Annotated in this window: 51 protein-coding genes and 1 pseudogene (2 of these 52 only partly in view); 25 read left to right on the forward strand and 27 right to left on the reverse strand. The window is 67.7% G+C overall.

Features of this window, described 5'->3' with window-relative positions:
- From O5M90_RS01335 to O5M90_RS01345, 3 genes are all read left to right on the forward strand, one after another.
- On the forward strand, positions 1-1053 hold the 3' portion of the coding sequence (locus O5M90_RS01335) for a JmjC domain-containing protein (protein ID WP_269841716.1). Its footprint begins 63 nt before the window's first position; only the last 1053 of its 1116 coding nucleotides appear in the window; the start codon falls outside the window, past its left edge; its stop codon occupies positions 1051-1053.
- A gap of 12 nt (positions 1054-1065) precedes the next feature.
- The gene (locus O5M90_RS01340; RefSeq protein WP_269841715.1) at positions 1066-1563 is read left to right on the forward strand and encodes a hypothetical protein; all 498 of its coding nucleotides are present in this window, start codon (positions 1066-1068) and stop codon (positions 1561-1563) included.
- A gap of 162 nt (positions 1564-1725) precedes the next feature.
- Complete coding sequence (locus O5M90_RS01345) at positions 1726-1953, forward strand: hypothetical protein (RefSeq protein ID WP_137940747.1); 228 nt, start codon at positions 1726-1728, stop codon at positions 1951-1953.
- A gap of 76 nt (positions 1954-2029) precedes the next feature.
- Here the strand turns inward: O5M90_RS01345 and O5M90_RS01350 are convergent, their stop codons facing one another.
- From O5M90_RS01350 to O5M90_RS01380, 7 genes are all read right to left on the reverse strand, one after another.
- On the reverse strand, positions 2030-2809 hold the full coding sequence (locus O5M90_RS01350) for an MBL fold metallo-hydrolase (RefSeq protein ID WP_269841714.1): 780 nt from the start codon (positions 2807-2809) through the stop codon (positions 2030-2032).
- Between the two features lie 99 nt (positions 2810-2908).
- On the reverse strand, positions 2909-4102 hold the full coding sequence (bamC, locus tag O5M90_RS01355) for an outer membrane protein assembly factor BamC (RefSeq protein ID WP_269841713.1): 1194 nt from the start codon (positions 4100-4102) through the stop codon (positions 2909-2911).
- Positions 4103-4155: 53 nt separating this feature from the next.
- Entirely contained in the window at positions 4156-5037 is an 882-nt protein-coding gene (gene dapA, locus O5M90_RS01360) for a 4-hydroxy-tetrahydrodipicolinate synthase (RefSeq protein WP_137940745.1), read from the reverse strand.
- Positions 5038-5087: 50 nt separating this feature from the next.
- A complete protein-coding gene (locus O5M90_RS01365) occupies positions 5088-5630 on the reverse strand; it encodes a class I SAM-dependent methyltransferase (RefSeq protein WP_269841712.1) in 543 nt (180 codons plus the stop codon).
- On the reverse strand, positions 5627-6433 hold the full coding sequence (locus tag O5M90_RS01370) for an SDR family oxidoreductase (protein WP_269841711.1): 807 nt from the start codon (positions 6431-6433) through the stop codon (positions 5627-5629). The genes O5M90_RS01365 and O5M90_RS01370 overlap by 4 nt, the downstream gene beginning before the upstream one ends.
- Before the next feature lie 61 nt (positions 6434-6494).
- Entirely contained in the window at positions 6495-6617 is a 123-nt protein-coding gene (locus O5M90_RS01375; protein ID WP_262968207.1) for a hypothetical protein, read from the reverse strand.
- Positions 6618-6619: 2 nt separating this feature from the next.
- The gene (locus O5M90_RS01380) at positions 6620-7843 is read right to left on the reverse strand and encodes an MFS transporter (RefSeq protein WP_269841710.1); all 1224 of its coding nucleotides are present in this window, start codon (positions 7841-7843) and stop codon (positions 6620-6622) included.
- 60 nt (positions 7844-7903) lie between these two features.
- Here O5M90_RS01380 and O5M90_RS01385 point away from each other — a divergent pair, with 60 nt between their 5' ends.
- The 6 genes and pseudogenes from O5M90_RS01385 to O5M90_RS01410 form a co-directional block, all read left to right on the forward strand.
- Entirely contained in the window at positions 7904-9904 is a 2001-nt protein-coding gene (locus tag O5M90_RS01385) for a DNA topoisomerase IV subunit B (protein WP_137940742.1), read from the forward strand.
- Entirely contained in the window at positions 9901-10938 is a 1038-nt protein-coding gene (locus O5M90_RS01390; RefSeq protein ID WP_269841709.1) for a histone deacetylase family protein, read from the forward strand. The genes O5M90_RS01385 and O5M90_RS01390 overlap by 4 nt, the downstream gene beginning before the upstream one ends.
- Entirely contained in the window at positions 10935-11465 is a 531-nt protein-coding gene (locus tag O5M90_RS01395; protein WP_269841708.1) for a GNAT family N-acetyltransferase, read from the forward strand. The genes O5M90_RS01390 and O5M90_RS01395 overlap by 4 nt, the downstream gene beginning before the upstream one ends.
- On the forward strand, positions 11462-12109 hold the full coding sequence (locus tag O5M90_RS01400) for a lytic transglycosylase domain-containing protein (protein ID WP_269841707.1): 648 nt from the start codon (positions 11462-11464) through the stop codon (positions 12107-12109). Before O5M90_RS01395 ends, O5M90_RS01400 begins: the two co-directional genes overlap by 4 nt.
- The gene (gene parC, locus O5M90_RS01405) at positions 12106-14433 is read left to right on the forward strand and encodes a DNA topoisomerase IV subunit A (RefSeq protein WP_269841706.1); all 2328 of its coding nucleotides are present in this window, start codon (positions 12106-12108) and stop codon (positions 14431-14433) included. The genes O5M90_RS01400 and parC overlap by 4 nt, the downstream gene beginning before the upstream one ends.
- 250 nt (positions 14434-14683) lie before the next feature.
- Positions 14684-15148 (forward strand): annotated as a pseudogene (locus tag O5M90_RS01410) (FxDxF family PEP-CTERM protein); the annotation flags it as partial.
- Positions 15149-15214: 66 nt separating this feature from the next.
- On the opposite strand, the gene O5M90_RS01415 reads toward O5M90_RS01410, so the two are convergent.
- On the reverse strand, positions 15215-16252 hold the full coding sequence (locus O5M90_RS01415; RefSeq protein WP_262968200.1) for a quinone-dependent dihydroorotate dehydrogenase: 1038 nt from the start codon (positions 16250-16252) through the stop codon (positions 15215-15217).
- A 53-nt stretch (positions 16253-16305) separates the two neighbouring features.
- Between O5M90_RS01415 and O5M90_RS01420 the strand changes: the two genes are divergently transcribed.
- The 4 genes from O5M90_RS01420 to rpiA all read left to right on the forward strand — a co-directional run bounded on the left by O5M90_RS01420 (position 16306) and on the right by rpiA (position 20192).
- Positions 16306-17427, forward strand: a complete 1122-nt coding sequence (locus tag O5M90_RS01420) for a 3-deoxy-7-phosphoheptulonate synthase (protein WP_137940736.1) — start codon at positions 16306-16308, stop codon at positions 17425-17427.
- Positions 17428-17562: 135 nt separating this feature from the next.
- Positions 17563-17988: a DUF2141 domain-containing protein gene (locus O5M90_RS01425; protein ID WP_269841705.1), complete on the forward strand. Its 426-nt coding sequence runs from the start codon at positions 17563-17565 to the stop codon at positions 17986-17988.
- Between the two features lie 15 nt (positions 17989-18003).
- Positions 18004-19491: a carotenoid oxygenase family protein gene (locus tag O5M90_RS01430; protein ID WP_269841704.1), complete on the forward strand. Its 1488-nt coding sequence runs from the start codon at positions 18004-18006 to the stop codon at positions 19489-19491.
- Positions 19492-19526: 35 nt separating this feature from the next.
- Complete coding sequence (rpiA, locus tag O5M90_RS01435; protein WP_262968197.1) at positions 19527-20192, forward strand: ribose-5-phosphate isomerase RpiA; 666 nt, start codon at positions 19527-19529, stop codon at positions 20190-20192.
- Here the strand turns inward: rpiA and O5M90_RS01440 are convergent.
- The 3 genes from O5M90_RS01440 to O5M90_RS01450 form a co-directional block, all read right to left on the reverse strand.
- The gene (locus O5M90_RS01440) at positions 20182-21732 is read right to left on the reverse strand and encodes a methyl-accepting chemotaxis protein (protein ID WP_272646761.1); all 1551 of its coding nucleotides are present in this window, start codon (positions 21730-21732) and stop codon (positions 20182-20184) included. The genes rpiA and O5M90_RS01440 overlap by 11 nt on opposite strands.
- A gap of 106 nt (positions 21733-21838) precedes the next feature.
- Complete coding sequence (gene mnmC / locus O5M90_RS01445) at positions 21839-23743, reverse strand: FAD-dependent 5-carboxymethylaminomethyl-2-thiouridine(34) oxidoreductase MnmC (RefSeq protein WP_269841703.1); 1905 nt, start codon at positions 23741-23743, stop codon at positions 21839-21841.
- A gap of 31 nt (positions 23744-23774) precedes the next feature.
- The gene (locus O5M90_RS01450; RefSeq protein ID WP_269841702.1) at positions 23775-25136 is read right to left on the reverse strand and encodes an MBL fold metallo-hydrolase RNA specificity domain-containing protein; all 1362 of its coding nucleotides are present in this window, start codon (positions 25134-25136) and stop codon (positions 23775-23777) included.
- A gap of 183 nt (positions 25137-25319) precedes the next feature.
- Here O5M90_RS01450 and O5M90_RS01455 point away from each other — a divergent pair, with 183 nt between their 5' ends.
- Positions 25320-26720, forward strand: coding sequence for an IS1182 family transposase (locus tag O5M90_RS01455; protein ID WP_262968893.1), 1401 nt, complete (start codon positions 25320-25322; stop codon positions 26718-26720).
- 201 nt (positions 26721-26921) lie between these two features.
- Here the strand turns inward: O5M90_RS01455 and O5M90_RS01460 are convergent, their stop codons facing one another.
- Positions 26922-28466 (reverse strand): DEAD/DEAH box helicase, encoded by a 1545-nt coding sequence (locus tag O5M90_RS01460; protein ID WP_269841701.1) that lies wholly within the window; start codon positions 28464-28466, stop codon positions 26922-26924.
- Positions 28467-28774: 308 nt separating this feature from the next.
- Here O5M90_RS01460 and ettA point away from each other — a divergent pair, with 308 nt between their 5' ends.
- The 4 genes from ettA to O5M90_RS01480 all read left to right on the forward strand — a co-directional run bounded on the left by ettA (position 28775) and on the right by O5M90_RS01480 (position 33242).
- Positions 28775-30439: an energy-dependent translational throttle protein EttA gene (gene ettA / locus O5M90_RS01465; RefSeq protein ID WP_137940728.1), complete on the forward strand. Its 1665-nt coding sequence runs from the start codon at positions 28775-28777 to the stop codon at positions 30437-30439.
- A 121-nt stretch (positions 30440-30560) separates the two neighbouring features.
- Positions 30561-31052: a Spy/CpxP family protein refolding chaperone gene (locus tag O5M90_RS01470; protein ID WP_269841700.1), complete on the forward strand. Its 492-nt coding sequence runs from the start codon at positions 30561-30563 to the stop codon at positions 31050-31052.
- Positions 31053-31151: 99 nt separating this feature from the next.
- A complete protein-coding gene (locus tag O5M90_RS01475; protein ID WP_137940726.1) occupies positions 31152-31859 on the forward strand; it encodes a response regulator in 708 nt (235 codons plus the stop codon).
- Positions 31860-31871: 12 nt separating this feature from the next.
- Positions 31872-33242: a sensor histidine kinase gene (locus O5M90_RS01480; RefSeq protein ID WP_137940725.1), complete on the forward strand. Its 1371-nt coding sequence runs from the start codon at positions 31872-31874 to the stop codon at positions 33240-33242.
- On the opposite strand, the gene O5M90_RS01485 is transcribed toward O5M90_RS01480, so the two are convergent.
- From O5M90_RS01485 to O5M90_RS01520, 8 genes are all read right to left on the reverse strand, one after another.
- Entirely contained in the window at positions 33239-34666 is a 1428-nt protein-coding gene (locus O5M90_RS01485; RefSeq protein WP_269841699.1) for a dihydrolipoyl dehydrogenase, read from the reverse strand. The genes O5M90_RS01480 and O5M90_RS01485 overlap by 4 nt on opposite strands.
- A 55-nt stretch (positions 34667-34721) precedes the next feature.
- Entirely contained in the window at positions 34722-35459 is a 738-nt protein-coding gene (gene soxA / locus O5M90_RS01490; protein ID WP_269841698.1) for a sulfur oxidation c-type cytochrome SoxA, read from the reverse strand.
- Positions 35456-35776: a thiosulfate oxidation carrier complex protein SoxZ gene (gene soxZ, locus O5M90_RS01495; protein WP_269841697.1), complete on the reverse strand. Its 321-nt coding sequence runs from the start codon at positions 35774-35776 to the stop codon at positions 35456-35458. The genes soxA and soxZ overlap by 4 nt, the downstream gene beginning before the upstream one ends.
- 6 nt (positions 35777-35782) lie before the next feature.
- Positions 35783-36214 (reverse strand): SoxY-related AACIE arm protein, encoded by a 432-nt coding sequence (locus tag O5M90_RS01500; protein ID WP_269841696.1) that lies wholly within the window; start codon positions 36212-36214, stop codon positions 35783-35785.
- Between the two features lie 3 nt (positions 36215-36217).
- On the reverse strand, positions 36218-36613 hold the full coding sequence (gene soxX, locus O5M90_RS01505) for a sulfur oxidation c-type cytochrome SoxX (RefSeq protein WP_269841695.1): 396 nt from the start codon (positions 36611-36613) through the stop codon (positions 36218-36220).
- A 5-nt stretch (positions 36614-36618) separates the two neighbouring features.
- On the reverse strand, positions 36619-38790 hold the full coding sequence (locus tag O5M90_RS01510) for a xanthine dehydrogenase family protein molybdopterin-binding subunit (RefSeq protein ID WP_269841694.1): 2172 nt from the start codon (positions 38788-38790) through the stop codon (positions 36619-36621).
- Positions 38787-39284: a (2Fe-2S)-binding protein gene (locus O5M90_RS01515; RefSeq protein WP_262968183.1), complete on the reverse strand. Its 498-nt coding sequence runs from the start codon at positions 39282-39284 to the stop codon at positions 38787-38789. The genes O5M90_RS01510 and O5M90_RS01515 overlap by 4 nt, the downstream gene beginning before the upstream one ends.
- A gap of 70 nt (positions 39285-39354) precedes the next feature.
- Positions 39355-40047, reverse strand: a complete 693-nt coding sequence (locus O5M90_RS01520; protein WP_269841693.1) for a glutathione binding-like protein — start codon at positions 40045-40047, stop codon at positions 39355-39357.
- Positions 40048-40149: 102 nt separating this feature from the next.
- Here O5M90_RS01520 and O5M90_RS01525 point away from each other — a divergent pair, with 102 nt between their 5' ends.
- Positions 40150-40833, forward strand: coding sequence for a hypothetical protein (locus O5M90_RS01525; RefSeq protein WP_269841692.1), 684 nt, complete (start codon positions 40150-40152; stop codon positions 40831-40833).
- Positions 40834-40836: 3 nt separating this feature from the next.
- Here O5M90_RS01525 and O5M90_RS01530 read toward each other — a convergent pair whose 3' ends face one another.
- On the reverse strand, positions 40837-41916 hold the full coding sequence (locus O5M90_RS01530) for a phosphotransferase (RefSeq protein ID WP_269841691.1): 1080 nt from the start codon (positions 41914-41916) through the stop codon (positions 40837-40839).
- Positions 41917-41965: 49 nt separating this feature from the next.
- Positions 41966-42670, reverse strand: a complete 705-nt coding sequence (locus O5M90_RS01535; RefSeq protein ID WP_137940715.1) for a Crp/Fnr family transcriptional regulator — start codon at positions 42668-42670, stop codon at positions 41966-41968.
- Between the two features lie 244 nt (positions 42671-42914).
- Between O5M90_RS01535 and O5M90_RS01540 the strand changes: the two genes are divergently transcribed.
- Complete coding sequence (locus O5M90_RS01540) at positions 42915-44732, forward strand: type IV pilus assembly protein FimV (protein WP_440401783.1); 1818 nt, start codon at positions 42915-42917, stop codon at positions 44730-44732.
- A 13-nt stretch (positions 44733-44745) separates the two neighbouring features.
- On the opposite strand, the gene O5M90_RS01545 is transcribed toward O5M90_RS01540, so the two are convergent.
- The 5 genes from O5M90_RS01545 to lptF are packed head-to-tail and all read right to left on the reverse strand — an operon-like array spanning position 44746 to position 49466.
- Entirely contained in the window at positions 44746-45888 is a 1143-nt protein-coding gene (locus tag O5M90_RS01545; protein WP_269841689.1) for a pyridoxal phosphate-dependent aminotransferase, read from the reverse strand.
- A 19-nt stretch (positions 45889-45907) separates the two neighbouring features.
- Positions 45908-46852, reverse strand: a complete 945-nt coding sequence (locus O5M90_RS01550) for a CysB family HTH-type transcriptional regulator (RefSeq protein WP_269841688.1) — start codon at positions 46850-46852, stop codon at positions 45908-45910.
- Positions 46849-47226 carry a sirohydrochlorin chelatase gene (locus O5M90_RS01555; protein ID WP_269841687.1) on the reverse strand — a complete coding sequence of 126 codons (378 nt, stop codon included), beginning with the start codon at positions 47224-47226 and terminating at the stop codon, positions 46849-46851. Before O5M90_RS01555 ends, O5M90_RS01550 begins: the two co-directional genes overlap by 4 nt.
- 12 nt (positions 47227-47238) lie before the next feature.
- Positions 47239-48348: an LPS export ABC transporter permease LptG gene (gene lptG / locus O5M90_RS01560; protein WP_269841686.1), complete on the reverse strand. Its 1110-nt coding sequence runs from the start codon at positions 48346-48348 to the stop codon at positions 47239-47241.
- A complete protein-coding gene (gene lptF / locus O5M90_RS01565; RefSeq protein ID WP_269841685.1) occupies positions 48345-49466 on the reverse strand; it encodes an LPS export ABC transporter permease LptF in 1122 nt (373 codons plus the stop codon). Before lptF ends, lptG begins: the two co-directional genes overlap by 4 nt.
- Positions 49467-49494: 28 nt before the next feature.
- Between lptF and O5M90_RS01570 the strand changes: the two genes are divergently transcribed.
- From O5M90_RS01570 to O5M90_RS01590, 5 genes are all read left to right on the forward strand, one after another.
- The gene (locus O5M90_RS01570) at positions 49495-50955 is read left to right on the forward strand and encodes a leucyl aminopeptidase (protein ID WP_269841684.1); all 1461 of its coding nucleotides are present in this window, start codon (positions 49495-49497) and stop codon (positions 50953-50955) included.
- 25 nt (positions 50956-50980) lie between these two features.
- The gene (locus tag O5M90_RS01575) at positions 50981-51409 is read left to right on the forward strand and encodes a DNA polymerase III subunit chi (protein ID WP_269841683.1); all 429 of its coding nucleotides are present in this window, start codon (positions 50981-50983) and stop codon (positions 51407-51409) included.
- Entirely contained in the window at positions 51406-51807 is a 402-nt protein-coding gene (locus O5M90_RS01580) for a hypothetical protein (protein WP_440401784.1), read from the forward strand. The genes O5M90_RS01575 and O5M90_RS01580 overlap by 4 nt, the downstream gene beginning before the upstream one ends.
- Positions 51808-51996: 189 nt before the next feature.
- Positions 51997-53139: a branched-chain amino acid ABC transporter substrate-binding protein gene (locus O5M90_RS01585; protein ID WP_137940706.1), complete on the forward strand. Its 1143-nt coding sequence runs from the start codon at positions 51997-51999 to the stop codon at positions 53137-53139.
- Positions 53140-53703: 564 nt separating this feature from the next.
- Positions 53704-55083 carry the 5' portion of a TIGR03013 family XrtA/PEP-CTERM system glycosyltransferase gene (locus O5M90_RS01590; protein WP_332909516.1) on the forward strand. It continues 9 nt past the right edge of the window, so only the first 1380 of its 1389 coding nucleotides appear in the window; it begins with the start codon at positions 53704-53706; the stop codon falls past the right edge of the window.

Here is a 55083-nt window from a genome sequence, read left to right on the forward strand (position 1 = left end):
CACTGGCAGAAGAAGCCCTTGCTGGTGCGCCAGGCCCTGCCGGGCATCACGCCGCCGGCTACGCGCGCCGAGTTGGCCCGGCTGGCTGCCAGCGAGGATGTCGAATCCCGCCTGGTGACGGCTTTCGATGGCCAATGGAGCCTGCGCCAGGGCCCTTGCCCGAAGCTGCCACCCTTCAGCAAGCCGCACTGGACCTTGCTGGTGCAGGGGCTGGATCTGCATCTGCAGACCGCGCATGACTTGCTGGCGCGCTTTCGCTTCATCCCCGAGGCGCGGCTCGATGATCTGATGATCTCCTACGCCAGCGATGGCGGCGGCGTCGGCCCGCATTTCGATTCCTACGATGTGTTTTTGATCCAGGTCCAGGGCAAGCGCCGCTGGCGCATCGGCCGCCAGCCGGACGCGCAGCTGCGCGACGATGTGCCGCTGAAGATCATCGCCAACTTCCAGCCCGAACAGGAGTTCCTGCTGGAGCCGGGCGACATGCTCTACCTGCCGCCGGGCTGGGCCCATGACGGCGTGGCCGAGGGCGAGTGCATGACCTGCTCGGTGGGCTTTCGCACGCCCTGGCGCGCCGAGCTGGCGCGCGAGCTGCTGCCGCGCCTGATGGATGATGAGACCCGGCCGCAGGCCAACCGCATGTATGCCGACCCCAAGCAGCCGGCCACCGCCGAGCCGGGCCGTGTGCCCGAGGCCTTGCTGGCCTTTGCCCGCGATGCCGCCGAGCGCGCGCTGCGCGAGCCGCTGGCGCTGGAGCGGGCGCTGGGCGAGGCGCTCAGCGAGCCCAAGCCCAAGGTCTGGTTCGAGCCCGGCGCGGTCCTGCCCGATGGCGCGGCTGCGCGGCTGGATCGGCGCAGCCGCATGTTGTACGACCATGCCCATGTCTTCATCAATGGCGAGTCCTACCGGGCCGGTGGCCGCGACGCCAAGCTGATGCAGCGCCTGGCCGATCTGCGCCGGCTCTCCGGTGCCGAGGTTGCCAAGCTCAGCGAGGGCGCGCGCGAGCTGCTGGATCAGTGGGCCGAGGACGGCTGGGTGCAACAGGATTTGTAAGAGGAGCGGGGCATGGCAGTGAGCTTGACCGAGGGCATCATCAACGGTCGCCAGGATTTTGTGCAGGCCTTGCGCGAGGGCCTGCAGTACGCAGCGGAGCAGGGCGGGCGCGAGCTGCTCTGGCTCGACGCCGATTTCGCGGCCTGGCCGCTGTCGGATCCGGCGATGCTGGAGGCCTTGAAGCAATGGGCCCTGCCACATCGGCGGCTGCGGATCGCGGCGGCCCAGTACGACGCGGTGCAGCGCCTGCACCCACGTTTTGTCCAATGGCGGCGGACCTGGGACCATGTGGTGCAGGCGGTGCAATACCAGGCCGAGGATGTCGGCGTTGGCCGGCCGGTGGGGTTGCTGATGGCGCCGGGGCTGTTCAGCCTGCGCCTGCTGGATGCTCAGCAATGGCGGGCCGCGCTATCGGTGCGAACTGCGGATGATGTGGCGTGCAGGGAATGGTTTGATGCGGTTTGGCAACGTTCGACCGAATCCTTTTCGGCAAGTACCCTGGGCCTGTAAGGAGTTTCCCCAAGTGACGCTACAATGCTGGGCTAGGCGAGGGAAGCGTTCGAGGTTTCCACGTCTTGTTCTACTGAGGCACGCTGTCGGGTGGTAGTGCGGCGCTGCTTCAAGAAATACCGGTAATTGTTTCTTCGTCTAATTGATTCTTTGAGGACACGTATGAAAAAGTCGATCCTGTTGGCCTCCCTGCTGGCTGCTGTTGCTCTCTCCGCTTGTGGCAAGAAGGAAGAGGCTCCTGTCGCCGCTGAGCCGGCTTCGGCTGCTGCTCCGGCTCCCGTCGCTGATGCGGCCAGCGCTGCTGTCGACGCTGCTTCGGCTGTCGCCGGCGCCGCTGCTGACGCTGCCTCGGCTGTCGCCGACGCTGCCGCTTCGGCTGCCAGCAAGTAATCGGTTTTCCGGTCACTGAAAGCCGCCCGGCGCAAGCCGGGCGGCTTTTCTTTTGGGTTCGCCGTTCTAATCCGTCTCAGTTCAAATCCAGCCAATCCATACCCAGGGTCTGGCTGGCCACCGGAATATCTGCCGGTGCCACGCCCAGTATCTCGGCCAGAGCCGCCGCCGCCAGCGCCGGCGAGTTATTGCGCTCGCTCAGATGCGCCGCCACCACATGCCGCAGCCCCTGATGCAGGCACTCGTTCAGCAGCGCGGCGGCTGACGCATTCGAGAGATGGCCGTGGCTGCCCAGGATGCGGCGCTTCAGGCTTGCCGGATAGCTGCTGGCCCGCAGCAAGGCCTCGTCGTGATTGCATTCGAGCAGCAGGGCGTTGCAGTGCTGCAGATGCTGCACCACCGAGGGCGTCAGCGAGCCGATATCGGTGATCACGCCCAGGCGTCGGTGGCCGTCGCTGGCGCTCAGCTGCAGCGGCTCGTTGGCATCATGCGGCACCGCGAAGGGTCGCAGCTCGATGTCGCCGATCGTCAGCCGTTCGCCGTCCTGGGTCAGGTGCAGCAGCGCCGGGTCGAAGTCCGGGCTGCCGATCGCGCGCCAGGTGCCGCGGCTGGTGAAGATCGGCAGCTGGTACTGGCGGGCCAGGCTCAGCGCGCAGCCGGCATGGTCGCCATGTTCATGGGTGATGAAGATCGCGCTGAGCTGCTCGGGAGCGCTGCCGGCGCGCGCCAGGCGACGGCCAAGCTCGCGCAGGCTGAAGCCGCAGTCGATCAGCACGGTGGTGCTGGTGATGCCCTGGCTGGCTTCGATCAGGGTGGCGTTGCCGGCGCTGCCGCTGCCCAGGCTGCAAAAACGCATCGAAAAGCCCGCTGTGTGATGGAGGTTGAACCGAGATCGAACAAGAAAAAAGCCGCCGCTGCGTCAGCAGGCGGCGGCCATGTCGGAGCTTAGGCTGCTTCAGCGCAGATCGTCCATCAGCAGGTTCAGAATGCGCTTGGCGTTCTCGTCGGTCTGCTGCTGGCCCTGGTTGTTGAGCACGCTGACCGTGCTGCGCTCGCCCTCGGACTTGACCGAGACGCGGTAGCGGTTGGCGGTCACCGCCTGCTCGCCCTTGAACAAGCGCTGGAAGAAGTTGGGCTCTTCCTTGCCGGCCTGGGTCGGGTCGGCATAGCGCAGGAAGAACAGGCCCTGGCTGCGGTCGCGGTCCTCGACGGTGAAGCCGTGGCGATCCAGCGACTGGCCGACCCGGCGCCAGGCGCGCTCGAAGCCTTCGTTGACCTGCAGCGTGTCGGGCACTTCGCTCAGCGGCCGGCTGCGCGCACCGCCGCGCGAGGGCGGCAGCTCGGACGAGGGGATCGCGACCGGTGCCGCGGCGCCCGCCACCACGGCCTTGGCCGCTTCGGTCTGGCCGCCCAGCTTGAGCATCAGGCGCGACAGCATCTCGCCTTCCAGCGATGGGTCGGCGGCGCGCGGCTGCCAGGCGGTCTGCTCGCGCTGGCTGGTGGTGTAGACCTCCTGCATGCCGCGATGGCTGATATAGATGTCGGTGCCGCCGCCGGCCACGCGCTCGATGCGGGTGCGGTACATATCACGCTCGCCGGTCGAGTAGACCGAGTCCAGTACCGTGCCTATGGTGCGGCGGATGAAGTCCTGCGGCAGCTTGGCGCGGTTTTCGGCCCAGTTGGTTTCCAGCAGGCCCACGGCGGCATCGTCCTTGACCAGCTCGAAGCCGGATTCCTGCCAGAAGGCACGCAGCTGCGGCCACAGCTGGTCGGCATTGGCCGTGCTGCGCAGCCAGCGCACCTCGCCGTTGCGCTCCAGGCTGACATTGCCGGCCGCCTTCAGTGCGACCTGGTTGCTGGGGGCTGCGGTGGCGCGCGCTGCGCCGCCACCCTGCTGCAGCGCCGAGGCGCTGACCGAGCCGCCCTGGACCTGGGAGCGGTTGTCGCGGGCCAGCTGGGTCAGGTCCGGCGGCACGTCCAGGCCGGTGGTCTGGCGGGCCGCGGTGCGGTAGTCGACCTTGTCGGAGCTCAGCATGCCGTCAAAGGAGCTGCAGGCAGCCAGCGAGGCGATCAGCGTGGTGCTCAGTGCTGTGCGGGCCAGGCGCGTGGCCTTGGCATCAATGGGAAAGGAACGGGTCACGCTAGACATCTCCGAACTGAAAGCTGGATAAACGGGAAGAACCTGGAGCAAGAAGCCCCGGGTCAGAGCAGGCCTGCTTCGCTCATGGCTTGCGCCACGCTGGCCTGGCCGGCGGCCGTCAGCGGCGTGATCGGCAGGCGCAGTGCCGACTTGCAGCGGCCCAGGCGCTCCAGCGCCCATTTGGTGGGGGCCGGGCTGGGTTCGCAGAACAGCTGCTTGTGCAAGCCCAGCAGCTGCATATGGATGCGGGTGGCCTCGCGCACATTGCCGGCCAGCGCGGCCTTGCAGAGCTCGTGCATCGCGCGCGGCGCGACATTGGCGGTGACGCTGACATTGCCATGACCGCCCAGCAGCATCAGGGCCACGGCCGTGCCGTCATCGCCCGAGTAGATCGAGAAGCCGGCCGGCGCATGCTTGATCAGGTAGGCGGCGCGCTCGATATTGCCGGTGGCTTCCTTGATGCCAATGACGCCGGGCAGGGCCGCGCAGCGCAAGCTCGTCTCGGGCGCCATATCGGCGACGGTGCGGCCGGGCACGTTGTACAACATCATCGGGATGTCGACGGCCTCGGCGATGGCCTTGAAGTGCTGGTAGATGCCTTCTTGCGAGGGCTTGTTGTAGTAGGGCACGACCGACAGCGTGCAGTCGGCGCCGACTTGCTTCGCGAAGCGGCTCAGATTGATCGCCTCGGCGGTGGAGTTGCCACCGGTGCCGGCCATGATGGGCACGCGCCCGGCCGCATGCTCGACCGCCACGCGGATGATCTCGCAATGCTCTTCGACGCTCACGGTGGGCGACTCGCCGGTCGTGCCGACCACGCCGATGCAGTCCGTGCCTTCGGCAATATGCCAGTCAATCAAGCTGCGCAGCGCGGCGTAGTCGACGCTGCCGTCCTCTTGCATCGGCGTCACAAGCGCGACGATGCTGCCAACAATCGGTGTCATGGAATTCCTCGCAATCGGCGGATTCTACTGAAGCGCGCCGGCCTCTTGGCTCAGTCCAGGCGGTAGCGCTGGAAAACCCCCGGCTCGGCGCTTTCGCGAACCGCAGCAACGCGCTGCAGATAGCGCGGGTTGACCCCGTCCAGAAAGCCGTCCTCATAGGCGACGACACGCAGCCCCGCACAGGCTTGCAGCAACTCGCCGGGTCGCAGCAGAAACTCCGGATTGGACGGTCGGCCCACACTTTGCTGGCCTTGGGTAAAGGTTTCGTAAATCAGCCAGCCGCCCGGTGCAACGGCCGCCGCGATGCGCGGCAGCAGCGGGCGCCACAGGTAATTAGTGACCAGCACCAGGTCAAACTGGCGCTCGCCCAGCGGCCAGGGGCCGGCTTCGATATCGGCCACCAGGGTTTCGGCCAGGCCGCTCAGCGCGGCCAGGGCCTGGGCATCGCGGTCCACGGCGGTGACCTGCATGCCCAGAGAAGCCAGATGGCGCACATGGCGGCCCGAGCCGCAGGCCAGGTCCAGCGCGGTGCGGCCGGGCTGGCAGGCCTGGGGCCAGCGCAGGAGCCAGGTCGAGACGGTCGGCTCGCTCATCGCGGACGCTCCTCTTTCTTCAGTGCGGCCATGGCCATGCGATCGACCAGCCCCGGCGCGAGCAACTTGAGCCAGCGGCCCAGCCGGCCCTTGGCCGTCATCACGACCTCGCGCCGGCGCGCCAGTGCGCCGTCGAGTATCAGCCGGGCGCAGGTCTGCACCGTCATCGCGCCGCGTTCGTCCATGGCACTGCGCCCGAGGGCCTCGCCGCGTGCATTGAGGCCGCGATAGCGGATCTGGGTATCGACCACGCCCGGGTAGGCCACCGTGATGCTGACGCCATCGGCCGCCATTTCGCCGCGCAGCGCCTCGAAGAAGCCGCCCATCGCGAATTTGCTCGCGCTGTAGGCGGTGCGACCGGGAATGCCCAGCAGGCCGGCCAAGCTGGATACGGCGACGATGCGACCTCGACTGGCTTTCAGGTGAGGTAGGGCGGCATGGGTAGTCCAGACGCTGCCCCAGAAATTGACACGCATCAGGCGCTCGTACCAGGCCAGGTCGACGACCTCGGCCAGCAGTGCATGGGCCGAGATACCTGCATTGTTGACCAGCACGTCGATGCGACCGTAGCGCGCGATGGCCGCTTCCACCAAGGTGCGGCAATCGCCTTGCTGTTCGACATCACAGCGTAGCGCCAGCACCTGGGCCCCGAGGGCCTCGCACTGAGCGGCCACGGCCTCCAGCTTGTCCTGGCTGCGGGCCGCCAGCACCAGGGCCAGGCCCTGCTCGTCGCGCCCTGCCCATTGCCGGGCCAGTTCGGCCCCGATGCCGTCCGAGGCACCCGTGATCACCACCACCTTCATCCCCACACTCCCTGTTCTGTCATTGGCGTGTGGATTGTGGCTGCAGCGAGCGGCGGGCAAGCTAGAAGCAGGCCCAGAGCTGCTCGGACAACTGTTGCATCAGCGCCGGCTGCAGATAGGCCAGGAACACCGCAGCCAGCACCAAGCCGGCCACGGCCCAGGCGAGCGCGCGGCGCCAGCCCATGATCAGGCCGCTGCGGGCGTTGCCGACCGCACGATGGCATGCTCGCGTACCGGCAGATTGATCAGGGCTGCAGCGACACCCAGCGCGACGGCCAGCCACCAGACCACGTCATAGCTGCCGCTGCTGTCATAGAGCTTGCCGCCCAGCCAGACGCCCAGGAAGCTGCCAACCTGGTGGCTCAGGAAGACAAAGCCACCCAGCATCGACATATGCTGGATGCCGAAGATCTGCATCACCACCGAGTTGGTCGGCGGCACGGTGGAAAGCCACAGCACGCCCATCACGGCCGAGAAGATATAGACGCTTTTCGGCGTTAGCGGCGCGAGCAGGAAGGCGACGATGGCCACCGAGCGCAAGGCATAGATGCCCGACAGCAGATAGCGCTTGGGCATGCGCTGGCCCAGGCTGCCGGCCGCATAGGTACCGAACACATTGAACAGACCGATCAGGGCCAGCGCATAGGTGGCGACCTGCGGTGACAGGCCGTTGTCCTTCAGGTAGCTGGGCATGTGCACGCCGATGAAGACCACCTGGAAGCCGCAGACGAAATAGCCGGCCATCAAGAGCTGGAAGCTGCGGTAGCCGAAGGCCTCGCGCACCGCCTGGGCGATGCTTTGATGCTGGGCGCTGTGCGCACGCGACTGTGCCGGTTCACGCAGGCCGAAGGCGAGCGGGACGATCAGCAGCGCGGCGATCGACAGGATGAACAGCGCGTTCTGCCAGCCGGTGCCCGAGATCAGCCAGTTCTCCACCGGCACCATCAGGAACTGGCCGAAGGAGCCGGCCGCCGCGGCGACACCCATGGCCCAGGAACGCTTCTCCGGGGCCACATTGCGGCCGATCACGCCGTAGATGACTGCATAGGTGGTGCCCGACTGCGCCATGCCGATCAGCAGGCCGGCGCTGCCGGTGAAGGCCAGGCCCGAGGTCGACAAGGCCATCAGCACCAGGCCCAGCGCATACAAGAGACCGCCAACGATCAGCACCTTGAAGGCGCCGAAACGGTCGGCCAGCATGCCGGCCAGCGGCCCGGCCAGGCCCCAGGCGATGTTCTGGATCGCCAGGGCGAAGGCAAAGGTCTCGCGGGTCCAGCCCCGCTCCATCGTGATCGGCTGCAGCCACAGGCCGAAGCCGTGGCGTATGCCCATGGACAGCGTGACGATCAGCGCGCCGCACAGCAGCACCTGGTTCATGGACAGTTTGGGTGGGGTGGCGGCGGTGCTCATCCGCGCACTGTAGCCAAAGCCGGACGACCCTGCTCGGGCCGGGTCCTAGAATCGCGCCCCATGGCGACCAAAGCAAATTCAAGCACCACCCCTGGCAGTTCCCCGGGCTCCTACGGCGAGGCCTCCATCCGCGTGCTCAAGGGCCTGGAGCCCGTCAAGCAGCGTCCGGGCATGTATACCCGCACCGACAACCCGCTGCACTGCATCCAGGAAGTCATCGACAACGCGGCCGACGAGGCCCTGGCCGGTTTCGGCAAGCGCATCGATCTGATCCAGCATCTCGACGGCTCGGTGTCCATCGCCGACGATGGCCGCGGCATCCCCTTCGGCCTGCACCCCGAGGAAGGGGTGCCGGTGGTCGAGATCGTGTTCACCCGCCTGCATGCCGGCGGCAAGTTCGACAAGGGCTCGGGCGGTGCCTACAGCTTCTCGGGCGGCCTGCACGGGGTCGGCGTCTCGGTCACCAATGCGCTGGCCAAGCGCCTGGAGGTGACGGTCTGGCGCGACAAGCAGGTCGCGACCCTGGCCTTCGAGGCCGGCGATGTGGTCGAGCCGGTGACGGTGCGCGCAATGGCCTCGGGCGACCGCAAGCAGGGCACGACGGTGCGGGTCTGGCCCGATGCCAAGTACTTTGAGGCCGCCGATCTGCCCAAGGGCGAGCTTGTCCACCTGCTGCGCTCCAAGGCGGTGCTGATGCCCGGCGTCACGGTGACCTTGAAGCATGAGAAGAGCGGCGAGATCCAGACCTGGGCCTACAAGGGCGGGCTGCGCGACTATCTGATGCAGACGCTCAGCGCCGACCCGCTGATCCCGCTGTTCGAGGGCGAGCAGTACGCGAGCAAGGCCGAGACCGAGAATTTCGCCGAGGGCGAGGGCGCCGGCTGGTGCGTGGCCTTCACCGAGGAGGGTCAGGTGATGCGGGAAAGCTATGTGAACCTGATCCCGACGGTTGCCGGCGGCACGCACGAGTCGGGGCTCAAGGACGGCCTGTTCGGCGCGATCAAGGGATTTATCGAGATGCACTCCTTGCTGCCAAAGGGCGTCAAGCTGATGCCCGACGATGTGTTCTCGCGTGCCTCCTTCGTGCTGTCGGCCAAGGTGCTGGACCCGCAGTTCCAGGGCCAGACCAAGGAGCGGCTGAACTCGCGCGACGCGCTGCGCCTGGTCTCCACCTATGTGAAGCCGGCGCTGGAGCTGTGGCTGAACCAGCATGTGGACTACGGCAAGAAGCTGGCCGAGCTGGTCATCAAGCAGGCGCAGACCCGCCAGCGTGCCAGCCAGAAGGTCGAGAAGCGCAAGGGCTCGGGCGTGGCCGTGCTGCCCGGCAAGCTGACCGACTGCGAGAGCCGCGACATCCTGCACAACGAGATCTTTCTGGTTGAGGGCGACTCGGCCGGCGGCAGCGCCAAGATGGGCCGCGACAAAGAGACCCAGGCCATCCTGCCGCTGCGCGGCAAGGTCTTGAATTCCTGGGAGGTCGAGCGCGACCGCCTGTTCGCCAATAACGAGATCCACGACATCTCGGTGGCGCTGGGCGTCGATCCGCATGGCAAGAACGATGCCGCAGACCTCAGCGGCCTGCGCTACGGCAAGGTCTGCATCCTGTCGGACGCCGATGTCGACGGCTCGCACATCCAGGTGCTGCTGCTGACCCTGTTCTTCCGCCATTTCCCACGCCTGGTCGAGGCTGGGCATGTCTGCATCGCGCGGCCGCCGCTGTACCGTGTCGACGCGCCGGCGCGTGGCAAGAAGCCGGCCGCCAAGATCTATGCGCTGGACGAGGGCGAGTTGACCGCGACCCTGGACAAGCTGCGCAAGGAAGGCGCGCGCGAGGGCTCCTGGAGCATCAGCCGCTTCAAGGGCCTGGGCGAGATGAGCGCCGAGCAGCTCTGGGACACGACGCTGAACCCCGAGACGCGCCGCCTGGCGCCGGTGCGCTACGGCGAGCTGGACCTGGGCCAGACCGAGGAAGCCTTCAACAAGCTGATGGGCAAGGGCGAGGCCGCCTCGCGCCGCGAGCTGATGGAGATCCACGGCGACTCGATCGAGGTGGATGTGTGAAGACGGTCTACAACGACAGGCATGGCCTGCATGCGGCCACGCATGAGTTCTTCCGCGGCCAACTGGTGCCGGCCTTCGAGATCCCGGCCCGGGCCGACTATGTGCTGAAGGCGCTGCGGGACGCGGCGCTGGGCGAGGTGCTGGCGCCGAGCGATCACGGGCTGGCGCCGCTGGAGCGAGTGCATGCGCCGGCCTATCTGCGCTTTGTGCAGGGCGCGCATGCCGAGTGGCTGGCACTGGGCGGCGAGGGCGATGCTTTCCCCGCGGTCTGGCCGGTGCGCAGCCTGCGCTCGGATGTCGAGCCCAAGAGCTTTGCCGCCCGCATGGGCTTGTATTCGATGGACAGCGGCACGCCGCTGACCGCGGGTTCCTGGCCGGCCGCCTACTGGGGCGCGCAGGCCTGCCTGAGCGGCCTGGACCTGGTGCTGGCCGGCGAGCGCGCGGCCTATGTGCTGACCCGCCCGCCCGGCCACCATGCCGGCGCCGATTTCTTCGGCGGCTACTGCTTTGTCAATAACGCGGCGGTGGCGGCCCAGGCGGCGCTGGATCGCGGCCTGGCGCGCGTGGCCATCCTCGATGTCGACTACCACCACGGCAATGGCACGCAGGCGATCTTCTACGAGCGCGCCGATGTGTTCTATGCCAGCATCCATGGCGATCCGCAGACCGAGTACCCCTTCTTCCTCGGCCATGCCGACGAGCGCGGCGCCGGCACCGGCGCGGGCTGCAATGCCAACTACCCGCTGCCGGCCGGCGCCAGCAACGACGAGTGGTTTGCCGCGCTCGATGCCGCGCTGGCCCGGCTGCGCGCCTATGCACCCGAGTTGCTGATCGTCTCGCTGGGCGTGGACACCTATGGCGGCGACCCGATCTCGCACTTCAAGCTGGACCGGCCCGAGTTCACGCGCATGGGCCAAATACTGGCCGCGCAGGGCTGGCCGACGCTGCTGCTGCAGGAAGGTGGCTACGCGACCGAGGCGATAGGCCTGAATGTGGTGGCCGTGTTGCAAGGGTTTGAAGGCGGTCAGGGATGAGCGTGCCCCGCGTCAGCCTGCGCCCGACCATGTTGTCCGATCTGGACTATGTCGTCACGGTCGAGCAGGACGCCGCCAATCTGCCCTTCATCACGCCCTGGGAGCGCACCCAGCATGAGGGCGCGATCCGCTTCCCGGACTCGCGCCATTTCATCGTCGAATTCGGTGATTCCAACGAGCGCGCCGGTTTCGTGATCCTGCAGGGCTGCCGCAACCCGCACCGCTCAGTTGAGCTCAAGCGCATCGTGCTGGGCCCCAAGGGCCTGGGCCTAGGCCGGGCCTGCGTGCGCCAGCTGAAGAAGCTGGCCTTCAGTCAGCTGCAGGCGCATCGCTTCTGGCTCGATGTGAAGGCGCTGAACACCCGCGCCTATGCGCTCTACCAGAGCGAGGGCTTTGTCGAGGAAGGGCGTTTGCGCGAAAGCGTGCGCGTCAGCGTTGGGGCCGATGGCTATGACAGCCTGATCGTGATGTCCATGCTGGACCGCGAGTACCAGGCCCGCATCGCGCTGGGCGAGGAGGGCGCGTGAGACGCCTCGCTGTTGTGTGCCTGCTCTTGCTCAGCGGCCTCGCGCAGGCCGAGCTGTGGGGCTATGTCGATGGCGCCGGCGTTGCCCATCTGGCCAGCCGCCCGCTCAACAGCAACTATGGCCTGGTGCTCGGCGCCGCCGAGCCGGATCGCCGCGTGCCCGGCAAGCTCGACGGCAGCCAGGGCCTCTTGACCTGGCTGGAGTTCGCGCCCGAGGTCAAGGCGGTGCAGCCCTTTTTGCGCGAGGCTGCGGCGCGTCACGGCGTCGATATGGAACTCTTGAAGGCGGTGATCGCGGTCGAGTCCGGCTACCGGCATGACGCGGTCTCGCCGCGCGGCGCGGTCGGCCTGATGCAGATCGTCGCCCCGGCCGAGCAGACCCAGCGCCTGCTCGATCCCCGTACCAATGTGCTGACCGGCGCGCGCAAGCTGGCCGGTCTGATCCAACGCTTCGGCCGCATCGATGTGGCCCTGGCGGCATGGAATGCCGGCGAGGGCGCGGTGCGCCGCCATGGCGACGGCATGCCGCCGTTCGCCGAGACCCAGGCCCATGTCCATCTGGTGCTGGAGCTCTACTGGGCCCTGCTGCAACGCAGCCTGCCGGCCCAGGCCCAGCACCTCCGAATTCACAGCAGTCCAAAATGACCCAGACCACGATTGATTTCACCCCGCCCGCCGAGGATGGCAACGAGGCGCTGACCCTGGCGCACTATGCCCAGCAGGCCTATCTCGAGTACGCACTGTCGGTCGTCAAGGGCCGGGCCCTGCCCGATGTCTGCGATGGCCAGAAGCCGGTGCAGCGCCGCATCCTGTACTCGATGGACCGCATGGGTCTGTCCTTCAGCGGCACGACCGGCGCCAAGCCTGTGAAGGGCGCGCGCGTGGTCGGCGATGTGCTGGGCCGATTCCACCCCCATGGCGACCAGTCGGTCTATGACGCGCTGGTGCGCATGGCCCAGGACTTCAGCCAGCGCTATCCGCTGATCGATGGTCAGGGTAATTTCGGCAGCCGCGACGGCGATGGCGCGGCGGCGATGCGCTACACGGAAGCCCGTCTCGCGCCCATTTCACGGCTGCTGCTCGACGAGATCGACGAGGGCACGGTCGACTTCGCGCCCAATTACGACGGCTCGACCCAGGAGCCGACCCAGCTGCCGGCGCGCCTGCCTTTTGTGCTGCTCAACGGTGCCTCCGGCATTGCCGTCGGCCTGGCCACCGAGGTGCCCAGCCACAATCTGCGCGAGGTGGCCGCGGCTGCGGTGGCCCTGCTGAAGAACGACAAGCTGAGCGATGACGAGTTCTTCGGCCTGCTGCCCGGCCCCGACTATCCGGGCGGCGGCCAGCTGATCAGCGCGGCCGAGGACATCCGCTCGGCTTATCTGAGCGGTCGTGGCAGCCTGAAGCTGCGTGCGCGCTGGAAGATCGAGGACCTGGCGCGCGGCCAGTGGCAGCTGGTGGTCACCGAGCTGCCGCATGGCACCAGCTCGCAAAAGGTGCTGGAGGAGATCGAGGAGCTGACCAACCCAAAGGTCAAGGCCGGCAAGAAGGCCCTGAGCCAGGAGCAGCTGCAGCTCAAGGCCAGTGTGCTGGCGGTGCTGGACTGCGTCCGCGACGAGTCCAGCAAGGACGCGGCGGTGCGCCTGGTGTTCGAGCCCAAGAGCCGCACGGTCGAGCAGCAGGAGCTGATCACGACCCTGCTGGCCCACACCAGCCTGGAGACCTCGGCCTCGATCAATCTGACGATGATTGGCGCCGATGGCCGGCCGACGCAGAAAAGCCTGCGCCAGATCATCGTCGAATGGCTGGGCTACCGCCAGGTCACGGTGCAGCGCCGCACCCAGCACCGCCTTGCCAAGGTGCTGGACCGCATCCATGTGCTGGAAGGCCGGCAGCTGGTGCTGCTGAACATCGACGAGGTGATACGCATCATCCGCAATGCCGATGAGCCCAAGCCGGCGCTGATCGAGCGTTTCCGCCTCTCCGACCGCCAGGCCGAGGACATCCTGGAGATCCGCCTGCGCCAGCTGGCGCGGCTGGAGGCGATCAAGATCGAGCAGGAGCTCAAGAGCCTGCGCGAGGAACAGGCCAAGCTGGACGACATCCTGGCCAATCCCGGCGTGCTCAAGCGCACCGTGATCAAGGAGATCGAGGCCGACGCCAAGCAGTATGGCGACGAGCGCCGCACGCTGATCCAGGAGGAGAAGCGCGCGGTGGCCGAGATCAAGGTGGTGGACGAGCCGGTCACCGTGGTGGTCAGCATGAAGGGCTGGGTGCGTGCGCTGAAGGGCCATGAGGTCGATGCGGCAGCGCTGGCCTTCAAGTCCGGCGACACTTTGTACGGCACCTTCGCCTGCCGCAGCGTCGATCCGCTGATCGTGTTCGGCAGCAATGGCCGGGTCTACTCGGTGCCGGTGGCGGTGCTGCCCGGCGGGCGTGGCGATGGCCAACCGATCACGACCCTGATCGAACTGGAGAGCGGCACGCAGATCGCCCACTACTATGCCGCCAACACCCAGCAGCGCCTGGTGCTGGCCGGCACCGGTGGCTTTGGCCTGATCGCCCAGGTGGGCGATCTGATCGGCCGGCAAAAGGCCGGCAAGACCTTCCTGAGCCTGGAAGGTGAGGAGAAGCCGCTGCCGCCGGCCGCCTTGCCGGCCGGCGAGGTGTTGGGTGTGCAGCTGGCCTGCCTGTCGCTGAACGGCCGTCTGCTGACCTATGCGCTGGACGAGTTGAAACACCAGCCCAAGGGCGGGCGCGGTCTGACCCTGATCGACTTGGAGCCCAAGGATGCGCTGCTGAGCGTGGCGGCCTTCACTCAGGCTCTGCAGGTGCTGGGCAGCGGGCGCGGTGGCAAGCCCAAGGAAGAGCTGCTCAAAGGCACAAATCTTGCTCAGTATTCCGGCAAGAGGGCTCGAAAGGGCAAGGCGGTCGAAGGTTTGCAGAAAGTGGCGCGCGTTCTGCCCGTTTGAAGGGCAGGCGGTACGGAAATGGTGCAAGCCGAAGTTTTTTAGTCCGGCAACCTTGGCTTACACGGGCACTCCGAATCAGGGCGGTACTTACAAAAAGGTACAAGAAACAAGGGCTTAGCCCCTAACACAAGGGACTCAGGGGGTGGAACAGGAGTTGCGCTGCAGTGCACAATAAGTCATGAGTTCTTCGTACTCGTTTGTTCAACCTGGGAGTTTGTTTATGAAGTTGAAACCTCTAGTCGCTGCGGCGGCTCTGGCCTTGAGTGGTGTTGGTGCTCAAGCCGCGTCTTTTGATTGGGGCTCGCATGCCTTGCTGGAAAGCGCTTTGGCTGGAACTGCCGGTGGCTTGGTGTATGACACCTTCAGCTTCTCTCTGGCAGAGACGTCCACGGTGGCCAGCAGCGTCAGCTCGTTCGGCACGTTCGCTCCTGCGACGTACAGCCTGTTCAGCCTGGGTGGTGACGGTCTGGTCGGTACTGCTGACGATGCCGGCGTTGCTGCCTGGACCTTTGGTGGCGCCCCAACCGTCAATGAAGTGACCCTGAGCGCTGGTAACTATTACTACGCTGTGTTCGCTCTGGCCACCACGGCCGGTGCTTACTCGATCAACTCGGCCGCCGCTGCCGTGCCGGTGCCCGAGCCCGAGACCTATGCACTGATGCTGGCCGGCCTCGGTGTGGTCGGTTTTGTTGCACGCCGTCGCAAGACGAGCTGAGCCCTGCGGCTCAAATGAAAAAGCGGACCTCGGTCCGCTTTTTTTTACGTCTGAGTCAGCAAGAGCTCAGAGCGCGCAGGCCCGGGCGCAGTCCGTCACCAGGGCCGGGCCCTTGTAGATCAGGCCCGTGTAGAGCTGCACCAGATCGGCCCCGGCCTGCAGCTTGGCGCGCGCATCGGCGCCGCTGAGCACGCCGCCGACGCCGATGATGGGATAGCCCGAACCCAGCGCCGCGCGCAGCAGGCGTATCACCCGGTTGCTGGCCTCGAACACCGGCCGACCCGACAGGCCGCCCATCTGTTCGGCATGCTGCATCCCCTTGACCGCGTCGCGCGCAATCGTCGTGTTGGTGGCGATCACGCCGTCGATGCCGTTGACCTTCAAGGTCTGGGCGATCACCGCGACCTGGTCCTCTTCCAGGTCCGGCGCGATCTTGACAAACATCGGCACGCGCCGGCCGCTGCTTTGCTCCAGCTGCAGCTTGCGCTGTTGCAGCCGGGAGAGCAGCGCGTCCAGCGCCTCGTCGCTCTGCAGCGCACGCAGGTTCTTGGTATTGGGGCTGGAGATATTGACCGTGATGTAGTCGGCATGGGGGAACACGCCCTCCAGGCCCAGCAGATAGTCGTCGGCCGCCTGCTCGATTGGCGTCGCGGCGTTCTTGCCGATGTTCAGGCCGACCAGGCCGCCGGCCGCGCGGAAGCTGTGGGCGCGCTGCACATTGGCGATAAAGCTGTCCAGACCCTCGTTATTGAAGCCCAGACGGTTGATCAAGGCCTCGGCCTCGGGCAGGCGGAACATGCGCGGCTTGTCATTGCCCGGCTGGCCCTTGGGCGTCACCGTGCCGACCTCGATGAAGCCGAAGCCCATCGCGCCCAGGCCGTCGATGCAGCGGCCGTTCTTGTCGAGGCCGGCGGCCAGACCGATGCGATTGGGGAAATTCAGACCTGCCACTGTGACCGGATCGCTGATGCGGCGCTGCGCCCACAGGCATTGGGCCGGGGTGTTTTGCAGCCGGGCGATGGAGCCCAAGGTCAGTTCGTGGGCATGTTCGGGATCCAGGCCGAACAGAAATGGGCGGGTAAGGGCATAAGGCATCAATGACATGGCCGGATTGTCGCATCGGCCCACCGATAATCCGGGCCCAGAAGGAGACTGCGATGAAGCCGCTCGATGACCCCCAACATGACCGTGAAGTCGGTTCGCGTGATGCGACCCGCGATACCACCCGCACCGACGACACCCGCATCGGCGCCGTGCGCCCGCTGATCTCGCCGGCCCTGCTGCTGGACGAGTTGCCTCTGCCCGACGCCTCGCTGGAGCTGGTCGAGCGGGCCCGCCAGGAGATCGGCGATGTGCTGCATGGCCGCGATGACCGCCTGCTGGTGGTCGTCGGCCCCTGCTCGATCCACGACCACGACCAGGCGATGGACTATGCCCGCCTGCTGAAGAAGACCCGCGACGAGTTGCAGCAGGACCTGCTGATCGTGATGCGGGTCTATTTCGAGAAGCCGCGCACCACGGTGGGCTGGAAGGGCTATATCAACGACCCGCGCCTGGACGGCACATTCCATATGAACGAAGGCCTGCGCCTGGCGCGCCAGCTGCTGCTGGACGTCACGGCGCTGGGCCTGCCGGCCGGCACCGAGTTCCTGGACCTGCTGTCGCCGCAGTACATCTCCGACCTGATCGCCTGGGGCGCGATCGGCGCGCGCACGACCGAAAGCCAGAGCCACCGGCAACTGGCCTCGGGCCTGTCCTGCCCTGTCGGCTTCAAGAACGGCACCGACGGGGGCATCAAGGTCGCTTCCGACGCGGTGCTGGCGGCCAGCGCCAGCCATGCCTTCATGGGCATGACCAAGATGGGCGCGGCCGCGATCTTCGAGACCCGCGGCAATGAGGACTGCCACATCATCCTGCGCGGCGGCAAGGCGCCGAATTACGACGCCGCCAGCGTGCAGGCCGCCTGCGAGGCGCTGAAGGGCTCGGGCCTGCGCGAGCAGGTGATGATCGACTTCTCGCATGCCAATAGCAGCAAGAAGTATGAGCGCCAGATCGAGGTTGGCCGCGATGTGGCCGCCCAGATGGCCGGGGGCGACAAGCGCATTACCGGCGTGATGGTCGAGAGCCATCTGCAGCCGGGTCGGCAAGACCTGGCCCCGGGCCAGACCAAGGCCGACCTGAAGCCCGGCGTCTCGATCACCGATGCCTGCCTGGGCTGGAGCCAGACAGAACCGCTGCTGCGCGAGCTGGCGGCGGCCGTGCGTCAACGCCGCGGCTGAGCCCGTTTCATTGCGCAGCTGGCGCCGTGGCCGGTCGTTTCGCGACCGGCCACGGCGCCTTGTCGCTTGCTGCTGGGCGCCATGCAGTCCCGTCCCTAGAGTTCGCTCATCCCCAATCGAACCCCGAGGACGCGCATGAAAAACACCCTTCTGATTCCCCTGCTGGCCCTGTTCAGCCTTTTCAGCCTGTGCAGCCGGGCGGCCGAGCTGGACCTTGATGTGCAGGGCCTGAGTGCCGGCAGCGGCCAGCTGCTGGTGGCCGTGTTCGGCGCCGAAGGCTGGCTGCGCCAGCCGATCGCCGCCAGCCGGCAGGACGCCTCGGCCCAGCAGGGCGGGGCGCTGCGCGTCCTGTTGAAGAACGTGCCCGAAGGCCTGGTGGGCGTCAGCATCATCCATGACCTGAACGGCAACGGCCGCCTGGACATGAACGCGATGGGCATGCCGCAGGAGCCGACCGCCTTCTCCAATAACGCGGTCGGCCAGTTCGGCCCGCCGCGCTTCGAGCAGGCCGCCTTCGAGCTGAAGGGCGAGGGTGCTCGCCTGACGATCAAGCTGAACTGAGCCGGGAGACCGATCATGCAAAGACGTGAATTTCTCGGCGCCGGCCTGGCGACCCTGCTGGGCAGCGCCGCCCAGGAAGCCCTGGCCCTGGGCCTGCCTGCAGACTTCGATGCCAGCGCGGCGCCCGAGTTGCGCCCCTTTTCGGGCTTGTCCGATGAGGTGCCGCAGGCCGGCGCGCTGCGGATCGAGGGCCAGATTCCGGCCGGCCTGCGCGGCGTCTACTACCGCAATGGCCCGGGCCTGATGGCGCGCGGCGGCGAGCGCTACCGCCACTGGTTCGACGGCGATGGCCTGGTGCAGGCCTGGCGCTTCGAGGACGGCCGGGTCAGCCACAGCGCGCGCTTTGTGCAGACCACCAAGTTCAAGGCCGAGGCGCGCGAGCAGCGCTTTCTGGTGCCGGCCCTGGGCACGGCCATCCCGCCGCGCATGCCGATACACGGGCCTGACAGCATGAATGTGGCCAATACCAGCGTGCTGCGTCAAGCGGGCCGGCTCTATGCGCTGTGGGAGGGCGGCAGCGCCTACGAGCTCGACCCGGCAAGCCTGGAAACCAAGGGGCCGCGCGTCTGGTCTCCCGAGCTGGCCGGCCTGCCGTTCTCGGCCCATCCCAAGCAGGAAGCGGACGGCACGAGCTGGAACTTCGGCACTGCCCACGGCCGCATGATGATCTACCAGCTCTCGCCGGCCGGTGCCCTGCTCAAGAGCGCGGTGTTCGCGATGCCGGCCTCGGCGATGGTGCATGACTTCGCGGTCTCGCAGCGCTATCTGGTCTTTCTGCTGCCGCCGGTGCAGCTGGATCTGCCGGCCCTGCGCTCGGGCGGCAGCATGCTGGACGCGATGCGCTGGCAGCGCGATCAGCCCACGCGGGTGCTGGTCATCGCCAAGGCCGATCTGAGCCAGCGGCGGGTGCTGGAGATGCCGGCTGCTTTTGTCTTCCACTTCGGCAATGCCTGGGACGCCGACGGCGAGATCCATCTCGACTATGTGCAGGGCGCGCCGCTGCCCGAGATCAATGCCGATATGGAGCAGCAGATGCGCGGGCGGCGCCCACCGCCGCGGCATTCGACGCCGCGCTTCATGCGCATCACGCTGGCCGGCGGCGGGCGAATCGAGCTGCAGTCGCGCGACGAGGCGGTGGAGTTCCCGGTGGTCGATCCGCGCGTGGTGGCGCAGCGCTATCGCAAGATCTGGTACCCGACAGCGGTGGATCTGGGCCCGCGCTGGGGCTTCAATGGCTTGATGGGCCTGGACCTGGACAGCGGCCGGCGCGAGCGCTTCGTCTTTGGGCCCGAGACCGTGATCGAGGAGCATGTGCTGGTGCCCAAGCCGGGCAGCAGCCAGGAAGGCGAGGGCTGGCTGCTGGGCATGGGCTATGACACAGGGCGACGGCAGAGCTTTGCTAGCATCTTCGACGCCCAGGCGCTCGCCGCCGGGCCGCTGGCGCGGGTCTGGCTGCCTCAATGGCTGCCCTACGGTTTTCACGGGCGCTTCTACCCCGCTTGAGATAATCGGGTTTTCGACAGCTGCGGTGCTTTGCGATGACTCAAGACGAACTCAAAACCCTGGTGGGCCAGGCGGCCCTGAACTATGTGACGCCCGGCAGCATCGTCGGTGTCGGCACCGGCTCGACGGTGGACAAGTTCATCGATGCGCTGGCCGCCAGCGGCATGGCCATCGCCGGTGCGGTGTCCAGCTCGCAGCGCAGCACCGAGCGCATGCGCGGGCTGGGCATCCAGATCCTGGAGGCGGCCGAGGTGACGAGCCTGCCGGTCTATATCGACGGCGCCGACGAGATCGATCAGGCCGGGAACATGATCAAGGGCGGCGGTGCCGCGCTGACGCGCGAGAAGATCGTCGCCGACCTGGCCGAGCGCTTTGTCTGCATTGCCGACGAAAGCAAGCTGGTGCCGGTGCTGGGCGGCTTCCCGCTGCCGGTCGAGGTGATCCCGATGGCGGCGGCCCAGATCGCGCGCCGCTTCGCCGCGATGGGCGGCCAGGCCACGCTGCGTGCCGGCTGCGTCACCGACAACGGCTGCCACATCCTCGATGTGCGCGGCCTGCAGATCCGTGAGCCGGCGGCCTTCGAGGCCGAGGTCAGTCAGTGGCCCGGTGTCGTCACGGTCGGCGTGTTCGCCCGCAACCGTGCCAGCGTCTGCCTGCTGGGCACGGCCGAGGGCGTCCGGACGCTGGACTTCACAGCCTGAACACGCCGATCGCGGTCGACAGCCGGCCGGACTGATCCTTCAGGCTTTCGGCCGCCGAGGCGGCTTCCTCGACCAGGGCGGCGTTTTGCTGCGTCATCTGGTCGAGCTGGGTCACGGCGGCATTGATCTGGTTGATGCCGTCGCTTTGCTCTCGCGAGGCGGCGCTGATCTCGCCGATGATGTCGGACACCCGCTGCACGCTGGAGACGATGTCGCCCATCGTCGTGCCGGCATCGCGCACCAGCTTGCTGCCCGACTCGACCCGCTCGGCGCTGGCGCTGATCAGGGTCTTGATCTCCTTGGCCGCCGTGGCGCTGCGCTGGGCCAGCGAGCGCACCTCGGAAGCGACCACCGCGAAGCCGCGGCCCTGCTCGCCGGCGCGGGCCGCTTCCACCGCCGCATTCAGCGCCAGGATATTGGTCTGGAAGGCGATGCCGTCTATCGTGCCGATGATGTCGCTGATGCGGCGCGAGCTGTTGTTGATCTCGTCCATCGTCGACACCACCTGAGCCACCACCGTGCCGCCGCGCTGCGCCACCTCTGCGGCCGAGTGGGCCAGCTGGTTGGCGGTGGTGGCCGACTCGGCCGTCTGCCGCACCGTGCCGGTCAGCTGCATCATCGAGGCGGCGGCCTGCTGCAGGTTGGACGCGGTCTGCTCGGTACGGGCCGACAGGTCCAGATTACCCGCAGCGATCTCGGAGCTGGCGGTCGAGATGCTGTCGGTCGAGCCGCGCACCTCGCCGATCAGCTTCAGCAAGGCCTCCTGCATGGTCTTCAGCGAGCGCAGCAGCTGGCCCGTCTCGTCATTGCTGCGCGGCGTGATCGGGCGGGTCAGGTCAAAGTTCGCAATCGCATCGGCCACCGTGGCGGCCTCGCGCAAGGGACCGGTGATCGAGCGGGTCAGCCAGACGGCCAGCGCCGCGCCGACCGCCAGCGCGCACAGCGCGAACACCACCAGGCCGGTGCGGGCCGTGCTGTTGGCGGCGTCCACCCGCTTGGCGGCGGCGTCCAGCTGCGCACGTTCTTCCTGCACGATCTCCTTGATCGCGTCCTGGAACTTGGCGGCGGCCGGCTGGAACTGGCTGTCGAAGATCTGCTTGGCCTTGTCGGCGTCGCCGGCCTTCTTGGCGGCACTGACGGCGTCGCGGCTGCTCAGATAGCCTTTGCGGGCCTCGGAGAGCTGCTCGAACAGCTTGCGCTCGGCGGGCGAGCTCATCTGCTTGTCCAGGGCCTTCTGCAGCTCGGTCGATTGCTTGGTCGACTCGGCGGCCGAGGCGGCGAAGAACTCGGCCAGGCTCGGGTCGGCGCTGATCGCGATCGCGCTGGTACGGTTCACGCCATTGGTGATGTTGCGGTACCAGTCGGAGGCCAGGCGTTCGCTGACCAGGGAGTTCTCGTACATATCGCTGGTTTCGGCCGCGACCCGGCTGAGTGCCCAGAAGCCCAGGCCGGAGCCGGCAAAGGCAATCATCAGCACCAGACTCAGAACCACGGTCAGGCGCTGGCCGATGGAACGGCCGGCAAACAGGCTGCTAAGCATAGAGGTCTCCCGAATAGGCTGGGTGCGCGGGCGGTGGCCGCGTTTCGCCCCTGGTTATCGGCGCTTGTTGCGCAAAGCTGAGGGCGCTCTGGCTTGGCGGGGCGATTTACGAGCGGGTCGGCCGCCGTGACTCGCGCACCCGAAAGCGTGCCGGATCGATGGCGTCCAGCAAATCGGCCTCCAGCGGCAGCGGCGCGCCCGTCAGCTGTGCGGCCGCGACCTGGCCGCACAGCGCCGCCCAGCTGATGCCGCGCGAACCCAGCGCGCTGCACAGCAGCAGGCCGGGCAGGCGTGGCAGCAGGCGGGGCTGATCCTCGCGGCCCTGCGGGCCCAGCGGCAGCCCGCCCACCAGCGGCAGGCGATCGGGGGCCAGCAGCCGCCAGCCGACACGGCCGCTCAGCGCTGCTTCGGGCACCTCGGGCAGGCGGGCCAGCTCGGCCCATTGCTCGAGATTGCGGCGCTGGTCGGCCGGGCGTAGCGCCGGGGCCATGTCCTCGTCCTGGCTGGTGGCGCCGCACCACAGCCCGCCGGCACCGTCGGCCAGCGCATAGCCGGCGCCGGCCAGCGGCAGGGCCGGCAGTGGCGTGGCCTGTGCCAGATGGCTGATCTGGCCGCGCTGGCGTGTCAGGGGCAGTGCCAGATCGGGGGCCAGGTCTTGCAGCAAGCGCTGGCTCTGGTGACCGCCGGCCAGCACCACGGCCGGCGCCTCGGCCAAGAGGGCGCCGTCCTCGTCCAGCGCCCGCCAGCCGGCCCCGCCCGGGTTCAGGCTGGCGACACGCCGGCCCAGCCTCAGCGGGGTGTCGCCGAGCAGGGCCCGCACATAGTCGGCCGGCGGCAGCGCACCGCCGCCGGGGTAGAACCAGGCCGGCCGGCCATGGGCGAGGCCGGCCAGCGCCTGGGCCGCCTCGGCATCGAGCGCCTGCACATAGTCCTCGGGCAGGCCCAGGCGGGCGATCTGGGTGCGCATGCGAGCGATGTCGCGCTCGGCCTCCAGGCGCAGCAGGCCGCGCTGCAGCCAGGGCAGGGCGGGCAGCTCGGCCAGCGCGCGCCCGGTGGCCAGCGCAGCAGCGCGGTTGAAGCGGGCGTGCAGGCCGTCGTCGGGGTTCAAAGTGCCATGGAACAGGCCGCCCGGATTGCCCGAGCTGCCCTGGGCCACGGCCGCATGGCTGTCCAGCACCGTGCAGCCCAGGCCCTCGCGCCGCAGCGCCCAGGCGCAGGCGGCCCCGGCCAGTCCGGCGCCTATCACCAGCACCTCGCGCGCCGCCGGTGCCAGCGCCTGCCGCGCGGCCGGGCGCTGCAGCAGGTGGCGCGGCGCGAAGCGGGCCACGCTCATGCGGCCTTTTTTCGCAAAGCCGGGTCGCTTCTCGACCGCAAAGCCGGCGGCCGACAGCCCCTCGATCACCGCCGGCGCCGTGCTCCAGGTGCTGGCGCTGGCACCGGGCTTGGCCAGACGGGCCAGCAGCTTCAGCGTGTAGCCGTCCCACATCGCCGGATTGCGCGCCGGCGCGAAGCCGTCCAGATAGATGGCATCGACCTCGGCCACCAGGGTCTTGAGCCAGTCGCGCACATCGCCCAGCGCCAGCAGCAGCTGCACCCGGCCGCCGTCGAAGCTCAGGTTGTGCAGGTTGGGGGTCAGCGGCGGCCAGGCGGCCAGCAGCTCGGCGGCCAAGGCCGGCTCGGGGCTGGTGGCATGGGCGCGCGCCATGTCTTCGCGGCGCAGCGGATGTCTTTCGATGCTGATGAAGAACAGCCGCTCGCAGCGCGCCGGATCATCCCGCCAGGCCGCCCAGCTGGCCAGGAAGTTGTTGCCCAGGCCGAAGCCGGTTTCCAGGATCACGAAGCGCGCCTGGCCGGCCCAGCGCTGCGGCAGCCCGTTGCCGCCCAGAAAGACATGGCGGGCCTGGCCGAAGGCGCCGGCGCGGGCGTGATAGATATCGCCGAACTCGGGGGCGGCCGGGGCGGCGGCATCGCTGAAATCGACGCGGGCGGGGAGGATGGGCTGAGTCTTCATGCGCGGGCCGCGAGTATGCCCCAGCGCCGGCTCAGAGCGTGACTGTCTCCCCGTGCTGGGGCACGCGCACGCGCCAGCCCAGTTCGTCCTGGATGCGGCTTCGCAAGGCGTCGCTGGCCTCGGGTTCGCCGTGCACGACAAAGGTCTGGCGCGGTGGCGTCTTGAAACCGCCCAGCCAGGCCATCAGCCCCTCGGCATCGGCATGGCCGGAGAAGCCCTCCAGATGGCTGACCTCGGCATTGACCGGCACGAAGGCGCCGTGCAGCTTGATCTCGCGCGCGCCGCCCACCATCTTGGCGCCACGGCTGCCGCCGACCTGGAAGCCGGGGAACACGATGTGGTGGCGTGCGCCCGGTGCCAGGGTCTCGATGTAGTTCAGCACCCGCCCGCCGGTGGCCATGCCGCTGGCCGAGATGATGATGGCCGGCCGTGTGATGGCGCGGGTGGCGGCCTTCAGCGAGTCGGCCGGCTTGGCGATCAGGCTCACGCCCTCGCACAGCCGCGCCGCCTCGCGCAGGCCGATACGCAGCAGCTTGGCGTGCTTGACGATGATGTCGGTCGCCAGCGTGGCCATCGGGCTGTCCAGCAGGATGGGGATGTCATGGGGCAGCTCGCCGGCCGCGCGCAGGCGCTGCAGCACCAGCAGCAGGGCCTGCGCGCGACCGACCGCGAAGCTGGGCAGCAGCACGCTGCCGCCACGCTTGAGCGTGCTGCGGATGATCTGCGCCAGCCGGGCCTGCACATCCTCGGGCGGGTGGACGCGGTTGCCATAGGTCGACTCGACCAGCAGCACGTCGGCGTGCTCGACGGTCTGCGGCGGCGGCATCAGCAGATCGTTGCTGCGCCCCAGATCGCCGGAGAACACCAGGGTCTGACCGGCGGCCGTGACGCTGATGGCCGAGGCGCCCAGCAGATGGCCCACCGGCGTGAAGCGGATCTCGGCGGCGCCCAGGCGCAACCGGCCGTCGCGCGGCAGGCCGACGAAATGGGCCAGCGCCTTCTTGGTGTTGGCGGCGGTGTAGAGCGGCAGCGCGGTCTCGTGGCGCGAGGTGTGGAAGCGGTTGGCGCGGCGCGCGTCCTCTTCCTGCAGCTTGGCGCTGTCCAGCAGCAGCACCTCGCAGAGATCGCGGGTCGCGCCGGTCGAGAAGATCTGGCCCTTGAAGCCCTGGCGCACCAGGGCCGGTATATAGCCGCTGTGGTCCAGATGGGCATGCGAGAGCAGCACCGCGTCGACGCTGTGCGGCGCGACGCCGAAGCCCGCCCAGTTGCGCTCGCGCAAGGTCTTGTAGCCCTGGAACAGGCCGCAATCGAGCAGCAGGCGCTGCTCGCCGATGTCCAGCAGATGGCGTGAGCCGGTGACGGCGTCGGCCGCGCCGAGGAAGGTCAGCTTCATCATGTCTCCCGATCTGGGTCTGTCCGGGGCGATTCCAGCACCGGCAGGGTCGGGCCATCTTGATGCATCTCAAGTGTCGGGACGAAAAAAAGCCCGGCGCTAGCAGTCCGTGTCAATACTCTGACGCTAAGCTGAAGGCCTGAAGACAATGCCCTGCAACGCAAGTTGCAGGGCATTGTTCTTATGGGCTACGTGCAAGGACAGAGTCGAGACCAGGGCAGCCTGTTTCCGGTGTCGCTGGACGAGTTGATCGGACCGGAGCATGTGTGCCGGGTGATCGCGGCGTTCGTGGCGCGGCTGGACCTGAAGGCGCTGGGTTTTGCTCGAGCCCACAGCAAGGCCACAGGCCGCCCGCCGTACGACCCGGCGGACCTGCTGATGTTGTACCTGTACGGCTACCTCAATCGGTTGCGCTCATCGAGGCGTCTGGAGCGGGAGTGCCAGCGCAACATCGAACTGATGTGGCTGCTGCACCGGCTCACGCCCGACCACAAGACCATTGCCGAGTTCCGTCGCTGCAACGCGCAGCCGCTACGCCGAGCCGGGGCCGAGTTCGTGCGCTTTTGCGCCGAAGCCGGTCTGATCCGCGGAGAGTGGGTGGCCGTGGACGGGACGAAGTTCCAGGCCGTGGCCAGCGGCAAGGCCATCCTGGACGAGGTCCAGCGGGCCGAACTGCAGGCCAAGCTGGAGCAGCGCATTGCGCAGTACCTGCAGGAGTTGGAGGCGGCCGACCAGCAGCAAGGCGAGGCGGAGCTGGACGCTCAGGCGCTGCGCCAGGCGCTGGCGCGGCTGCAGCTACAGCAGGCCGAGCTGGCGAAGGTGGACAGCGACAAGCAGCGCTACGTGAGCACCGAGCCCGAGGCTGTAGTGCTCAAGGGCAAGGGCCCGGGCTACAACGTACAGACCGCCGTCGACGCCGAGCATGCCCTGATCGTGGCCCACGAGGTCAACGCGCAGGCGGGTGACAACGGCTGCCTGCAGCGCATGGGCGAATCGGCGCAGCAGACCCTGGGCGGCACGGAGCTCAAGCTGGTGGCGGATGCGGGCTATGCCAATGGCGAACAGGCGCAGGCGCTGGAGGATCAAGGCGTGCGGGTGCATGTCCCCGTCAAGCGCGCGGTCAACAACCAGGGCGAGGGGGACTTGTTCGACCAAGGCCGCTTCACCTACGACGCACAGGCTGACGCCTACGTCTGCCCGGCAGACAAACTGCTGCAGCGCAAGCAGTTGCATCGGGCGGGTAAGGTCGTGATCTATGCAGCGCAGCCCGGCGATTGCGGCGCTTGCGCGATGAAGGCGCGCTGCACGCAGGCCCCACGGCGCACGCTCAGTCGCCATCTCTACGAAGAGGCATTGCAGCGCATCCACCAGCGCGCTACACCCCAGGCGATGAGGCTGCGCCGCTGCACCGTCGAACACCCGTTTGCGGCCCTGAAGTTCCACATCTTCGAGAAGCCCCGCTTCCTGATGCGAGGCCTGACGGGGGCCGGCGCGGAGATCGCGTTGGCGACACTGGCCTACAACGTCAAACGGGCACTGGCGGTGCTGGGTGGGCAGCAAATGTTGCAAAAGCTAGCTATGTGATGCCGGTGCCAGTGTTTGTTGCGGTCCGACACAAGGCTTCGGCTGTTCAGCCCACCGTCACGCAATACGCTCCAATGGACACCTCGCGCGCGCCCAAACAAAAGCGCTCCGAGAAACTCGGAGCGCTTTGCTCTTGGCGCCCTTCGCAGCCGTTTTGACACGGACTGCTAGAGCCGGGCTTTGTTGGGCCTGAGCCGGGGCTCAGCGCTTGGTCTGGGTCAGGCGTGCGCCGCCCGGGTTGCGACCGCCGCCACCTGCGGGACGCGAGCCGGCCGGCTTGGCCGCAGCGGGGCGAGCGCCACCGCCATTGCCCGAGGGGCGCTGGCCTTGGGGTGCTGCGTTGCGGGGGGCACCCTCGCGCGGCGCAGCGCTACGCGGTGCGCCTTCACGGGACCCAGCGCTGCGCGGAGCGCCGTCGCGGGACCCAGCGCTGCGCGGAGCGCCGTCGCGGGCGCCGTCACGCTGACCACCGCGAGGGGCCGAGCGGCCCGCACCGCCGCCGCCACGCGAGTTGCCGCCGCGACCACCGCCGCCGCCGGAGCGGCTGCCATTGGTGTTGAGCACCATGCGGCCCAGCACGATGGGCTCGGGGCGCTCGCTCGGATCGGGCGCGAAGCCGGGGATGATTTCCTTCGGGATCTCGCGCTTGATCAGCTTCTCGATCTCCTTCAGGAAGCCGTTCTCGTCGACGCAGACCAGCGAGATCGCCTCGCCCTGGGCGCCGGCGCGGCCGGTGCGGCCGATGCGGTGCACATAGTCCTCGGGGACATTGGGCAGCTCGAAATTGATCACATGGGGCAGCTGATCGATGTCGATGCCGCGCGCCGCGATATCGGTGGCCACCAGCACCTGCAGATCGCCGGTCTTGAACTCGGCCAGCGCCTTGGTGCGGGCACCCTGGCTCTTGTTGCCGTGGATGGCCATCGCGCTGATGCCCTGGTCGTTCAGATAGTCGGTCAGGCGGTTGGCGCCATGCTTCATGCGGGTGAAGACCAGCACCTGGTCCCAGTCGCCCTGCTTGATCAGATGGGCCAGCAGTTCCTTCTTGCGCTCGCGGCCCACCGGGTGGACCTTTTGTGCAATCGACTCATTGGTCTGGTTGCGGCGCGCCACCTCGATCAGCGCCGGCTGGTTCAGCAGGCGGTCGGCGAGGTTCTTGATGTCGTCGCTGAAGGTGGCCGAGAACAGCAGGCTCTGCTTCTTGGCCGGCAGCAGGGCCAGCACCTTCTTGATGTCATGGACGAAGCCCATGTCCAGCATGCGGTCGGCCTCGTCCAGCACCAGGATCTGCACCTGGCTCAGGTCCAGCGTGCCTTGCTGGGCGTGGTCGAGCAGGCGGCCGGGGGTGGCCACCAGGATGTCGACGCCGTCGCGCAGGCGGTTGATCTGCGGCTGCATGCCGACGCCGCCGAACATCACCATGCTCTTGAGCGGCAGGTATTTGCCATAGGTCTGCACGCTTTCCTCGACCTGGGCCGCGAGTTCGCGGGTCGGGGTCAGCACCAGCGCACGGATGGCCGGCTTGCCGCGCTTGTTGGTGGCCGGCGCGCCCGTCGACAGGCGGTGCAGCAGCGGCAGGGTGAAACCGGCGGTCTTGCCGGTGCCGGTCTGGGCGCCGGCGAGCAGGTCGCCGCCCTGGAGGACGGCCGGAATGGCCTGCGCTTGGATCGGGGTGGGGGAGGTATAGCCGGCGTCGGCAATGGCCTTCAACAGGGGGGCGGCCAGGCCCAGGGAATCAAATGTCATCGACTGCAATGTGTGCACGGTGCCCTGTGAGCATGACCGCGCCTTCAGGGGGCGCCAGTCTTCGGGTCATGCAAGGAGCGTGCTTGAGCTCAAAAAAATAACGCCGCGCAAAGACTGTGATGCGCAGCGTCGGGCTTGATTATAGCGGCCGGGCCGGCGGCTGCCGGGGTTGGCGGCGGCAAAGCCTGGATGAGGTGTGCATAAAGCAGCGACAATAGGGGCTTAGGCCGTGTCGATCCGACCGGCTCTCGCAAGACTCAGCAGGCCCTTGACGGGCCTGCAGATTTTTAAGCCTCTCAGGACCCAGCATGGCTCAGTACGTCTTTTCAATGAACCGCGTCAACAAGACGGTTCCCCCCAAACGCCACATCCTGAAGGACATCTCGCTGTCCTTCTTCCCGGGCGCCAAGATCGGCGTGCTGGGCGTCAACGGCTCGGGCAAGTCGACCATCCTGAAGATCATGGCCGGCGTCGACAAGGAGTACGAAGGCGAGGCCATCGCGATGCCTGGCATCAAGATCGGCTATCTGGAGCAGGAACCCAAGCTGAACCCGGACCAGACCGTGCGCGAAGCGGTGGAGGAGGGCATCGGCGGCGTGCTGGCGGCCAAGAAGCGCCTGGACGAGGTCTATGCCGCTTACGCCGAGCCGGATGCCGACTTCGACGCGCTGGCCGCCGAGCAGGGCGAGCTGGAATCCATCATTGCCGCTGCCGGCTCCGAGAACACCGATCTGCAGCTGGAACTGGCCGCCGACGCGCTGAACCTGCCGCCCTGGGATGCCCAGATCGGCGTGCTGTCGGGCGGCGAGAAGCGCCGCGTCGCGCTGTGCCGCCTGCTGCTGTCCAAGCCCGACATGCTGCTGCTGGACGAGCCGACCAACCACCTGGACGCCGAATCGGTCGAGTGGCTGGAGCAGTTCCTGCAGCGCTTCCCCGGCACCGTGGTAGCCATCACCCACGATCGCTACTTCCTGGACAACGCCGCCGAGTGGATCCTAGAGCTGGACCGCGGCCATGGCATCCCCTGGAAGGGCAACTACTCCGATTGGCTGGACCAGAAGGAAAAGCGCCTGGAGACCGAGCAGAAGTCCGAAGACGCCCGCATGAAGGCGATGAAGGAAGAGCTGAAGTGGGTGCGCTCCAATGCCAAGGGCCGCCAGGCCAAGAGCAAGGCGCGTCTGGCCCGTTTCGAGGAGCTGTCGGACGTCGAATACCAGCAGCGCAATGTCACCAACGAAATCTTCATCCCGGTGGCCGAGCGTCTGGGCAATGAGGTGATCGAGTTCGAGAACGTCAGCAAGAGCTTCGGCGACCGCGTGCTGATCGACAACCTGAGCTTCAAGGTGCCGGCCGGCGCCATCGTCGGCATCATCGGCCCGAACGGCGCCGGCAAGTCGACCCTGTTCCGCATGCTGCAGGGCACCGAGACGCCGGACAGCGGCACGGTCAAGATCGGCAAGACCGCGCGCATGGCCTTTGTCGACCAGAGCCGCCAAAGCCTGGATGCCGACAAGACCGTCTGGCAGGACGTTTCCGGCGGCCTGGACAACATCACGGTCGGCAAGTTCGTGATGCCCAGCCGCGCCTATCTGGGCCGCTTCAACTTCAAGGGCAATGACCAGCAGAAGATGGTCGGCCAGCTCTCCGGCGGTGAGCGCGGCCGACTGCACCTGGCCAAGACCCTGGCCCAGGGCGGCAATGTGCTGATGCTTGATGAACCGTCGAACGACCTGGACGTCGAAACCCTGCGCGCGCTGGAAGAGGCGCTGCTGGAATTCGCCGGCTCGGCCATGGTGATCTCCCATGACCGCTGGTTCCTGGACCGCATCTGCACCCACATCCTGGCCTGCGAAGGCGATTCGCAGTGGTTCTTCTTCGACGGCAACTTCCACGAGTACGAGGCCGACAAGAAGAAGCGCCTGGGCGAAGAGGGCGCGCGGCCCAAGCGCATGCGCTTCAAGCCGATCAAGTGATCACACCAAGAGGCCTGCGGGCCTCTTTTTCATGGTTCACAGATCTTTACGGGGCCTGCATGCGGGCCTTACGTCTCGGTTTCACCATTGCGTCACCCCCTACTGACTGATGGAGACCCTGATGTCCAAGTTCAATCCCAAGTCCCTGCTGACCCTGTCCGCGCTGGCCGCCGTGCTGAGCCTGGGTGCGCTGTCGGCCCAGGCCGGTGGCCATCATGACCGTCACGGCATGATGGGTGGCGGCCCGCGAGTCGAGCGCATGCTCGAGCAGGTCGACGCCAGCGAGGCGCAGCGCAGCGAGGTCAAGCAGATCATGCGCAGCGCGGCGGCCGATCTGAAGCCGCAGCATGAAGCGCTGCGCAAGCTGCGGGCCCAGGGTCAGGCCTTGCTGACCGCACCCAGCATCGACGCCGCAGCGGTGGAGTCGCAGCGCCAGCAGGCCCAGGCGCTGCACGATCAGATCAGCAAGCGCATGAGCCAGGCCCTGGTGGCCGCCGCCAATGTGCTGACGCCCGAGCAGCGCGGCAAGCTGGCCGAGCGCATGGCCAAGCGCCAGGCGCGGATGGCGGAACACCGCGCCGAGCGGACCAAGGCCGACGCCCCCAAGCAGTAAGACTCCGGAGACTCGCTTATGCTTGACACCTCCATGTCCACGGGCCTGGTGGCGGCGCGTCGCGCGGGCAGCCACCGCCGGGCGCAGCCCCAGCCATCCATGAGTACCCGACTGCTTCTTGTTGACGACGATGCCCGCCTGACCTCGATGCTGGGCGACTACCTGACGGCCGCCGGCTTCGAGGTCGAGACCGCGCACAGCCTGGCCCAGGGCCGGCAGGCGCTGGAGGCGGCCCTGCCGGATCTGCTGGTGCTGGATCTGATGCTGCCCGATGGCGACGGGCTGGACTTCTGCCGCAGCCTGCGCGGCGAGGCCCGCACCCGGCGCCTGCCGGTGCTGATGCTGTCGGCGCGCGGCGAGCCGATGGACCGCATCCTCGGCCTGGAACTGGGCGCCGACGACTATCTGGCCAAGCCCTTCGAGCCGCGCGAGCTGCAGGCCCGCGTCAAGGCCTTGCTGCGCCGTGCCGAGCCGGAGGGCCAGGCCGACGATGTCTTGCGCTTCGGCCGGCTCGAGATCGATCTGGCGGCGCGCGTCGCGCGGCTGGACGGCAAGCCCTGCGATCTGACCAGTCATCAATTCGATCTGCTGGTGGTGCTGGCGCAAAGCCCGGGCCGGGTACTGTCACGCGACCAGATCATGGATGCGCTCAAGGGCCATCCGCTGGATGCCTTTGATCGCTCGATCGATGTCCATGTCTCGCGCATCCGCGCGCTGATCGAGGACGACGTCAAGAACCCGCGCCGCGTGCTGACGGTGCGCGGCGTCGGCTATGTGTTTGCGCGCAAGCAGGACGCCGACAGCTGAGGTGGCGCGCTCTTGAAATCGCTCTATCTCCGCATCTATCTGACCCTGGTCGTTCTGCTGCTGGCCTTTGCCTTCGGCTCGGCCTGGCTGTTCCAGCGCCAGATCGAGCAGGAGCGCGGCGGCTTCGAGGCCGCCGCGACCGAGCGCCTGAGTTCGATGGCGCTGCTGATCCACCGCGCGCTGCCCGAGGCCGACGCGCCGCGTGAGCAGCAGGCCCAGGCGCTGCGCGACTGGGGCCAGCGCCTGCGCATGGCGATCGCGCTGGACGATGCCCAGGGCGAGCGGATCGCGGCCTCGGAGCAGTTCGAGCGTCGCATCAAGGACCCGGGCGCGCGCCAGCTGCAGGTGCCGCTGGAAGACGGGCGCAGCCTGTGGATGCTGCGCGGCGGCCTGCGCGCGGCCGGCGCCAGCCCGCCGGGCGAACGCGCCGAGCGTGGTGAGCGCATCGCCAGGCCGCCGCGTCGCGATGAAGGCCCCTGGCTGCTGGCGCCTTTCGGGCCTCGCCCCAGCGGCGAAGCCCTGGTCATTCTGCTGGTGCTGCTCTTTCTCGCCGTAGCGGTCAGCGCCTATCCGGTGGTGCGGCGCCTGACCCGGCGTCTGGAGAATCTGCAGCGCGGTGTCGAGTTGTTCGGCGCCGGCAATCTGCAGCACCGCGTCAAGGACGGCGGGCGCGATGAGGTGGCCGCGCTGGCTGCCAGCTTCAACCGCACGGCCGGCCAGATCGAGGCCTTGCTGCGCTCGCACCAGAGCCTGCTGGCCAATGCCAGCCATGAGCTGCGCTCGCCGCTGGCGCGGCTGAAGATGGCGTTCGCGATGCTGGAGGGATCCAGTCCGGCCCAGCGCGCGCGGCTGCAGCAGGAGATCGACACCAATATCGGCGAGCTCGATGCGCTGGTCGAGGAGGTCTTGCTGGCCAGCCGGCTCGAGTCCGGTGCCCAGGCGCTGCAACAGGATCCCGTTGACCTGCTGGGCTTGGCGGCCGAGGAGGCCTCGCGCACCGGCGCCCTGGTCGATCCGGACGAGGCTGCGCTGGACTTCAAGGTGCCCGGCGAGGAGCGCCTGCTGCGCCGCGCGCTGCGCAATCTGCTCGAGAACGCGCGCCGCTACGGCGGCGAACAGGTGCTGCTGGAACTGCGCCGGCGCGGCGCCAGCATGGAGCTGAGGGTTTGTGACCGCGGCCCGGGCGTGCCGCCCGAGATGCGCGAGCGCATCTTCGAGCCCTTCTTCCGCCTGCCTGGCCATGCCGAACTGGCCGGCGGTGTCGGCCTGGGCCTGAGCCTGGTCAAACAGATCGCGCAGCGCCATGGCGGCGAGGTGCGCTGCGAAGGCCGCGAGGGCGGCGGCAGCTGTTTTGTGCTGAGCCTGCCGCAGCGGGCGACCTAGATACCGGGCAAGCCCTCGTCCGCCTGGCCGCACAAGGGCAGGTCGGGACGGCGCTCGCGCGCGGGCAGCTGGCGGCGAATGTCCTGCAGCGCGCTGCGCAGGCCTTCTTCGAGCACCGGGTGATAGAAGGGCAGTTGCAGCGCCTCGATGACATCGACGCCGCGCTGTATCAGCCAGGCCAGCTCGTGGCTCAGGTGCTCGGCGCCGGCGCACACCATCTCGGCACCGATCAGCCGACCGCCGGCGTCGGCATGCACCAGCATCAGGCCATGGCTCTGGCCCATGATGAGCGAGCGCCCCTGGGTGCCGAAGTTGCTGCGGCCGGTCAGCGCGCCGGCCGGCAGCTCCGCCTGGCCAAGACCGCAGCGTGCCATCTGCGGCTCGGTAAAGGTGATGGCCAGCGGCGTGCGGCGGGCCAGGCATGGGGCCTGCGGATGCAGCGCATACCAGGCCGCCAGCCGGCCGTCGTCGGCCGCCTCGTGCATCAGCGGCGTCAGCGCATTGACATCGCCGGCAAAGAACACCGCCGTGTCACCGGCGCGCAGGCTTTGCGCATCGATGGCCGGCAGGCCCCGGGCATCGAGCGGCAGGCCCAGCGCGGCCAGGTTCAGCCCCTCGACGGCCGGCGTGCGGCCCAGCGCGGCCAGTACCGCGTCGACCTCGAAGCGCTGCGCGCCGAACTCAACCAGCAGGCCCGGGTCGGCGGCTCGCAAGCGAGCCTCATGGCCTTGATGAATCGTGAAATGCTCGGCCAGCGCCGCTTGCGCCAAGGCGGCGAGCTCGGGCTGGGCCATGCCGGCCACACGGGCGCTGCCGCGCCCGAAGGCGTGGACCTCGACACCCAGCATCGCCAGCGCCTGGCCAAGCTCGCAGCCCAGCGCACCCAGGCCGACCACGGCCAGCCGTGCCGGCAAGCTTGGCAGCTCGAACAAGCTGTCGCTGGTGAGCACCCGGCTGCCGAAGGCCTGCCAGGCCGGTGGCAGCAGGGGCCGGCTGCCGGTGGCAACGATGATGGCATCGGCGCTGAACAACTCGACGCCGGCGGCGCTGCGCGCCTCGATGCGGTCCGGACCGACGAAACGGGCGCTGGCCTGCAGATAGTGCTTGCCCATCTTCTCGACGGCGCGCACCGGGCCGCTGACGAAGTGGTCGCGCAGCGCACGCACCTGCTGCATCACGGCCGCTGAGTCCAGCGCGGGCCGGGGGCCCTTGAGCAGCTGGCGCCGGTACAGGCTGTGCGTGGCGTGGACCTCGCGCGCCACCTGCAGCAAGGCCTTGGACGGCATGCAGCCGACCCGTGCGCAGGTCGTGCCCAGCGGGCCCGGGTCGATCAGCAGGATGTCCTCGCTGAGTTCGCTGGCCTGCTTGTAGGCGCTGAGGCCGGCGGTGCCGGCGCCGAGAATGATCAGGCGGTGGTGAGGCATGGCAGCTGTCCTTGGTGAGCGCTTGAGCATATCGGAGCTCGTGCCGCTCGCAAGCTCAAGGCCGCACGGCCGGTGTCTCCATGGCCAGACCGGCGCCACGCCGGGCCAGATAGAGCTCCAGATCCAGCAGTTCCTGCGCATCCCAGGCGAAGGGCTCGGCCCGCACCCCGCTCATGCAGTTGCGCAGGCGGCGCTGCAGTGAACCCAGGCCCTGCCATTCCAGCCGGTACAGCGGGTAGCCGTTCACATGACCCGGCGGTATCAGGCTGCCGGCTAGACGCTGCCCGACGTTCGCTTGATGGCAGATTGCACAGCTCAGATGGAGCTGGCCGATGCGGGCGTTGAACAAGACCTGACCCCGCGCCCGCGCCGGCTCCAGCCGCGCGTCGGTGGGCGGCGCCAGTGGCAGGCCGCGCGACTGCAGGCCGATGAAGGCCGTCAGCCCCAGCAGCTCGGCGCTCTCGGCCGGCCAGGGTGGTCGACCCTGGTGGACGCTGCGGCACTGGTTGACGCGCTGAGCCAGGTTCAGCGGCCCGGCTGTGCGGCTGTCGAAGGCCGGGTAGCGGGCGGCCACGCCGACCATGCTCTGCCTCGCATCGCCATGGCAGGAGGCGCAGGCCTTGTCGGGGCCGCGCGCCCAGAGCTGGGCGCCGTCCTGCACCCACAGCATGGCCGGGTTCTGCGCGTCGTCGCGCTGCATGGCCTGCAGCGCCGGGCTCAGCTGCTCGAAGCCCGAGCCTGCGCCGGCGGGCAGGGCGGTCGCGAGCAGCAGCAGCGCCGACCAGGCCTTCATGTCGCGGTCAGCATGACGGTCTCGGTCTGCGCGAAGCCCTGGTCGCCGGTCCAGCTGAAGCTCAGCGTGCCGCTGTCGCCGACCCGCAGCGGGAAGGCCAGATAGGGGTTGGCGGCGATGGCGGCGAACAAGTCGGTGCTGAAAACGAGTTCGCCGTTGTAGCGGCACTCGAAGCGGCGCAGGATATTGCGCGGCAGCAGACTGCCGTCACCGTCGCGCCGGTAGCCGGTCTCCATCGGATGCGCGATCAAGGTGCGGATCTCGATGATGCTGCCGCGCGGCGCGCTGGCGGGCAGGGTGATCAGCGTTCGGGCCATGGCTTGCTACTCCACGCAGGCGGCCAGCGTGACCACCACATCGGCGCCGACCTGCCAGCAGCTGCCATCGGACAGGCGCGCCAGCGCAACAATCTGCTGGCTGGTGGCCAGCCGGATGCGGGTGGCCACCGCCGCGCGGCCGGCGTGCGGGCCGAGCCGGCAGTGCAGCACCTCCAGCTGCGGGTTCTGCGCGGTGAACAGCGCGATCTCGCGCACATGGTCGGTGGCCGTCATCGGGCTGTCGACGGTGATGCTGATGGGCACGGCGTTGCCGTTCTCGACCAGCGGCGCGATCTCCAGCGCGATGCGGCCGCGCTGGACCGGCGTGCCGGCGGCAAAGCCGGCGATCGCCGCGTGCAGCGCCTCGGGCGTGGCGTCGGCCGGCCGCAGCACCAGGGTCATGCCCAGACCCAGGCAAAGACGGCGCGAGCGGTCCATGCCTCAGTCCTTCAAGGTCTGCAGATAGGCCACGACATCCTCGACCTGCTGGGCATCGAGCACCGGTTTGCCGCGCCAGTCGCGGCCGACCTGGTTCAGGCCGTCGACGCGGTGATAGGCCGGCATGATGGAGTCGGGGTTGACGCGCTGGCTGTCGACGATGCGCAGGCGCAGCTGGCCGGCGCTCCAGCGCGCGCCGGTGCCCGCCAGGCTGGGCGCCAGCGTGCCCTGGAAACGCTCCTCGGGGATCGGTGCGCTGTGGCACAGCAGGCACAGCCCGCTCTGGCGGCTCGCGACGATGGCGCGGCCGCGCTGCGCATCGCCCTGCAGCCCCTGCAGCGGCTCGGGGATGGCGTCGGCGGTGCTCGCCGACGCCAGCAGCAAGGTGGCCAGCAGCATGGCGCTCAGGCCGCCAGCTGGTCCTTCAGCGGCAGCTGACGGATGCGCTTGCCGGTGGCCGCGAAGATCGCATTCAGCACCGCCGGCGCGGCCACCGCGATGGTGGGCTCGCCAACGCCGCCCCAAAAGCCGCCCGAGGGCATCACCACCGTCTCGACCTTGGGCATGTGCTCCATCTTCAGCACCGGATAGTCGTGGAAATTGCTCTGCTCGATGCGGCCATTCTTGACCGTGCATTCGCCGAACAAGGCGGCCGACAGGCCGTAGACAAAGCTGCCCTCGACCTGGGCCTCGATCTGCTGCGGATTGACCGCATGGCCGCAGTCGGTGGCGGCCACGATGCGATGGATCTTCAGCGCGCCCTTGGGGCCGACCGAGACCTCGGCACAGGCCGCGACATAACTGCCGAAGCCCATGATCTGGGCCAGGCCGCGATGGTGGCCCTGGGGCGCGGGCCGGCCCCAGCCGGCCTTGTCGGCCACGGCGTTCAAGACCGCCAGGTGCTTGGGCGAGCCGGCCAGCAGCTCGCGGCGCAGCGCCAGCGGGTCGCGCTGGGTGGCATGGGCGATCTCGTCCAGAAAGCACTCCATATAGATCGCGTTCTGGTTCAGATTGACGCCGCGCCAGAAGCCCGGTGGCACCGGCGGATTGCGCATCGCATGCTCGATCAGCAGGGCCGGGAACTTGTAGCCCAGATGCCCCTCGGGGCCGTCGGCATTGAGCCCCTGAAACACCACCGGGTCGCGGCCGTCGCGGATGTTCTGCGGGAAGATGCCGGCCACGATGGACTGGCCCGAGATGCGCATCGAAAGACCCGTGATCTTGCCCTGCGCGTCCAGGCCCGCCGTCAGCTTGCACTGCGTGACCGGGTGGTAGCGGCCGTGCTGCATGTCCTCCTCGCGCGACCAGATCATCTTGATCGGCGTGCCGGGCATCTGCTTGGCGATGGCCACGGCCTGACGCACCCAGTCATGCACCGCGCCGCGCCGGCCGAAACCGCCGCCCAGCAGCAGCTTGTAGACCTCGCACTGCGCCGGCGGCAGGCCGGCCGCCTCGGCGGCGGCGGCCAGGGCGGCCTCGCCGTTCTGAGTCGGCGTCCAGACCTCGCAGCGCTCGGGGGTCCAGCGTGCGGTCGCGTTCATCGTCTCCATGGTCGCGTGGTTCTGGAAGGGGTAGCCGTAGACCGCCTCCAGCCGGCGGGCCGAGGCCGCGATGGCCGCCGGCGCATCGCCCACCTTGCTGCCGGCCACTGCGTCTTTCGCATCCAGCCCTTCCTTCAGCGTCGCCGTGATGGCGGCGCTGCTGAGCTGGGCGTTCGGGCCCTCGTCCCAGACGATGGGCAGCTGGTCCAGCGCGGTCTTGGCGCGCCACCAGGTATCGGCCACCACGGCCACCGCGCTGTCGCCGACCGGCAGCACGGCCTTGATGCCGGGACGCTTCAAGGTGGCGGCGGCGTCGAAGCTCTTGAGCTTGCCGCCGAACACCGGGCAGTCCTTGATCGCGGCGTTGAGCATGCCGGGCAGGGTCAGGTCCATGCCGTAGACCTGGGCGCCGGTCAGCTTGTCGCGGGTGTCCAGGCGGCGTATCGGCTGGCCGACCAGGGTCCAGGCACCGGGCTCCTTGAGCTTGATCTCCGCCGCGGCCGGGATGGGCAGCTTGGCGGCTGCGGCGGCCACCTTGCCGTAGCTGGTGCTGCGGCCACTGGTCTTGTGGCTGATCAGGCTCTTGGCCGTCGTGCATTCGGCGGCCGGCACGCCCCAGTCGGCCGCTGCGGCCTGGACCAGCATCAGCCGCGCGGCGGCGCCGCCCTTGCGCACATAGTCATGCGACTCGCGGATGCCGCGGCTGCCACCGGTCGAGAAATTGCCCCAGGCGCGCTGACGTGCCAGGTTTTGCCCGGGCGTCGGGTACTCGGTCGTGACCTTGGCCCAGTCGCATTCCAGCTCCTCGGCCACCAGCTGGGCCAGGCCGGTCAGCGTGCCCTGGCCCATCTCGGAGCGGGCGATGCGGATCACGACGCTGTCGTCGGGTTTGATCAGCACCCAGGCATTGATCTCGGGCGTGGCCGCCGTGGCCTGCGCCTGTGCCGGCAGCGGCACATGAAAGCCCAGCATCAGTCCGCCGCCGCCGAGGGCGCTGCGCTGCAGAAACTGGCGTCGTGTCGTGGTCTGGTTCATGCGGCACCCCCGTCGACAATGCGAATCGGGATGGCCGCGCGCTTGGAGCCGCCGGCCACATGGTGGATCGCGGCGCGCACCCGGTTGTAGGTGCCGCAGCGACAGATATTGCTCATCGCCGCGTCGATGTCGGCGTCGCTGGGCCTGGGTTTCTCCTTCAGCAGCGCGACGGCCGCCATGATCATGCCGCTCTGGCAGAAGCCGCACTGCGGCACGTCCAGCGCGGCCCAGGCCTGCTGCACCGGGTGGCTGCCATCGGGCGACAGACCTTCGATCGTGAGGATTTTCTCCCTGGCCCCGACCGTGGAGACGGGCCGCACACAGGAGCGTGTCGGGACACCGTCGATATGGACGGTGCAGGCACCGCACTGGGCGATGCCGCAGCCGTATTTGCTGCCGGTCAGTCCGAGCTGTTCACGCAGCACCCACAGCAGCGGGGTGTCGGGCTCGGCCTCGAATTCGCGCAGCGCACCGTTGACATTCAACTGGGCCATGGGTCATCTCCTGAGCTTCGCAGTGACGGGCCGCGCAAGACTAGCAGGATTGGCCGAGGCGCGCTGAGGCTCAGTGTTTCTTGTACTGGGTGGCGCCGAACAGCACCTCGCGGGCCTGGTCGGTGACCAGGGGCTTGCGCTGCTGGGCCAGTACCTCGACGCCGCGTTGCACCGCCGGACGGGCCGAGATCTCGTCGAACCAGCCTTTCAGATGCGGATAGTCGCCCAACTCCACGCCCTGATTTTTCCAGGAGCGCAGCCAGGGGAAGGTGGCGATATCGGCGATCGAATACTCGGGCCCGCCCAGATAGGTGCTGGCGGCCAGGCGCTTGTTGATGACGCCGTAAAGACGCCGGGCCTCATTGCTGTAGCGGTTGATCGCGTAGTCGATCTTCTCGGGCGCGTAGATGCGGAAGTGGTGGGCCTGACCCAGCATCGGGCCAACGCCGCCCATCTGGAACATCAGCCATTGCAGCACCTCGTACTTGGCCGCCGTGCCGGCGGGCAGCAGGCGACCGGTCTTGCCGGCCAGGTAGAGCAAAATGGCGCCCGATTCGAACAGCGAGATCGGTTTTCCCTCGGGGCCATCGGGGTCGACGATGGCGGGAATCTTGTTGTTGGGGCTGATGGACAGAAAGCCGGGCTCGAACTGAGCCCCGGCGCCGATGTCCACGGGGATCACCTTATACGGCAGGTCACATTCTTCCAACATGATGTGAACTTTGTGCCCATTGGGTGTGGGCCATGAATAGACTTCAATCATTGTTTGCTCTCCACGCTGCGCAGTTCATTGTCCTAGTCCATGTTAATTAAGCAAGTTAAACGCTGGTTTGTCGCGCGGGCCAATGCCGCGCGATGGAAGCACATGGCCGATTGGGCCGAGAGCCGCGGCGCGCAGTTTCGCCAGAGCCGCGATGCACGCGGCTTCCAGATCGAGCAGGCCAAGGCGGCGCCGGGCGGCGCGCTGCGCATCGAGTGGGCGCCTTCGCAGCGCAGCTATATCGAAGGCAATGAGCTGCGCATGCGCTGCGAGCTGGGCCTGCACCCGGATCTGCAGATGATGGTGCTGGCGCGCTCGCTGATGGAGCGGCTGGAGAAGGCGGTGTTCGAGGCCTATACCGACACCTTGAAGACCCGGGTCGATACCGACACGCCCGAGGAGATGCGCTGGCTGGTGATGTTTGCCAAGCTGAAGAACTATCCGCACAAGCTGGTCAAGGAGCGCTTCGGTGCCGTCGCGATCAATCAGGAGGTGGTGTCGGCCTGGCTGGAGAATTCGCTCAGCGACCTGCTGATCCAGGCCAGCCAGGATCTGTTGCCCGAGGAGCGGCCCTTTGTGCTGATGGTCTTGCGCGGCAATGTCTATCTGCGCGTTGCGATGGAGGAGCCGACCCTGACCGAGATCCAGGGCCTGGTGAAGCTGTTGGAGACGGCCTGTCGCGAGGCCCAGCGCGTCAACGCGCGGCTGGCCGATGGCGGGCCCTGGCCGACCACCACCTCGGTGGCCTGGCAAAGCCAGCCACCGCTGGGTGAACTGCCGGGGCGCTGAGGCTCAGGCGGCGCGTTGCGCGAACTGCCAGCCCAGCTCGGCCATCGGCCGGGCGCCGGCCGCCGCCTCGCGGGCCCGCTCACTAGAGGCCGTGCCGGCCTCGACCCGCTTGGCAATGCCTTGCAGGATGGCGGCAATGCGGAACAGGTTGTAGGCCAGGTAGAAGTTCCAGTCGCGCATCACCAGGGCCATGTCGGCGCGGCCAGTGCGCTCGCAGTAGCGGCGCACATAGCCGAGTTCATCGGGAATGCCCAGCGCCGCCAGGTCATGGCCGCCGAGGCCGCGCGCCGCGCCCGAGGTCTGGATGTGCCAGGACATGCAGTGATAGCTGAAGTCGGCCAGCGGATGACCGAGGGTCGACAGCTCCCAGTCCAGCACCGCCAGCACGCGCGGCTCGCTCGGGTGGAAGACCAGATTGTCGAGCCGGTAATCGCCATGGACGATGGCCACCTCGCGCTCGTCGCGCGCCGAGGCCGGGATGTTCAGCGGCAGCCACTCGATCAGTCGGTCCATGGCCTCGTTGGGGCCGGTGACCGAGGCCTGGTACTGCTTGCTCCAGCGCCCGATCTGGCGCTCGAAATAGTTGCCGGGCTTGCCATAGCCGGCCAGCCCGGCGGCCGCGAAGTCGACGCTGTGCAGCGCCGCCATCACGCGGTTCATCTCGTCGTAGAGGGCGCCGCGCTCGGTCGGGCTCATGCCGGGAAGGCTCTGGTCCCACAAGACCCGACCCTCGATGAACTCCATCACATAGAAGGCGCGGCCGATCACGGCCTCGTCCTCGCACAGCGCCAACATGCGCGGCACCGGCACCGCCGTGCCCTGCAAGGCCTTCATCACGGTGAACTCGCGCTCGATCGCATGGGCCGAGGGCAGCAGCTTGGCGACCGGGCCGGGCTTGGATCGCATCACATAGCTGGCGCTTGGCGTGATCAGCTTGTAGGTCGGGTTCGACTGGCCGCCCTTGAACTGCTCGATGCTTAGCGGGCCGGCAAAACCTGGCACCTGGGCGGCCAGCCAAGCGCTCAGCGCTTCGGTATCGAGGGCTTGCGCGAGTGCTCGCGTGCCGGTGAATGCGTCGTCCATGGGTCTCCTTATGGGGTGTTCGGTCGGCCCGCGGACGCGGCGGCCGGGATCAGCGCGCTGCGATGGCCATCAGCTTTTCCTTGCTCAGCAGCACCAGGCGGGTGGGTTCGACGCGCACCGCACCGTCGCGCTCGAAGCCCTTGAGCTCCTGGTTGACGCGCTGGCGCGAGGCGCCCAGCATCTGGGCCAGATCTTCCTGCGCGAGCTGCAGGCCGATGCGGATTTCCTCGCCCTGCGGCACGCCGTAGGAGCGCGCCAGCAGCAGGATCTGCTTGGCCAGGCGCGAGGCCAGCGGCCGGGTGTTCAGGTCCTCGACCACATCGAACATCAGGCGCAGGCGCCGGCAGTTCAGCCGCAGCAAGGCCTCGTAGAGCTCGGAGTGGCGCGACAGCAATTCCTTGAAGTCGGGCTTGCGCACCACCAGCAAGGTGGTGTCGCCATGGGTGGTGGCATCGTGGGTGCGCGGCATGCCGTCGAACAGCGAGATGTCGCCGAACCAGGTGCCGGGCTCCACATAGGTCAGCGTGATCTGCTTGCCCGAGAGCGAGACCGAGCTGACCCGCACCGCCCCCTTGGCGACGCCGACCCATTCCTCGGCCGGTTCGCCACGGCAGGACAGCAGGGCGTTGTCGCCCAGACGGCGCACCGTGGCACGCGAAAGAATGTCGCCTCGCAAGGGCGCGGACAGTTTGGAGAACCACGACCCCGACTCGATATTGCTGCGTTCAGGAATTGTAAGAACCGTGCTATTCATGCTTAGTCGCTGACGTGACAGCTACAGGCTGCCCTTCGCGGTCATTGTCCATGAGTCTGCCGCGGCACAGCCAAGAGGCGGGCACTGTGTGAACAATGGAACAGCTGCGGCTTTGGCGTGCTGATGCTGGGTTTGACCGCAGTTGTTGGCGTGCCTGACATGCTAGAGTGCCCAGCAAACAACACACCATCCCTGCATGTACCGAGCCTCGTCTCGCAAGGGTTTGCCCCCCCGCGTTCTCAGCGTGTTCGTCCTCAGCGCGGCCGCGCTAGGCCCCGTGCAGGCGCTGGGTGTCGGACGGCCGCTGACCCTGTCGGCGCTCGGGCAGTCGCTGAATCTGGTGTTCCCGGTGCGGCTGGCCAGCGGCGAGACCTTGAGCCTGGACTGCGTGCGGGCCGAGGTGCTGTCCGGCGAGTCGCGGGTGCCGGCCAATCTGATCCAGCTGCAGCTGGAGGGTGATGGCGAGGCGGCGGTGCGTGCGGTGCGGCTGCAAAGCCTGGTGCAGATCGACGAGCCCCTGGTCACGATCAATCTGAGCCTGGGTTGCCCGGCCCGCTTCACCCGCCAGTACACCGCCTTCATCGATCCGCCGGGGGCGGCCACCACGCCGGCCGCGGCGCCGGAGCCGGTGCTGCGGCAGTATTCGCCGGCGCTGAGTGCCGCGCTGGCCACGGCCGAGGCCAGGCCCGAGGCCTTGCTGGCGCCGGGCCAGGCCGCTGCGTCGGCGGCACCAGCCCCCCCCGTGGTCAAGCCGGTTGCCAAGGCGCCGACACGGCCCCGGCGTCCGGCCCGCAGCCCCAAGCCCAGCCCAGCCCCGATGCTGCAGCTGGAGCCGGCCGAGGTGCTGGCGACCGCGCCGGCCGCGTCGGCAGCCGCTGCGGCATCGGCCCCCGATGCGGCCACGCTGGCCCGCCTGGCCCAGCTTGAGCAGACCCTGCTGAAACTGCAGGCCGAGAATCAAGCCACCCGCCAGGAGCTCAAGCTGGTCAGTCAGCGGCTGGTCGAGGCCCAGGCGGCGGGCTCGCAGGGGCCCTGGGTTTACGGACTGGGGCTGCTGAGCCTGATGTTGGCGGGCAGCAGCCTGTATTTCTGGCGCGCTCGTCGCGGCGAGCAGCTGTCGCAGGAATCGGCTTGGTGGGACCAGGCGCGCAGCGAGCGTGCGGCCGATCCGGTGGTGCCGGCCGAGCCGAGCAAGCCGACAGTGCCGACCGCCCCGGCCGTGCCGGCCGCAGCAGCTACCCCTGCGGCGGTCGAGGTCATGTCCCACTGGGGCAGCTTGACCGCAGACGAGCCGACCCTGGCCCTCCCCAGCCTGGTCGCGGCGGCACCGCCGCGGCCGCAGCCGCCTGCTGGCACTGCGGTTGAGCAGGCGCCGGAGCCTGTCAGTTTCCAGCTGGTGGAGCCGCCGGTCGCTGTGCCGGCCCCGGCCAATGACGGCGCCCCCACCGTCACGGTGGAGGAACTGATCGATCTGGAGCAGCAGATCGATTTCTTCATGGTGCTGGGGCAGGATGCGGCGGCGATCGAGTTGCTGGAAGGGCGTCTGCAAGGTTCGGGCGCCGAGGTGGCCCTGCCGCATCTGAAGCTGCTGGAAGTCTTGCAGCGGCGTGGCGATGAGGCGGCGTTCGCGATCGCCGCCCAGCGCTATGCAGCCGCATTCGGCATCGCGGCGCCGGCCTGGGGCCCGGCCATCGGTGCCGGCGCCGGGTTGCAGGCGCAGTCCTCCACGCTGGCGCGGCTGCAGGCCTGCTGGCGCGACAGCGGCGCCTGCATGGCCGTGCTGCAGCGCTTGCTGACAGGCCGGCCGCAAGGATCAGGTCTTGACGGCGGCCTGCTGGACCTGGAAAGCTATCGCGAGCTGCTGATGCTCTACGGCGTCGCGCGCGATCTGTCCGAGCACGAGGTGCGCGGCAACGAGATCGACTTGTTCCTGCCGCTCGATACACCCGGCTCCAGCGGCATGATGGCGACGATGGCCTGGCAGCCGCCGGCCGGCCAGCGCCCGCCGCCATCGCAGGCGCTGGAGGTCGACATCTCGCTGGACGAACCCGAGCGTCCCTGATCTGCGAGCCGGCTCAGAGCCCGCTCAGCTTGCTCAGGGCCAGCCTCAGGGTTTCGTCCTGCTTGGCAAAGCAGAAGCGGATGATGGGCGCGCTGCTGCCCCCGGCATAGAAGGCCGACAGCGGGATCGCGGCGACGCCGACCTCGCGCGTCAACCACTGGCAGAACTCCGCATCGCCCATCCCGCTGATGGCCGAATAGTCGACGCACTGGAAGTAGCTGCCCTGGGTGGGCAGCAGCTTGAAGCGGCTGCCGCTCAGGCCGGCCGCGAACAGATCGCGCTTGCGCTGGTAAAAGTCCGGCAGCGCCGTGTAGGGGGCCGGGTCGGCCATATAGGCGGCCAGGCCGTGCTGGACCGGGGTGTTGACGGTGAACACATTGAACTGGTGCACCTTGCGGAACTCGGCCGACAGCGCCGCCGGCGCGGCCACATAGCCCACCTTCCAGCCGGTGACGTGATAAGTCTTGCCGAAGCTGGAGATCACGAAGCTGCGCGCGGCCAAGTCCGGAAAGCGCGCCACGCTCCGGTGGGCCTGGCCGTCGAACACCATGTGTTCGTAGACCTCGTCGCTGATCAACAGCACCTCGGTGCCCTCCAGCAGCGCGGCCAGCTGCCGCATCTCGGCCTCGCTCCAGACGGTGGCGCTGGGGTTGTGCGGCGTGTTGATGATCAGCGCGCGGGTGCGCGGGCCGATCGCGGCGGCGATGCGCTCGAAATCGGGGCGGAAGCTGCCCGGCGTCAACGGCACGCGAACGATCACCCCGCCGGCCAGCTCGATATTGGGCGCATAGCTGTCGTAGCAGGGCTCCAGTACGATGACCTCGTCGCCCGGATGCACGATGGCCAGCAGGGTCGTGAAGATGGCCTGGGTGGCGCCGGCGGTGATGGTGATCTCGCTGCCGGGGTCGTAGCGGTGACCATAGAGCGCCTCGATCTTGGCCGCGACGGCTTCACGGAGCAGGGGCACGCCGGGCATCGGCGGGTACTGGTTGTGGCCGGCGGCCATCGCGCGGCCGACCGCATCGGTCAGGCGTGGATCGCAGTCGAAGTCGGGGAAACCCTGGCCAAGGTTGACGGCCTGGTGTTGATGGGCCAGCGCCGACATGGTGCTGAAGATCGTGGTGCCCACATGGGGCAGGCGGCTTTGCAATCGCATGGTGCTCGGGGTCGGGGAGTCAAAGTCCATAGTCGCTGGTGTCGCCGCTCATCGCGCGCTCCAGCAGCTTCTTGTCGAGCCGGTCGGACAGCAGCTCGGCGAAGGCATAGACATAGTTGCGCAGATAGGCGCCGCGCTTGAAGGCGATGCGGGCCACGTTCTGGCCGAACAAATGGCCCAGCGGGCGCGACACCAGCTCGCCGCCGGGCGGATCCTCGCGCACCGCCATCTCGGCGACGATGCCCGCGCCCATGCCCAGCTTGACATAGGTCTTGATGACGTCGGAGTCGATCGCCTCTAGCACGATATTGGGCGTCAGATGGCGCGCCGCGAAGGCGCGGTCGATGCGGGTGCGGCCGGTGAAGCTGGGATGGTAGGAGACCAGCGGCTCGGCCGCCAACTGCTCCAGGCTGACCCGCTCGACCTGGGCCAGCGCATGGCCGGCCGGCACGACCAGCACATGCTGCCATTCGTAGCAGGGCAGCGAGACCAGCTCCTCATGTTCGGACATCGCCTCGGTGGCCAGGCCGACATCGGCGGTCTCGTCGATCAGCATGCGCGCGACCTGCTCTGGGTTGCCCTGGTGCAGGCTGATATGGACCTTTGGGAACTGGCGGCGCAGCTGGGCCACCGGACCGGGCAACACATAACGGGCCTGGGTGTGGGTGGTGGCGATCGACAGGGTGCCGGCGTCCTGCTTCGAGTACTCCTCGCCGATGCGCTTGAGATTGCCGACCTCGCGCATGATGATCTCGATCGACTTCAGCACCTGCAGGCCCGGCTCGGTGATGCGGCGCAGGCGCTTGCCGTGGCGCGAGAAGATGTCGACGCCCAACTCTTCCTCCAGCTCCAGGATGGCTTTGGAGACGCCGGGCTGCGAGGTGAACAGCGCCTTCGCGGTCTCGGTGAGGTTGAGGTTGCGGCGTGCCGCCTCCTGGACAAAGCGGAATTGATGCAGGTTCATGCGGTGGGTGCGGAGGTGAAGGCCAGGCTGGCCTCGGCCATGGCTTGCATGACGGGGTCTTGTTCGCCGATGGCGGGGTACAGCAGCCATTGCACGCCGGCATGCTGCTGGCGCAGCTGCTCGACCAGCGGTGGCACGTCGCGCCGCACATGGCCGCCGCCGCCCAGGAACAGCGGGACGATATGGATGCGCCGGCAGCCCTGGGCGGCCAGTTGCTGCCCAGCGTCCGCGATGCCAGGCGATAGGAATTCCAGATAGGCCAGGCTTACCGGCATCTCGGGCCGCTGCGCGGCGATGCGGCGCGCGACCTCCTCGAAGGGGCGGGCCCAGGCCGGGTCGCGCGCACCATGGGCAAACAAAAGCATGCCGTCCATCTTGGGGTCCATTCAGCGGTAGCGCACCAGCCAGCCGAAAGCGGCCAGCGAGATGCCCAGATAGATCAGGCTGGGCGTGGCGGCCACCGCCCACGGCGTCCAGCCCTTGAGCAGGCCCAGATGGCCGGCCAGATTGTTCAGCAGCACAAAGCTGATGCCCCCCATGATGCCGCCGAAAACCTTCAGGCTGATGCCGCCGGCGCGGCCATGCAGATAGGCGAAGGGCAGGGCCAGCGCCACCATCACCAGGCAGGCAAAGGGGTAGAAGGCCTTGCGCCAGAACTGGATGTCATGCTGCTGGGCCGACTGTTCCTGGGCCGACAGGTGCTGGGTGTAGCGGTAGAGCTCGGCGGTCGACATGGTCTTGGCCGGTAGCAGCGCGGCGCTGATCACATTGATGGTCAGGCCGCTGGGCCAGTCCAGCGTGGCCAGTTTCTGTTCGCTGACCTGGGGTGTGCCATCCGCCGCCGTCTGCCAGCGGGTTTGCAGGACTTCACTGAGGCGCCAGACACCATTGGGTTCGACCTTGGCGCTGGCCGCCTCGGTGCGCGACAGCAGGCCGCCCTGGGCGTCGAACTCGAAGATGCGCACCTTTTCCAGCTCGCCCGGCGCCTTGGCGCGCTGCACATTGACCGAATAGCTGCGCTCGACGCCGCCGATCTGCTGTTTGTCCTTGAGCCAGGCGCTGTTGCCGTTGCGGGCGACCCCGCCGGTCAGCCGGGCGCGCTGCTGCTCGGCCTGGCGCTCGAACTGCGGGGCCACATAGTCGCCCACCACAAAGGTCAGCGCGGCAAATCCGAGGGCCAGCGTGGTCAGCAGGCTCAGCGCGCGGCCGGGGCCCAGGCCGCCGGTGCGCAAGATCGTGAACTCGCTGGACTGGGCCATGCGGGCCAGCGAGTAGATGCTGCCGATCAGCACCGCGATCGGGAACAGCTCGTAGAAATGGCCCGGCTGTTCCAGCAGGGACAGCCAGGCGGCCTGGCCGGCGCCGATGCCGCGGCGGCCCAGACGGTCGAGCTCATCGACAAAGTCGATGAAGTAGAACAGCGACAAAAAGGCCAGCACGACGAACAGCACCGAGCCCAGGATGTCGCGGTAGAGCAGGCTGCGGACGGTTCTCATGCGGCCGCTCCCTTGACCGCTCGGCCGCCGCTGCGCAAGGGCAGCAGCAGCCGGTTGCCCTGGTCGCGCAGCCACAGCAGCGACAGCGCGATGAAGAGGGCGCCGCCATGCACGGTGGCCAGCGCGCCGCCCATGCCCATGCGCCCGGCGGCGACCCAGGACTGCGACAGATTGATCAGATTGAAATAGACCACAAAGCTCAGCAGGGCGAACAGCAGGTTCCAGTTATTGGCCCGGCGCGGGTTGGCGGCCGACATGCCTATGCCCAGCAGCACCATATTGACCGCGCCCAGCGCGATGCCCAGGCGCCAGGTCAGCTCGCCGCGCTGGCGCAGATTGGCGCTGCGCAGCAGGTCCAGCGTGTCCATGGCCTTGGGCGGCAGGGCCTCGACCGAGCGCATCACCTGGCTGTCGGCCAGCAGCCGGTAGCGCTCGAAACGGGCCAGGCTCTTCTCGCCGCTCTGCCGGTTCATCTCGTTGCGCTGGCCCTGCTCCAGCACCAGGTAGCGGTCGCCGTCCTCCAGTTCGATATGGCCTTTGTGCGAGGTCGTGACCGACTCGCTGTGTTCGGTGTTGCTGAGGATGAAGACATTGCGGCCGACCCGGCCGCCATTGCCGGCATCGCTGTCGCGGTCGATGAAAAAGACCCGGGAGCCGTCTCGCGAGCTCTGGAACTGGCCCGGCGCGACGCGCGAGAGATCCGAGCGCTTCTCGTAGCTCTCCTTGAGCTGGGCGCTGTTGCGGTTGCCCCAGGGCCAGACCACCAGCACCAGCGCGAGGATCACGATCAGCACCGGCCAGGCGGTGCGCAGCACCGGCTTGACGAAGCGCGACAGCCCGATGCCGCTGGCGAACCAGATCGTCATCTCGGACTCGCGGTACATGCGGCCCAGGGTCGCGACGATGGCGACGAACAGCGACAGGCTGAGCATGGTCGGCAGATGGCCCAGGGCGGCATAGCCCATCAGCAGCAGCACGTCCTGCGGCGCCACGCTGCCGCCGGCCGCCTGGCCGAGGGTGCGGATCAGCATCATGGTCAGGACGATGGTCAGGATGACCACGAGGGTCACGCCGAAGCTGCGCGCCAGCTCTTTGCGTACGGTGGAATCGAATAACATCCGGGCACTTTATTTATTCCACGACATTATGGACTTCCGTACTCAGTCTGCGTCCCTGGACGCGTTGGCCGGCGTCAACGCCGATGCTTTGATCCTGCTGGTCGGCGGCGATACCGTGCCGGCTGGGTTGGATGCCAGCGTCGCGGCGGCGCTCAAGGACGCGATCAAGCTCGGCGATTTCGAGCTGAAGGCCGGCAAGACGCTGGTGCTGCAGCGCGTGGCCGGCGTCAAGGCGCCGCGCCTGGTGCTGGCGGCCATCGGCAAGCCCTCGGTCAAGGCCGCCCGTGCGGCCGTGCTGGCGGCGGTGACGGCGCTGAAGAGCCGCGGCGCCGCGCACGCCGCCGTGGCGTTTGTCGGTATCGAGAGCCTTAGCGAGAGCCTGGTCGAGCAGACCGTGCTGGCGGCCGCCGAAGCGCTCTATTTGTACCGCAACACCAAGCCCAGCGCGGCCAAGCCGGCGGCGCTGGACAAGCTGACCCTGCTGGCCGACAAGGCCGACGCAAAGACGGTCAAGACCGGGCTGGCGCGCGGCGAAGCCATCGCTGCCGGCATTGCGGTGGCGCGCGAGGCTGCCAATCTGCCGCCGAACTATGCAACGCCGACCTATCTGGCCGAGCAGACCAAGGCCCTGGGCCGCAGCCATGGCATCAAGGTCGAGGTGCTGGACCAGAAGGCGGTCGAGAAGCTGGGCATGGGCAGCTTCCTGTCGGTGGCCAAGGGCTCGGATGAGCCGCTGCGTTTCATCGTCGCCCGCTATGAAGGCGCGGCCAAGACGGTGGCGCCGGTGGTGCTGGTCGGCAAGGGCATCACCTTCGACTCGGGTGGCATCTCGCTGAAGCCGGGCGCCGGCATGGACGAGATGAAGTTCGATATGGGCGGCGCGGCCAGCGTGCTGGGCACGCTGCGCGCGGTGGCCGAACTCAAGCCCAAGCTGAATCTGGTGGTCATCATCGCGGCCTGCGAGAACATGCCCAGCGCCCGCGCGGTCAAGCCCGGTGATGTCGTGACCTCGATGTCGGGTCAGACCATCGAGATTCTGAACACCGATGCCGAAGGTCGCCTGATCCTGTGCGACGCGCTGACCTATGCCGAGCGCTTCAAGCCGGCGGTGGTGGTCGACGTGGCCACGCTGACCGGCGCCTGTGTGATCGCGCTGGGCGGCGTGCGCAGCGGCATGTACGCCAGCGACGACGAGCTGGCGGCTTCGCTGTCGGCCGCCGGCGAGGCGGCGCTCGACCCCTGCTGGCGCCTGCCGCTGGACGATGAGTACGAAGAGGGCCTGAAGAGCAACTTCGCCGATGTGGCCAATGTGGCCGGTCGCGAAGGCGGCTCGATCACGGCGGCCAAGTTCCTGCAGCGCTTCGCCTCGAAGTACCGCTGGGGCCACCTGGACATCGCCGGCACGGCCTGGAAGGGCGGCGGTGCCAAGGGCAGCACCGGCCGCCCGGTCGGTCTGCTGACGCATTTCGTGCTGTCGCAGGCGCGTTGATGCGGATGGTTCGGGGCGAGCCGGCATGACGGCGGTCAGCTTCTACACTCATGTGCCGGAGCGCCTGAGCTATCTGTGCCGCCTGCTGCGCAAGGCGCAGCAGAGCGGTGCCAAAGTGGCGGTGGTCGGCCCGGCCCCGCTGCTGGATCGGCTGGATGCCGCGCTGTGGAGCTTCGAGCCGACCGAGTTCGTGCCGCATCTGCGCTGGCGCGGTGCCGCCCAGTCCGGCCTGCTGGCTGTCACACCGATCGTGCTCGCCGAGCGGGCCGGCGAGCAGCCGCATCGCGAGGTATTGCTGAACCTGGGCCCCGATCTGCCCGAAGACTTCGAGCAGTTCCAGCGTGTGCTGGAGGTGGTGTCGCGCGAGCCCGAGCAGATGCAGGCGGGCCGCCAGCGCTTCAAGACCTACAAGGCCATGGGGCATGAGGTCACTCATCACGAGGTTGGCGCTTGAGCCCGCATCCGCCGCGCGTCGTGCCGACGCTGACCGAGGTGCTGGACGAAGGCAGCTGGCAGCCAATACCGCCAGCGGCCAGCGTTGAGCCGGCCCCCGGTGAGGTGGATTTTGAGCTGGATCTGGGCTTTTCGGCTGCGCCATCAGCGCCGCCTACCCCCGTGCCGGAACCGCTGGACGAGGTGGCAGACCGCATGCGCGAGGCCTTGAGCCCTGCGCTGACTCAGGACCTTGATCAATGGTTGGAACACAGCCTGCGTGCGACGCTGGAGCGGGCGACCGCGCAACTGCATGAGTCCCTGATGCTGGAGTTGCGGCAGCAACTGGCGCCGCGTCTGGAGCAGATGGTGGAGTGTGCCGTACAGGACTGGCTGCAACGCGAGCGGCGGGGCTGCTAGCTCGGACGACCCTGTCAACCACGGCCGGGAATCCGCGTTCTGGCAGGGCTGAGTTCGAATTCAATCTGTGGCCAAACCCGCTCCCAGGCCCGCGCTTTCCCCATGGAGAAGCGTTCTGATTTCGGTTATGTTCCTTGGGTTGATATCTCAACAGCAATAGCTCTCCTTCTTCCAACTCGGAGGTAATTCATGCAAGTTAAGTTGAATGTGATTGTTGGCGCGGTCGCTGTGGTGCTGAGCGGCACCGCGATGTCGCAAGAGCTGGTCGTCAAGATCGGCCATGTCGGCCCGACCAGCGGCGCGATTGCCCACCTGGGCAAGGACAATGAGTTGGGCGCCCGCATGGCCATCGATGATCTGAACGCCAAGGGCGTGACCATCGGCGGCAAGAAGGCCAAGTTCGAGCTGCTGGCCGAAGACGATGCCGGCGATCCGAAGCAGGGTACGGCTGCGGCGCAGAAGCTGATGGACTCCAAGGTCAACGGCGTGATCGGCCACCTGAACTCGGGTACCTCGATCCCGGCTTCCAAGGTCTATAGCGACGCTGGCGTGCCGCAGATCTCGCCGTCGGCGACCAACCCCAAGTTCACCCGCAACGGCTACAAGACCGCCTTCCGCGTCGTCGCCGATGACGTGCACCTGGGTGGCACGCTGGGCAAGTACGCCGTCAAGGAGCTCAAGGGCAAGTCGATCGCAGTGATCGATGACCGCACGGCCTACGGCCAGGGCGTGGCCGACGAGTTCGAAAAGGGCGTCAAGGGCGCGGGCGGCAAGGTCGTCGGCCGCGAGTTCACCAACGACAAGGCCACGGACTTCACCGCCATCCTGACCTCCCTGAAGGCCAAGAAGCCCGATGTGGTCTTCTTCGGCGGCATGGATGCGGTGGCTGGCCCGATGCTGCGCCAGATGAAGCAGCTGGGCATCGAAGCCAAGTTCATGGGCGGCGACGGCATCTGCTCGGGCGAGCTGCCCAAGCTGGCAGCCGGCACGATGGCCGACAACCAGGTGGTCTGCGCCGAAGCCGGTGGCGTCGAGGGCGAGTCCAAGAAGTCGATGGACGATTTCAAGGCCAAGTTCAAGGCCAAGTACAAGGCCGATGTGCAGATCTACGCACCTTACGTCTATGACTCGGTCAATGTGATGGTCGATGCGATGGTCAAGGCCGGTTCGGCCGAGCCGGCGAAGTACCTGCCGGTGCTGGCCAAGACGGACGGTTACAAGGGTGTGACCGGCACGATCTCGTTTGACAACAAGGGCGACATCAAGAACGGCGCGCTGACCCTGTTCACCTACAAGGCCGGTGCCCGTCAGCAAATCGCTGTCGTGCGTTAAGCGAGTCCCGCACAGGCCATCGTCGTTTTTCGACATTGAGCCCAAGCGCCCACTTCGGTGGGCGCTTTTTTGTTGCGTTGAGGCAAGCGTTGTTCGGCGCGAGGCCAAGCAATGGTGCGCGCTTGTGCAATACGCACGCGAGCGGCCAGCCGCCATGTCAGCGGTTCATCCAAATGCGTTCTACTGCGTCACTGGCAGGTTCAGGTCACCGTCAGCGCCTCGTAGTCGACTGGTTTTGAACACTTGTTTGTCTGCGTTGCCAGGGGTGGGGATCAGGGTTTGGCCGTCAAGATCAGTTCTCCGCTTTCAAGGACAGCGCACCCTTTAAACGGGGGGCTTTCAAGAGAGGGTCAGGAGGGCATGATTCGGGCGCAATGCGGATTTCCGATTTCGGCCTGCCAGGCAGTTCGGGTCCCGTTCGGTTCGAGATAGGTGGCTAGAAAGGTCGCATGCACCGAGCCAGGGCAGCCGGCAGGCAGTTCCTCAACAACGGCACACCGTTTTTGAGGCAGGCGGAAATCAAACTCGGAAGCAGTGTCCAGCTGCCGGGTCCAGCGATTGGGGATGAGCATGGTTCGAATATTCAATCACTACTTGCATAGGCGCACGCTGCTTCAGGTTTTCTTTGATCTAGGCCTGATCATCGTGGCTGTGTTTGCGGTGGTGCTGAGTCAGGGCGAGGGTGCCGGCCAGGTCATCCCGTTCGCGGCCTCCCAAGGTCTGTCGCTGGCTGGCTGCATGTTTGTGATCAATTCGGCTACGGGTTTCTACCAGCATGTGCACAACCGCTCGGTGACCGAGTCCTGCGCACGCGGCTTGTTGGCCTTGCTGGTGGCGCTGCCGCTGGCTTATGGCATTTTCAGTTTTCTGCCGGCCAGTGCGGACAACCGCGACTTGATGACTTTTGCGGCCATGGCATCGGTGGCTGCCGTGTTGGTGCATCGGGTCTATGCCGCACATTCGGTCTCCCAGTCGCAGACCAAGACAAAGATTCTGATCTTCGGTTCCGGTGAGGCGGCCAAGACCGTGGGTCACACACTGCGGGCTGCGGATCCCCATGCCCAGATCGTCGGTTACTTCGCCGGTCCGAATGAGGTGGAACCGGCCGTGCCTCGCTCGCAGCTGATCGAGGCTCAGGGCAGCTTGACCGAGACGGCTTTGCGCCTGGGCGTCGATGAAATTGTCGTGGCCCTGTCGGAGCGTCGCGGTGGCAGCATGCCTCTGCGGCAGTTGCTGGATTGCAAGCTTTATGGCGTTCGTGTCGTCGACATCGCCACCTACTTTGAAAAGACCCTGGCTCAGATCAAGATCAGCCATGTCAATGCCGGCTGGCTCATCTTTGGTGACGGTTTCAACCAAGGGGTGATCCGCACCGCCGTGAAACGCAGCTTTGATCTGGTGTTCTCGGCCCTGATCCTGCTGCTGGCAGCGCCCATCATGCTGATCACGGCGGTGATGGTGGCATTGGAGTCGCGTGGCCCGGTTTTCTATCGCCAGGAGCGCGTTGGGCTGAATGGCGAGGTGTTCAAGGTCATCAAGTTCCGCAGCATGCGTACCGATGCCGAGAAAGACGGCAAGCCGCGTTGGGCCAGTGTCAATGATGACCGCGTGACGCGCGTGGGCCGATTCATTCGCCGGGTTCGCATCGATGAACTGCCGCAGCTGATCAATGTGCTGAAGGGTGAGATGAGCCTGGTCGGCCCGCGGCCCGAGCGTCAGTACTTTGTCGACGAACTGGTCGCGCAAGTTCCGTATTTCGCGGTACGCCATAGCGTCAAGCCCGGCGTTACCGGCTGGGCGCAGGTTCGTTATGAGTATGGCTCCACGGTCGAGGATTCGGTCGAGAAGCTGCAGTACGACCTCTACTATGTGAAGAACCACACCTTGTTCCTTGATCTGCTGATCATGTTGGAGACGGTGGCGGTTGTGCTGACGGGCAAGGGT

It is taken from the genome of Paucibacter sp. M5-1 (genome assembly GCF_027498415.2).
Classification (GTDB): domain Bacteria; phylum Pseudomonadota; class Gammaproteobacteria; order Burkholderiales; family Burkholderiaceae_C; genus Roseateles_E.

What these genes read in the sequence shown, in the direction of transcription:
- O5M90_RS01340 (WP_269841715.1), top strand. Translation starts at nt 1,066, where the DNA reads ATGGCAGTGAGCTTGACCGAGGGCATCATCAACGGTCGCCAGGATTTT.
- O5M90_RS01345 (WP_137940747.1), top strand. Translation starts at nt 1,726, where the DNA reads ATGAAAAAGTCGATCCTGTTGGCCTCCCTGCTGGCTGCTGTTGCTCTC.
- O5M90_RS01350 (WP_269841714.1), bottom strand. Translation starts at nt 2,809, where the DNA reads ATGCGTTTTTGCAGCCTGGGCAGCGGCAGCGCCGGCAACGCCACCCTG.
- bamC (WP_269841713.1), bottom strand. Translation starts at nt 4,102, where the DNA reads ATGTCTAGCGTGACCCGTTCCTTTCCCATTGATGCCAAGGCCACGCGC.
- dapA (WP_137940745.1), bottom strand. Translation starts at nt 5,037, where the DNA reads ATGACACCGATTGTTGGCAGCATCGTCGCGCTTGTGACGCCGATGCAA.
- O5M90_RS01365 (WP_269841712.1), bottom strand. Translation starts at nt 5,630, where the DNA reads ATGAGCGAGCCGACCGTCTCGACCTGGCTCCTGCGCTGGCCCCAGGCC.
- O5M90_RS01370 (WP_269841711.1), bottom strand. Translation starts at nt 6,433, where the DNA reads ATGAAGGTGGTGGTGATCACGGGTGCCTCGGACGGCATCGGGGCCGAA.
- O5M90_RS01375 (WP_262968207.1), bottom strand. Translation starts at nt 6,617, where the DNA reads ATGGGCTGGCGCCGCGCGCTCGCCTGGGCCGTGGCCGGCTTGGTGCTG.
- O5M90_RS01380 (WP_269841710.1), bottom strand. Translation starts at nt 7,843, where the DNA reads ATGAGCACCGCCGCCACCCCACCCAAACTGTCCATGAACCAGGTGCTG.
- O5M90_RS01385 (WP_137940742.1), top strand. Translation starts at nt 7,904, where the DNA reads ATGGCGACCAAAGCAAATTCAAGCACCACCCCTGGCAGTTCCCCGGGC.
- O5M90_RS01395 (WP_269841708.1), top strand. Translation starts at nt 10,935, where the DNA reads ATGAGCGTGCCCCGCGTCAGCCTGCGCCCGACCATGTTGTCCGATCTG.
- parC (WP_269841706.1), top strand. Translation starts at nt 12,106, where the DNA reads ATGACCCAGACCACGATTGATTTCACCCCGCCCGCCGAGGATGGCAAC.
- O5M90_RS01415 (WP_262968200.1), bottom strand. Translation starts at nt 16,252, where the DNA reads ATGTCATTGATGCCTTATGCCCTTACCCGCCCATTTCTGTTCGGCCTG.
- O5M90_RS01420 (WP_137940736.1), top strand. Translation starts at nt 16,306, where the DNA reads ATGAAGCCGCTCGATGACCCCCAACATGACCGTGAAGTCGGTTCGCGT.
- O5M90_RS01425 (WP_269841705.1), top strand. Translation starts at nt 17,563, where the DNA reads ATGAAAAACACCCTTCTGATTCCCCTGCTGGCCCTGTTCAGCCTTTTC.
- O5M90_RS01430 (WP_269841704.1), top strand. Translation starts at nt 18,004, where the DNA reads ATGCAAAGACGTGAATTTCTCGGCGCCGGCCTGGCGACCCTGCTGGGC.
- rpiA (WP_262968197.1), top strand. Translation starts at nt 19,527, where the DNA reads ATGACTCAAGACGAACTCAAAACCCTGGTGGGCCAGGCGGCCCTGAAC.
- O5M90_RS01440 (WP_272646761.1), bottom strand. Translation starts at nt 21,732, where the DNA reads ATGCTTAGCAGCCTGTTTGCCGGCCGTTCCATCGGCCAGCGCCTGACC.
- mnmC (WP_269841703.1), bottom strand. Translation starts at nt 23,743, where the DNA reads ATGAAGACTCAGCCCATCCTCCCCGCCCGCGTCGATTTCAGCGATGCC.
- O5M90_RS01450 (WP_269841702.1), bottom strand. Translation starts at nt 25,136, where the DNA reads ATGAAGCTGACCTTCCTCGGCGCGGCCGACGCCGTCACCGGCTCACGC.
- O5M90_RS01455 (WP_262968893.1), top strand. Translation starts at nt 25,320, where the DNA reads ATGGGCTACGTGCAAGGACAGAGTCGAGACCAGGGCAGCCTGTTTCCG.
- O5M90_RS01460 (WP_269841701.1), bottom strand. Translation starts at nt 28,466, where the DNA reads ATGACATTTGATTCCCTGGGCCTGGCCGCCCCCCTGTTGAAGGCCATT.
- ettA (WP_137940728.1), top strand. Translation starts at nt 28,775, where the DNA reads ATGGCTCAGTACGTCTTTTCAATGAACCGCGTCAACAAGACGGTTCCC.
- O5M90_RS01470 (WP_269841700.1), top strand. Translation starts at nt 30,561, where the DNA reads ATGTCCAAGTTCAATCCCAAGTCCCTGCTGACCCTGTCCGCGCTGGCC.
- O5M90_RS01475 (WP_137940726.1), top strand. Translation starts at nt 31,152, where the DNA reads ATGAGTACCCGACTGCTTCTTGTTGACGACGATGCCCGCCTGACCTCG.
- O5M90_RS01485 (WP_269841699.1), bottom strand. Translation starts at nt 34,666, where the DNA reads ATGCCTCACCACCGCCTGATCATTCTCGGCGCCGGCACCGCCGGCCTC.
- soxA (WP_269841698.1), bottom strand. Translation starts at nt 35,459, where the DNA reads ATGAAGGCCTGGTCGGCGCTGCTGCTGCTCGCGACCGCCCTGCCCGCC.
- soxZ (WP_269841697.1), bottom strand. Translation starts at nt 35,776, where the DNA reads ATGGCCCGAACGCTGATCACCCTGCCCGCCAGCGCGCCGCGCGGCAGC.
- O5M90_RS01500 (WP_269841696.1), bottom strand. Translation starts at nt 36,214, where the DNA reads ATGGACCGCTCGCGCCGTCTTTGCCTGGGTCTGGGCATGACCCTGGTG.
- soxX (WP_269841695.1), bottom strand. Translation starts at nt 36,613, where the DNA reads ATGCTGCTGGCCACCTTGCTGCTGGCGTCGGCGAGCACCGCCGACGCC.
- O5M90_RS01510 (WP_269841694.1), bottom strand. Translation starts at nt 38,790, where the DNA reads ATGAACCAGACCACGACACGACGCCAGTTTCTGCAGCGCAGCGCCCTC.
- O5M90_RS01515 (WP_262968183.1), bottom strand. Translation starts at nt 39,284, where the DNA reads ATGGCCCAGTTGAATGTCAACGGTGCGCTGCGCGAATTCGAGGCCGAG.
- O5M90_RS01520 (WP_269841693.1), bottom strand. Translation starts at nt 40,047, where the DNA reads ATGATTGAAGTCTATTCATGGCCCACACCCAATGGGCACAAAGTTCAC.
- O5M90_RS01525 (WP_269841692.1), top strand. Translation starts at nt 40,150, where the DNA reads ATGGCCGATTGGGCCGAGAGCCGCGGCGCGCAGTTTCGCCAGAGCCGC.
- O5M90_RS01530 (WP_269841691.1), bottom strand. Translation starts at nt 41,916, where the DNA reads ATGGACGACGCATTCACCGGCACGCGAGCACTCGCGCAAGCCCTCGAT.
- O5M90_RS01535 (WP_137940715.1), bottom strand. Translation starts at nt 42,670, where the DNA reads ATGAATAGCACGGTTCTTACAATTCCTGAACGCAGCAATATCGAGTCG.
- O5M90_RS01545 (WP_269841689.1), bottom strand. Translation starts at nt 45,888, where the DNA reads ATGCGATTGCAAAGCCGCCTGCCCCATGTGGGCACCACGATCTTCAGC.
- O5M90_RS01550 (WP_269841688.1), bottom strand. Translation starts at nt 46,852, where the DNA reads ATGAACCTGCATCAATTCCGCTTTGTCCAGGAGGCGGCACGCCGCAAC.
- O5M90_RS01555 (WP_269841687.1), bottom strand. Translation starts at nt 47,226, where the DNA reads ATGGACGGCATGCTTTTGTTTGCCCATGGTGCGCGCGACCCGGCCTGG.
- lptG (WP_269841686.1), bottom strand. Translation starts at nt 48,348, where the DNA reads ATGAGAACCGTCCGCAGCCTGCTCTACCGCGACATCCTGGGCTCGGTG.
- lptF (WP_269841685.1), bottom strand. Translation starts at nt 49,466, where the DNA reads ATGTTATTCGATTCCACCGTACGCAAAGAGCTGGCGCGCAGCTTCGGC.
- O5M90_RS01570 (WP_269841684.1), top strand. Translation starts at nt 49,495, where the DNA reads ATGGACTTCCGTACTCAGTCTGCGTCCCTGGACGCGTTGGCCGGCGTC.
- O5M90_RS01575 (WP_269841683.1), top strand. Translation starts at nt 50,981, where the DNA reads ATGACGGCGGTCAGCTTCTACACTCATGTGCCGGAGCGCCTGAGCTAT.
- O5M90_RS01585 (WP_137940706.1), top strand. Translation starts at nt 51,997, where the DNA reads ATGCAAGTTAAGTTGAATGTGATTGTTGGCGCGGTCGCTGTGGTGCTG.